Consider the following 57,671-nt stretch of genomic DNA (forward strand, 5'->3'; position numbering starts at 1 on the left):
ATCACCGCCTGGCCCACCGTGGCCTCGGCGGCCCCGGTGATCTCCACGGTCTGTCCGTCGCCCGTGTCGACCGTGCTCGGGGCCTCGGTGGTGGCGTCGTCGTAACTGACGAACGCGAAGTCGCCGTCGCCCGGGAAGGTCGCCTGCTGCACGGTGCCCACCGGCGCCCCGCCCGCGGCGTCCGACCACTCGGCGGCGGCGACTCCGCAGTGGCCGGCGGTGAGGAAGCCGGGCGCGCCGTTCCCGTCGACGACGTTGAAGCCGAGCGAGCAGCGCGCGCCGCCGCCGAAGATGGCGTCACCGCCCGCGGCGACCGTCTTGAACACCCCGGCGGACTTCTTGATACGGGCCGTGTCCGCGCCCAGCGACTCGACCGTGGACTCGATCCGGTCCCACTTGTCGCCGGTGACAGTGCGGTCCGCCGTGACCTGGATCTGGTTGGTCCTCGGATCGACGGCCCACGCGGTGCCCGGAATGGTGGCCTGCCGCTGCAAGGTCAGTGCGGCGGACTTCAGTTGGGCCGTGCTGTTCTTGACGCTCCGCACCACGGCCCCGGCCCTGGCGGCCTCGGCTCGCGCGTCGTTGTCGTCGCCGACGACATTGACGGTGACCTGTCGCTTGTCCGTGTCGTAGTAGGCACCGGCGAAGGCCGGGCCCAGCCGCTCGGCGATCCGCGAGGCGAGGTCCCCCGCCGATAAGGCGCTCAGCGTCTTGGGCGCGGGGGCCGGTGAGGGATCGGATCCGCCCTGCGAGGCATTGGCCTGGGGCAGCAGAATCGCGGCCGCCACGACAGCGGCGGCACCGCCCCCGGCGAAGACGATCTTCCGCTTGGGTATGCGTTTGTGGCTCAACTCGTGACCTCCTGTGGGGAACGGAGTCCGCTCGTCGGCAGCAGACGAAATGCGCTACGCGGTACGGGCCTTCATACGCAGGAGACGTGAGTTGTGTTCAGCCAGGCCTGTCCTGGGCCCTGTCCGGCCGAGGCGGTACGCGAACGACGGAGACCCGCACCCTGGCGCCTGCCCGGTGCGGGTCTCCGTCTGCGAACGGCCGCTACGTCCGAGCGGCCTCCACGGCCTCCACCGCAGACTCCTCCACATGCTGCTTCGGCCGGGCCGGCAGCGCGAACATCACCGCGAAGATCACCACGAGCACCGCCACCACCCACCACAGCGCGTGCTGGAATCCGTCCACGAAGGCCGTGCCGACCGCCGACGGGCCGACCGCCGAGGACCCACTGACGCGGTCGTCGACCACACCGAAGAACACCACCGACACCAGCCCGAGCCCCAGCGCGCTGCCCATCTGCTGCGTGGTGCTGATCAGACCGGACGCCGAGCCCGAGTGCTCGCGCGGCACCCCGGACAGCACCGCGTCCGTCAGCGGCGCGACGATCAGGCCCATGCCGAGCCCCATCACCGTCAGCGGCAGCGCCATCTGCCAGGCGTGGATCTCCGTTCCGTACCGCCCGGCCTCCCAGATGTAGAGCAGCAACCCCGCGGCCATCGTCAGCGCGCCGGTCTGGAGCACCTTCCGGCCGAAGCGCGGCACCAGCTTCTGTACGGACAGCCCCGCCGCCACCGAGACCGCGACCGAGAACGGCACGCCCGTGAGCCCCGCCCGCAGCGGGCTCCAGCCGAGACCGACCTGCATATAGAGCGTCCAGACCAGGAAGAAGATGCCCAGAGCGACCCCGAAGGTCAGCTGCACGGCGATACCCGCGGCGAAGCTCTTCACCTTGAACAGCGACAGCTCGACGAGCGGCGAACCGTCCTTGCGCGTCTTCCACTTCTCGTACGCCACGAAGCCCGCGAACACCAGCAGGCTGCCCGCCATGCACAGATGCCCCCACAGCGGCCAGCCCAGCTCGCGCCCGCGCGTGAGCGGGTAGATCAGCATCAGCAGGGCGGCGGTCACCAGCACCATGCCGACAAGGTCGAGCCGGAGCGCCTTGGGGGCCTTGGACTCGGTGATGAACTTCCGGCCGAGCAGGACGCCCGCGATCCCGACCGGCAGATTGATCAGGAAGATGGGCCGCCACTCCAGCCCGGCGATGTTCCACTGCGTCAGCAGCGCGCCGAGCAGCGGTCCCGAGACAGCGCCGAGGCCGACGATCGCGCCGAACATCCCGAAGACCTTGCCGCGTTCGTGCGCGGGGAAGGTGACATGGATGATCGCGAGCACCTGCGGCACCATCATCGCCGCCATCGCGCCCTGGAGCAGCCGTGAGCCGGCCAGCATCCCCGGGTTCGCGGCGAAGCCGCAGAGCGCGGAGGCGATCGTGAAGCCGGTGATACCGATCAGGAAGAGCCGCTTGCGGCCGTATATGTCACCGAGCCGACCGCCTGTGATCAGTCCGGCGGCGAAGGCGAGGGCGTATCCGGCGGTGATCCACTGGATGGCCCCGAAGGTGGCGCCCAGATCCCGTTCGATGCTCGGGATGGCGATATTGACGATCGTGACATCGACCAGGTCCATGAACGCGGCGGTCATGACGACGGCCAGGGCCAGCCACCGACGCCGGTCGCCAGGCGCGTCACCGGGCGCGGAGACCGTACCGCCGGTGGCCGGGTCGCTGCCCGAAGCACCGGGACCGGAGTCGGCGCCGGACGCGGACGCCTTGTCCAGAACGGCCGAAGATGATGACGAAGATGATGACGAGAAGGGCGGAGAAGACGGTGGCGACGTGGGCGAAGAACTCATGCGGAAGAAGCTAGAGACCATCTAGGCCAGACCATGTCCTAGATGGCGCGCACCATGGATCGCATGACCGACACCCCGGCACGGCTCCTCAGTCTGCTCTCCCTCCTCCAGACTCCGCGCGAGTGGCCGGGCAGTGAGCTGGCCGAGCGCCTCGACGTCAGCCCGCGCACGATCCGCCGCGACATCGACCGGCTGCGCGCCCTCGGCTACCCCGTCGAGGCCACCATGGGCGCGGTGGGCGGCTACCGGCTGGTCGCGGGCGCTGCCATGCCGCCGCTGCTCCTGGACGACGAGGAGGCCGTCGCCATCGCCGTGGGGCTGCGCGCCGGGGCGGGCCATGCCATCGAGGGCGTCGAGGAGGCCTCCGTACGGGCGCTCGCCAAGCTGGAGCAGGTGCTGCCCTCCCGGCTGCGGCACCGCGTCTCCACACTCCAGGCCGCGACGATCCCGCTCGCCCAGGGCGACGGCGCCACCATCGATCCGCGCACCCTGACAGTGATGGCCTCGGCGGTCACCGGCACCGAGCGGCTGCGGTTTGGCTACCGCTCGGGCGACGGTACGGAGACGAAGCGGCAGGTCGAGCCGTACCGTCTCGTCTCCACCGGCCGGCGCTGGTATCTGGTGGCGTACGACCTCGGGCGCGAGGACTGGCGTACGTTCCGGGTCGACCGGGTCAGCGAGCCCTTCGCCACCGGCGCGCGGTTCCGGCCCCGCGAGCTGCCCGCCGGGGACGCGGCGAAGTTCCTGCGCCGGTCGATGTCCCGGATGAAGCCGTCGATGGAGGTGGATGTGAGCTTCCTGGCGCCCGCGCCGTTTGTGGCGGCGCGGCTCCCGGCCCATCTCGGCGCGCCCGAACCCACCGGCCCGGACTCCTGTCGGCTGCGCACCTCGGTGAACGACTCGCTGGAGTGGCTGGCGCTGCGACTGGCGCTGGTGGACTGCGAGTTCACGGCGCACCGGCCGGAGCGGCTGACGGACTACCTGCGGGAGCTGGGGGCGAGGCTCACGCGGGCGGCCGTCCCGGGAGCGGCATCGTAAAAGCCCTCTCGGACACACCCCGGACAGACTCGGACACACCCCGGACAGAGGTGAGCCCCGGCACCTGGGGGGGGTTGGTGCCGGGGCTCGTTCTCGGGGGCCGACGCGTCGGCCCGTACGTACCGCTCGAAGAACGGCTCGAAGAACCGCTCGGAGAGACAGTACGAGTAAGGGGGACACTACGGCTACAGAACGGCGACGTCACGCCGCCGCGTCGAAACCTGTGTCACGAGCCATCTTTTTCAGCTCCAACAGCGCGTGCTTCTCGATCTGCCGTATCCGCTCGCGCGTCAGGCCGTGCTGCTTGCCGACCTCGGTGAGCGTCCGCTCGCGGCCGTCCTCGATGCCGTACCGCATCTTGATGATCGAGGCCGTGCGCTGGTCGAGCTTGCCGATCAGGTCCTCCAGCTCCTCACTGCGGAGCAGCGTCAGCACGGACTGCTCGGGCGATACCGCGGAGGTGTCCTCCAGCAGATCACCGAACTGCGTGTCCCCGTCGTCGTCCACCGACATGTTCAGACTGACCGGGTCACGCGCCCAGTCCAGTACGTCGTTGACCCGCGCCGGGTTCGACCCCAGCTCGGCGGCGACCTCTTCGGGCTCCGGATCCCGTCCGTTCTCGCGGTTGAACTCCCGCTGAACGCGCCGGATCCTGCCCAGCTCCTCCACCAGATGGACCGGCAGCCGGATCGTCCGGGACTGGTCCGCTATGGAACGCGTGATGGCCTGGCGGATCCACCACGTCGCGTACGTCGAGAACTTGAAGCCCTTGGCGTAGTCGAATTTCTCCACGGCACGCACCAGGCCGGCATTGCCCTCCTGGATCAGGTCCAGCAGGGGCAGACCGCTGCGCGGGTAACGCCGCGCCACGGCGACCACCAGGCGGAGGTTCGAGCGGATGAAGACATCCTTCGCACGCTCGCCCGCGGCGACCAGCGCCTCAAGCTCTTCGTGCGAGGCACCACCCGCCTCGCTCTTCACCTCGCCGTCGAGGATCTGCCGGGCGTAGACTCCGGCCTCGATGGTCTGGGACAGCTCGACTTCCTTTGCGGCGTCGAGCAGCGGCGTACGCGCGATCTCGTCGAGGTACATGCCGACCAGGTCGCGGTCGGCGATCTCCCCGCCTACGGCGCGAACACTGCTTGCCGCTTTCGTCCCGCCAGAGGCGGTACGACGGGCGACGGCACGGGTTGCCATGCGAGCTCCCTTACTGAACTGAGTAGGTCGCGGCACCCTCCCGGGTACCCTGCATCCGAAGGAAACAACGACTGGAATCCGGACAGAATTCCCATGCCGTACATGGATTTTGTGATCATGCAGTACCCTGTTCCGCCGCGATGGGTCGGAAGGTGCTGCCGGGAGGGCCAGAAGTGCAGGTCAGAGCGGGGTCACGGACCGGAACCCCGTCGTCCCGTATTCCGGTGGCCCACTTCCTGTAGCCCACATTCCTGAAGACGACTCGCGCCCGTCTTTGGTTGCTCAGGCTTTGGTCAGCCCGTGGGCCGGCCCGCTCGTCAGCCGAACTGCACCGACCTCTTCGCCAGGCCCATCCAGAAGCCGTCGATCACGCTCCGGCAGCTCTCCAGCTCACCCTCCGACGCACCCAGCGTCACGAAGAGTGGCGCGAAGTGCTCAGTACGGGGGTGGGCCAGCCGGCCGGCCGGGGCCTTGTGCTCGAAGTCGAGCAGGGCATCGACATCGCGCGCCCGCAGCGCCCTCGTACCCCAGTCGTCGAACTCCGCCGACCAGCCGGGCACCCCGCCGCCCGTGTGCCGCAGCGCGGCCAGGTTGTGGGTGAAGAAGCCGCTGCCGACGATCAGTACGCCCTCGTCCCTCAGGGGTGCCAGCTTGCGCCCGATCTCCAGCAGCTTCCGCGGGTCGAGCGTGGGCATGGAGACCTGGAGCACCGGAATGTCGGCCTCCGGGAACATCTCCACCAGGGGCACATACGCGCCATGATCGAGCCCGCGGTCCGGCACGTCCTGCACCGGCGTCCCGGCGCCGCGCAGCAGCTTCCGTACGGAGTCGGCCAGCTCGGGCGCCCCCGGCGCCGCGTACCGCACCGCGTAGTAGTGCTCGGGGAAGCCCCAGAAGTCGTACACCAGCGGCACGGCCTCGGTCGCGCCGAGCGCGAGCGGGGCCTCTTCCCAGTGCGCGGAGACCATCAGGATCGCCTTGGGGCGGGGCAGCGTCGCGGACCAGGCGGCCAGTTCGCCGGGCCAGACCGGGTCATCGGCCAGGGGCGGGGCCCCATGGGAGAGATAGAGGGCGGGCATGCGCTCCGCGACGGCGTTCATGGCGACTCCCGGTCTGTCGATCTGCCTGTGTCCGTGGACCGATCCGCCTGTGTCCCCGGACCCTTCTATTTGAACCCTCAAGCATTCACTTCTCACCCTAACCAGATCTAGTTTAACTTTCAAGAATGGGTAGAGTGGAATACATGACCATGGCATCCACCGGCAGCGGCGCCGGTACGGGCGGGGAGCCGCGCTGGCTCAGCGACGAGGAGCAGCGCGTCTGGCAGGCGTATCTCCAGGCCACCACGCTGCTGGAGGACCATCTCGACCGCCAGCTCCAGCGCGACTCCGGGATGCCGCATATCTACTACGCGCTGCTCGTGCATCTCGCGCGCGCTCCCCGGCGCCGGATGCGGATGACCCAGCTGGCCAAGGACGCCAAAATCACCAGGTCGCGGCTGTCGCACGCGATCGCGCGGCTGGAGCAGCACGGCTGGGTGCGGCGCGAGGACTGCCCCTCCGACAAGCGCGGACAGAACGCGTTCCTGACGGACCAGGGAAACGATGTCCTGGAGAAGTCGGCGCCGGGCCATGTCGCCGCCGTACGCCAGGCGATCTTCGACCGGCTCAGCCCCGAGCAGGTCGGGCAGCTCGGCGAGATCATGCGGGTGATGGCGGAAGGGCTCCAGCCGGAGGGTACGGGCGCGGATCTGCCCTGGCGCCGCTGAGACACGACGTTCCGCCGAAACGAATCCGCCCCGGTACCACCGCTGAATCGCGGCGGCACCGGGGCGGTTCCGTACCGTGGCGTGCCGTGGGACAGCGACCTCAGTGCGCTGTCGGCGCATCGCCACCTGTCAGTGCATCGCGACCGGCATCTTGATCTCGTCCTCCGCGCCCTCGGCACCCGAGGCGACCGGCGAAGCACCGGGACGGCCCGTGTTGATGAGGGTCACGGCGATCGCCGCGGCGACCAGCAGGATGCCGACCGCCCACCAGATCGCGCTGGAGAAGCCGGCCACCAGGGCCTGGAGCTCCAGCAGCTGCGCGTTGGTGGCCGTCGCCGCGTGGGAGGCGACGTACGCGGTCGTGGCCGAGGCCGCGATCGTGTTCAGCAGCGCCGTACCGATCGCGCCGCCCACCTGCTGCGAGGTGTTCACCATCGCCGAGGCGACACCCGCGTCACGCGGCTCGATGCCGTGCGTGGCGAGCGACATGGCCGGCATGAACGCCGTACCCATACCGAGGCCGAGCAGCAGCTCCGCCGGCAGGATCAGGCCGGTGTACGAGGAGCCGATCTCCAGCTGGGTCAGCAGGAGCATGCCGACGGAGGCGACCAGGAAGCCGGGGCCCATCAGATACCGGGGCGCCACCCGGGTCATCAGCCGGGCACCGATCTGGGTCGAGCCCGTGATCATGCCCACGATCATCGGCATGAAGGCGAAGCCCGTCTTGACCGGCGAGTACCCCTCGACCACCTGGAGGTAGTACGTCAGGAAGAGGAACAGACCGAACATGCCGATGATGGCGAGGCCCAGCGAGAGATAGACACCGGCGCGGTTGCGGTTGGTCACCACGCGCAGCGGCAGCAGCGGAGCCTTGACCCTCGACTCGACGGCCACGAACGTCACCAGCAGGACCGCGGCGGCGACGAAGAGCCCGATCGTCGTCGAGTCGCCCCAGCCGTTGGACTCGGCGCGGGTGAAGCCGTACACCAGCGAGACCAGGCCCAGCGTGGAGAGGACGACACCGGGGATGTCCAGGGCGGAGCGGTTGCGGCCGCCCGCGGGCTCGCGGATCACGAAGTACGCGCCCAGCGCGGCCACGATCGCGAACGGGATGTTGACGAAGAACGTCCAGCGCCAGTCCAGGTACTCGGTGAGGAATCCACCGAGGATCAGACCCACGGCGCCACCGCCACCGGCGATCGCACCGAAGATGCCGAAGGCCTTGGCCCGCTCCTTGGCATCGGTGAAGGTCACGGCGAGCAGCGAGAGAGCGGCGGGCGCGAGCAGCGCGCCGAAGACACCCTGGAGTGCGCGGGCGCCGAGCAGCAGCCCCTCGCTGGTGGCCGCGCCGCCGATGGCGGACGCGGCGGCGAAACCGATGAGGCCGGTGACGAACGTGCGCTTACGGCCCCACAGGTCGGCGATGCGTCCGCCGAAGAGGAGCAGACCGCCGAAGGCGAGGGCGTAGGCCGTGATGACCCACTGCTTGTTGCCGTCCGATATCCCCAGGTCCTGCTGGGCGGAGGGCAGCGCGATATTCACGATCGTCGCGTCGAGGACGACCATCAGCTGCGCGAGGGCGATGAACACCAGCGCTTTCCAGCGGCTGGGGTCGGCGGCCGTGGCACCCGGATCAGGGCGCCGTGTTTCGGCTGTTTTTGACATGGAGGTATCCACCTAAGGGTGCGTAAAGGCGAAAACGTACGTAAGCGCATGCGACGCTGCGTGACTTACGAAGTCATGGGGTCGACAAAGTCTTTGGTGCGGCCACTGCCACTGGGGCGCGAGCCGCTGGCCGCGGGCACGGGCCGGCGGGCCTCTGAGCTGAGCGGGCCACTGGAGCCGCCGGAGTCACTGGAGATGCCGGAGCCACCGCGGCCACGGTGTGGGCCACTGGTACAGGGATGGGCTACTGGGACTGTGGGGGCCTGGCCGCCGGGGTTCGCGGGCCTGGCAGGTGCGTTGGTTCAAGGGCGCGTCACGGAGCGGCGCGGCGCAGATCCTCCAGAGTCGCGGCGGAGCCGGCCAGTTCGGACCTGGCGGGTGCTTCCAGGCCGTCGAGGAACAGCTGGATGTGCCGGTGGGTGAACCGGTCCATACTCAGGCAGCCGGTGCCGGGCAGTGGGCGGGTGAGCTGGGACAGCGCGACCATCAGATCGCCGACGGCGACATCCGTACGCAGCCGCCCCGCCTGACGCGCCCGCTCCATGAGCCCTTCGACGACCGTCTCCAGACGCACACGCTGAGCGTCCAGATCGGGACGTTCCCTGTCGAACGCGGCGGACAGCATCGGGCAGAGCGCACCCACTCGTTCGTCGGCAGCGGCATGCACGAAGCGGCGCAGCGCGATGAACGGGTCGGACTCTTCAGCGGCGATACGGTCCGCCTGGTCGGCGACACTCTCCATGACGGAGCGCACTACGGCGTGAACGAGGGCGTACCGGTCGGCGAAGTGCCGGTAGAGCGTGGCATTGCCGATGCCGGCACGACGGGCGATCTCGTCGAGCGGGGCGTCGGGCCCGTACTCTACGAACATCTCACGGGCCGCCGCCACGATCCGCTCCCGGTTGCGCAGAGCGTCCGCGCGCGGACGGGGTACTCGGCGCGCTGGGGCTTCAGCTGCGGTGGCGGTCACGTCGAACCCTTCCCTCGGTCCTCGGTCGTAGCACTTCGTGGGTCGCAAGCGGGGATCGCTTCCCCGTTTCCCAGAGACACACGTGCAAACGGGGAAGCCATCCCCGGTTATTTCGCTCAAACATGTGAGCTGGGTCACCCTGCTCCATTCGGTGGCGGAAACCCACGATCGGCGCACCCAGCGAGCGCCGACACGCCGACCGACGCAGGGTGATCGAACAGCGCAGTCAGGACGGCCGACTGCCGCGGACCTTAAGGGCGACCGCATGCAGCAGAGGCGTCGGATACGCGGAGCCGGCGGGAGTGCCGGAGCCACAGGAGCCACGGAACAGACGGAAAACACGGAAGACACCAACGGAACCCGGAGCACCGGAAGTACCGGGGGCGCCGGATGCGCCGGAGACGCAGACAGTACGACCGGCCCCGGCACCGGCCCCGGACGCATCAGCGGCATCGCCGCCCGGGCCAAGGGCCCCCGCCGGCTCACCGCCCTCGCCGGCCTCACAGCGCTCACCCTCGCCGCCCTGACCACGGCGAGTTCGACTCTCCACGCCACCGCCCCCACCTCGGGGGGCCCGGGACTGGCCGTGGACTCCCCCCTCGGCCCGTGCCGTATCGCCCCGAACCCCGCCGTACAGATGTCGGAGGGCCTGCCCACCCCGGCCGGCTACTCCCGCTCCACGGGCAAGATCCGCGCCCTCAACCTCATGATCGACTTCCCGGACGCACCGGGCCCGGGAAAGGCGCTCGACCGGCTCTCCGAGTTCTTCCCGAAGACGTCGCAGTGGTTCAGGACCAGTTCGTACGGACGGCTCGACTACCGCCCCGAGGCCCCGCTGCGGGACTGGGTGCGGATGCCGCTGCCCTTCGCGGAGTACGGGATCGGGCGCGGGTCACCGTACGAGCCGGGCTACCGAAAGCTGGTCGACGACATCGTGGCTGTCACCGACCCGGAGGTGGACTTCAGGTCGTACGACCTGGTCAACGTGTTGGTCACGCCCAACGCCGGCCCCTCGGCGCTGGACACCGTCCTGTCCGTCACCTTCTCGGGCAACCCGGACGCCCCGCAGGCCGACGGCGCCCCGCTCTCCAACACGTCCTTCGTCTACAGCCGCCAGGACGACGGCTCGGGGTCGTACGCCGACACCGGCTACCGCGTGCTCCCGCACGAGAACGGCCATGTCTTCGGACTGCCGGATCTCTACACCGTGGACGGCGGCGGCTCGGTCGGCCACTGGGACATCATGTCCGAGGACTGGGGCGCCAACAACGATCTGCTGGGCTGGCACAAGTGGAAGCTCGGCTGGCTCGACGACGAACAGATCCGCTGCGCGTCCCGTGCGGGCAGCAGCGACCATGTGCTCGGTCCACTGGCTACCACGGGCGGGCCGAAGCTGGCGTTCGTACCGATCTCCAAGGAGTCGGGGTACGCGGTGGAGGTACGGACGCGCGAGGGCAATGACGAGGCGGTCTGCGAGCCGGGCGTCCTGATCTACCGCGTGGACTCCGGGGTCGACACGGGGCGCGGCCCGATCACCGTCGCGGACAGCAAGCCGAACAGCGGTGGCTGTACGCGCAGGCCCAACGTGCACGCGGAGCTGTCGGACGCGCCGTACCGGCCGGGGCAGACCTTCACCGACCTGGAGAACGGGATCAGGATCTCGGTGCTGACGCAGGAGCAGGACGGAAGTTTCACGATCAGGGTGAGACGTTCCTGAGCGCCCCCGCGCACGCCCTTGTTTTCCTTCCCGTCATTCCTCCCGCGCGCGGATGTGCTCCGCCACGGGATCCCGCAGCTCACGTTTGAGGATCTTGCCGGTCGGGTTACGCGGCAGCGGCTCCTCCTGTACGAGCACATGGGCCGGCACCTTGAACGCGGCGAGACGACGCCCGACATGAGCCCGCAGCTCCCCGGCGTCCGTCCCGGCCCCCGGCCTGACCCGCACCACCGCCGCGACCTCCTCGCCCAGCACGGGATGGGGGACGCCGAGCACGGCGGCGTCGATGACGTCCGGGTGGGCGTGGAGTACGTCCTCGACCTCGACGCAGTACACGTTCTCGCCACCGCGGACGATCATGTCCTTGATCCGGTCCACGACGCTGACGCGCCCGTCGTCCCGTACGACCGCGAGGTCACCGGTCCTGAACCAGCCGTCGCGGGAGAACGCCTGCGCGCTCGCCGCCTCGTCCCGCCAGTAGCCGCGTACGAGCGACTGGCCGCGCAGCAACAGCTCCCCCACCTCCCCCTCGGGCAGGGTCTGGCCGGCCGGATCAGCGATCCGCAGTTCGGTGACGGGCGTCGGACGTCCCACGCTCGCCGGGAACCGCCGGTAGTCGGCGCCGAAGTTGGCGAGCACGCCGCCGGAGGTCTCCGTCAGGCCGTAGCCGTTACGGGCCTCGATGCGCTCCCCGTAGCGGGCGGTGAGCCGGGCGACCAGATCGGGCGGCGCGGCGGCGCCGCCGGTGGCGAGCATGGTGAGGGACTCCAGCGGGTCGTTCCCGGCCGTCGCCTCCTCCAGGAGCTGGAGCGCGGTGGCCGGGACACCCGCGTAGTGCGTGACCCGGTGCTCGTGGATCAGCTCCAGGGCCCGCCGCGCGTCCCACTTCCGCATCAGGACGAGCGTGCCGCCGACGGCCATCGCCGAATAGAGGCTGGTGAACGCGGCCACATGGAAGAACGGGAAGGTCATGAGCGTGATGGGCGCGGGCCCCTGGCCGGGGATCTGCCCGCGCCCGAGGGCGGAGGCGGCGGCCTGGAAGCGGGGGTTCATAGCCGCGCCCGCCTGTGCGAGATGCGTGGCGACGGCGCCCTTGGGCCGCCCGGTCGTCCCCGACGTATAGCTGATGGTGGCGTCGTCCTCGGGCCGCACCTCGACGTCGGGGGGCGCGGCGGCGGGATCGGGGGGAGGCAGCTCCTCGTACCGCTCCATGCCGGCGCCGACCTCGCCGTCGTGGTGGAAGACGAGGGTCCGCACCCGCTCGCGCCCTCCCCGGCCCTCGGCCCATCGGCTGACGCGCGGCAGCCGCTCGCCGTCCACGAGCAGCACGCGCGGCGCGCAGTCGTCCAGCGCGTACGTGAACTCCTCCTCGGTCCACCAGGCGTTGAGGGGTACGGCGATCAGTCCCGCCAACTGCGCGGCCCAGAAGGCGATCTGCCACTCGGGGTGGTTGCGCATGGCGATGACGGCACGGTCGCCGGGGCGCAGCCCGTACGTATCGAGGAACCGGTTGGCGAGGGCGGAGGCGGCGGCGAAGAACTCCCCGTACGTATACGTCCGGTCCTCCGCCACCAGGAACGGCTGATCGCCGAACGTCCAGGTCGGCTCGACGAACTCGCGCAGGGTGCGTGGCCCTTCGGCGTAGACGAGCGAGCCGTTCTCGGCGCGTACGACGGCGAAGGGCGCCCCGGGCGCGGTGAGGATATGCGACACGGGCACCTCGGGAATCTCTCCAAGCGCTTGCTCAGTACGGGGGCGACGCTACTTCACCGGCTTGACGGAGTCGACCCGGGCCGCCCCCGCCCAGCGGCGCGTCCCTGGCGCCACGCCCGGTCAGTCCACCTGCGTCCCACAGGTGATGTTGAGCGCGGTCGCGGTCATGGAGCGGGCGCGGTCGGAGGCGGCGAAGGCGGCCACGTTCCCCACGTCCTCCAGCGTCGCCGCCCGCTTCAGCATCGTGCGCCGCTCGATGTCGTGGACGATGGCCTCGCGCCCGTCGAAGTCCGCGGGGAGCGTCTCCGCGATCCCGGCGGTCTGGAGCGTCAGCGCCCGGATCCCGTACGGCCCCAGCTCACAGGCCAGTTGGCGGCGCAGCGATTCGAGCGCCTGAAAGGCGACCTGGAGCCCGCCCAGGCTGAATTCGGGAGCGGGATCGCCGTACCCCCCGAACACCAGGATCACACCGGAACGTCGCGGCTTCATATGGCGCGCGGCGGCGCGCGCGGTCAGGAAGTTCGTCCGCAGGGCGGTCACGACGGGCCGTTCGAAATCCGCGAGCGCCATTTCGGCGAGCGGGGTGCCCTGCACATCGTTGTGCGCGATCAGATTGAACGAGACGTCGATACCGCCCGCCCGCTCGGCCACATCGTCGGCATGCGCGTCCACGGCCCGCTCGTCGAGCGCGTCCAGTACGGCGGTCTCGACCGCCCCGCCCTCGGCTCTGATCCCCGAGGCGACGCTCTCCAGCGGCCCGGGGGTCCGGGCGGCGAGGAAGACCCGCGCCCCTTCCCGCGCGAAGGTCCGCGCCACGGCGCCGCCGATGGCCCCGCTGCCGCCGTAGATCACGGCGTTCTTGTTCCTGAGCAGCATGTCCGCTCTCCTCCTGGCGTCCGGCCGAATGCGACGGAACGTACGCCCCGCCTCATTGAACGACCGCCGCGCCGCGCGAAACTCATCGCCCCTGGCCCGGATCGGACCGGCCGAGCGGTTCCCCGGCGCGCCGGTGCACGAGGAAGTGCCCGCGTTCCTGGAGCGCGTACGCGACGAGGGCCGACTGCCGAAGACCGCCGCCGCCCTGGGCCGGCGGCCACAGCGGCGAGATCGGGCACGTCCGCGTCCGGGACTCGACGCCGAGAATCGCCGGGTGTGGATGCACGGCTCCACCAAGACGGACCCCCGCTGATGTCCGCTCTCAGACGGGCTTCATCCGTTCCTGGAGCGGACATCGGCGGACCTCCGGGGTCGCGTCAGCTGATCCCCACCCCCACTGAGAAAGGGACCTCACCCCATGAACCGCCGGTGAGCGGTGTAGCTGGCTACACCCAGGGTTCGGGAGAGTGGTCCCTCGTGGCGGAGCCCGCCGGACGGGATCGTAGAGATCACTGAGGCACGCCGCGTCCCGGTCTCCGGACGACGCGGACGAAGGAAGCCTCTCTTCCCCCTTGTCTTGCACCGCCGATGTGGAGGCTTTCTCACCGTCATGGCAACTTTTCTGTATCACGTGGGCCGCGTCGCCTTCAGGTGGCGATGGTTCGTCACCTTTCTGTGGATAGCCGTCCTGGCCGCTGTCGGCTTTGCCGCCACGAAGGCCCCGGCCGCTCCCGATGACGGTTTCGCCATGCCGGGCATCGAGTCCCAGAAGGCGTTCGATCTCCTGGAGGAGCGCTTCCCGGGCTCGGCGGCCGACGGAGCGAGCGCCCGCATCGTGTTCATCGCGCCGAGCGGCGAGAAGGTCACCGCCACCGAGAACAAGGCCGTGATCGAGGATCTGGTCGACGAGGCCGCCGACGGCCCGCAGGTGGCCGGTGCGGTGAACCCCTTCCAGGCGAAGGCGGTCAGCGAGGACGGCACCACGGCCTATGCCACTGTTTCCTTCAAGACCCCTGCCGCCGACCTGACCGATGCCGGCAAGGAACACCTTGAGCGCGCCGTTGACCAGGCCCGGGACGCGGGCCTGACCGTCGAGATCGGCGGAGACGCCCTGGCGACGCAGCCGGCCGCCGGCGGGTCCGCCGAGATGATCGGCATCGCGATCGCGGCGGTGGTCCTGCTGATCACCTTCGGGTCCATGGCCGCGGCCGGGCTGCCGCTGCTGACCGCCGTCATCGGCGTCGCCGTCAGCATGACCGCCATCATCGCCCTGGGCAGCACGTTCGGGCTGTCCCTGACCAGCGGGACGCTCGCCTCCATGCTGGGCCTGGCCTGCGGCATCGACTACGCCCTGTTCGTCGTCTCCCGCTACCGCGAGGAGCGCGGAAAGGGCCGCGCGCCGAGGGAAGCCGCGGGAATGGCCGTGGGCACCGCCGGGTCCGCGGTGGTCTTCGCCGGCCTGACCGTCGTCATCGCGCTGGCCGGACTGTCGGTGGTGGGCATTCCGATGCTCACCAAGATGGGTCTCACCGCAGCCGGTGCCGTCGTCGTCTCCGTCCTCATCTGCCTGACCCTGGTCCCGGCCCTCCTCGGCTTCTGGCCCAACGCCGTGCTCGCACGCCGCATCCGCAAGGGCAAGAAGCCCCGCCGTACAAAGACCGACAACGCGGGCAGCCGCTGGGCACGCCTGGTGGTGCGTCACCCCCTGCCCGTGCTCCTGCTCGGCGTCGTGGGCCTGGGCGCGCTCGCGGTGCCTGCCGCCGACCTCCAACTCGGTATGCCCGGCGACGAGGCCAAGCCCACCTCCACCACCGAACGCCGGGCCTACGACGCCCTCGCCGACGGCTTCGGCCCCGGCTTCAACGGTCCGCTGACCATCGTCGTGGACGCCAAGGGCGCCGACGACCCCAAGGCGGCCGCCTCCGTGATCAGCCAACGGATCGCGGACACCAGCGGAGTCGTCTCCGTCTCCCCGGCGCGGTTCAACGAGGCCGGCGACGCCGCGGTGCTCTCCGCCACCCCGTCCACCAGCCCCACGGACGCTCGGACGATCGATCTGGTGAAGACCATCCGCGCCGAGCGCTCCGGCATCGAGCAGCAGTCCGGGGCCACCTATGAAGTCACCGGCAGCACCGCGATGAACATCGACGTCGCGAAGAAGTTCCAGGACGCGCTGGTGCCCTACCTCGTGGTCGTGGTCGGCCTGGCGATCGTGCTGCTGCTCTTCGTCTTCCGCTCCCTCCTGGTGCCGCTGAAGGCTGCCCTGGGCTACCTGCTGTCCGTGCTGGCCTCGCTCGGTGTGGTCGTCGCGGTGTTCCAGTACGGCCATGGCGCCGAACTCCTCGGCGTCGAACAGACCGGCCCGATCATGAGCATGATGCCGATCTTCCTGGTGGGCATCGTGTTCGGCCTCGCCATGGACTACGAGGTCTTCCTGGTCTCCCGGATCCGCGAGGCATACGTCCACGGTGACCGGCCCGGGCAGGCGATTGTCTCCGGATTCCGCACCAGCGCCCGCGTGGTCGTCGCCGCCGCGCTGATCATGATGGCGGTCTTCGCCGGATTCGTCGGCGCCAGCGAATCCATGATCAAGATGATCGGGTTCGGCCTGGCCGCCGCCGTCCTCTTCGACGCCTTCGTCGTCCGGATGGCCATCGTGCCCGCCGTGCTCGCCCTCCTCGGCGACCGCGCCTGGCGCCTGCCCCGCTGGCTCGACAAGGTGCTGCCCAGCATCGACATCGAAGGAGAGGCGATCACCCGCAAGCATCCCGCCCCTTCGGCACCGGTCGACCAGGACAACCCCGAACTCGTACTCAGCCGGTAGACCCGCACAACCCGGTGGCCGCCTCCCGTAGGCGGCCACCCCTTGAGACCGGGGCCACCATGGCGGTATCGGCCCCGCACTCGCCGAACCCGTGGGGACGGGGAACGGCGAGAACCTTGAGCCCGGCGGCGAGCACCCCCTGCTCGCCGCCGGGCTCAAGGACATTCACCGCCCAGGCGAGCGTAGCCAGCGAAGGGCTCTCCACCCCGCCACCAGTGCGAGTTCCCTGCCCGCTCAGCTGAGGCCGGCGATCAGGACATCAGGACCCGTTTTGCCAAGAAGCTGGAATCCGGCTCGGCCGAACATCTGGTGCTTGAGCGTCTTGATGCGATTGACGTGTCCTACGACGACGCCGGAGTTCCAGGGCAGGGTGAGGCCGACGAACACGGCGTCGCGGTCACGGTCGATCCCGGCGGCGAAAGTGTGGAGCTCGGGCAGGTCGTCCCTGCGGACAGCGTGGGGCCGGTCGGGGAGCCAGTCGGGGAGCCGCTCGCCCCGGCGCCCAGTGAGCATGGTCGCGAAGGTCCGGACGTCCGGTAAGGGCGTTGAGCGAGCCGATCGGTGCGCGCACCGGTGGCCTGTCGCCACAGGATGCCCGACGGTCCGGCATCAAGAGCTCCTGCTGTCCGCCATCGTCCTCCGCAGCGGCAGGTCCCTCGGCAACGCCGGAGCCGGGATGGACGGGGACATCGTCACGTTCGCCTTCTGAAGCGGCGCCGGGCCCTTCGCCCGCCCCGTTGCCTGGTTCCGGCCGATGGCGAAGACGTACAGGCGCAGCACCAGGAAACGTCCTATGCCGGCGAGCCCGGAAGCGCTGAGGTAGACGGCCTGCTCGCTCAGCATCCCAGCCGACGGCCGCACCACGTGCAGTATGAGCATCGCGACGGTGGTCACCGCGTAGGCGGCCGAAGCCGACCCCGCTGACAGCAGATGCTGACGCCATCCGGCCCGCCGCCCGGCCCCAAAGGTGAAACGTGCGTGGAGCTCCGTGCACAGGACGGTGGAGGCGACTGTGATCAGCGCGTTGGCCACCGCCCAGGGCATCAGCTGGGCAAGCAAGGCAACGGCGGCGCTGGAGGCTACCCCCACGCCGCCGCCGAACAATACGAACCGGGCGAAGGAAGCGAGTGGTGCGGGAGGGGCCGGGGGCCGGCCTGCGTCGTCCCGTTCGGTCCTCGTCCGCCCCACACGTCGCGCCTCACGATCCGTTCCCGGATTCGACGGGAGGAGCGGCTTCATGGGTTTCCTTCCGGACGGGGAGCTGTGAACCTCTGGGATCAGCTGGGTTCAACGGTGCCGCCGCCCGCTCGCCGGAACGAGGAGGTGCACTCCCGAACGCATGGTGTAGCGGGCTACACCGTGAGCGGAATGCCCGCTCCCGGAGCGGGGAATTAGCCTGGTCGGCATGCGAAGAACAGTGCGACAGGCGGCACGGGCCACGGTGCAGCTCGCGGGAGCCGCGGCCCTGGGCTTCTTCTCGTACCTGTTCGTCACCGTGCTGCTGTTCGTGGCCGCCGGCACGCTGCTGCTGGTCGGTGCCGGGTTGCTGCCGGAGGCGGTGCTGCTGGTGCGCCGGATGGCGGGGGCGAAGCGGCGCCAGGTGGAGGGGTGGACAGGGAGAGAGATCCCCGAGGCGTATCTGCCCCTGACAGGTCCGCTCCGGAAGCGGCTGCGCTCGGCGGTCCGCGACCCCGGCACGCACACCGATCTGCGGTGGATGCTCGCCTATTACGCCTACGGTTTGCTGGCTGTGCTGGCGGTGCCGCTGTGGGTGGTGGGACTGCCTGTCGACGGCGTGCGGTGCGGACTGCTGCGCCGAGAGGCGGTCGTGCTGCCGCTGATCAGCCGTGTCGCGGACCTCGATGCCGCGTGGTCGACCGCCCTGCTCAAGCCCTCGCCAAAGGCGCGGCTCGCCGAGCGTGTCGAGGAGCTGACCGCCACCCGGGCCGGCGCGATCGCCGCACATGGCGCCGAACTGCGCCGGATCGAGCGGGACTTGCACGACGGTACGCAAGCACGGTTGGTATCACTGTCCATGCGGATCGGCCTGGCGCAACGCGCGCACGGCCACGACCCGGAGACCGTGCGCAAGCTGCTCGCCGACGCCCAGGACCAGGCGCAGGAAGCGCTGACCGAGCTGCGGCACGTCGTACGCGGCATCCACCCGCCGATCCTCACCGACCGAGGTCTCGCCGGAGCCGTACGGGCACTCGCCGCGAGCAGCGGACTCGACGTCACCGTACGGGTGCAGGGCCTGGATGACGGGGCACTGCGCGGAGCCCGTGCCCCGGCGGCAGTCGAGGCGGCCGCATACTTCGTCGTGGCCGAGGCGCTGACGAACGCGGCCAAGCACAGCGGATCCGACCGGGCCGACGTGTGGCTCGCCCGCACCCTCACCGGGCTGCGGGTGTTGGTCCGCGACGAGGGTCGAGGCGGCGCCGACGAGAAGGCCGGCTCCGGACTGGTGGGCATACGGCGCCGAGTCGCCGCACTCGATGGAACTGTCCTCGTGACCAGCCCCCCGGGAGGCCCGACCGTGATCGACGTGGAACTGCCCTGCGTATGGTGACTGGACAGGGCCGGAACCCGCCGCGTGTGTGGTGACCGGGCCGGCGGCGCAGGGTCCCGGGTGTGACCGCTGGTCGGCGGGGGGGGGATCATCATCTCCGGCCAGGCTGCCCGACACGGAAACGGGCGGCCCCCACGCGCCGGACATGCGCACGGGTAGCCCCGCAGCTGCGAGTTCTGGGCCGTGTCAGTGTTCCTCGCCGCTCTCCTCGTGCTCGCTCCCGGTGAACCAGCTTGCCAGCCTTGACAGCGCGGCGGACATGCCGGGTGCGAGATCGAACCCGGCACTCTGGTCGTCACAGCGAGAAGCCTCCACAGCCCACATGCCTGCGCCCCATCAGCCGCTCCGTATGGCACAGGACATGCCATAGACCGCCATCAATCACGCAACGGACTGATCAACATCGTCAGGCACTCCCGCGCGGGAGCATCGCGCCTCCGCCCACACCCGACGAAGAGAGTAAACGCCCACGTCAGAGCCATCTTGCCTGCAGAACCGAGCCTCTGCACGGCCGGGGCCAACCCTCTGTCGCCCAATCCGCTACCCTGTCTGGGGTCGGGAGGTCACCCCCTGTGCCTGCTCAACCGTCGCTCCCAAAACGGTCAGGAGGCTAGGGGCAAATCGTCTGACCTGGGACTTTGGTCTGACCGAGCGCGGATTCCCTTCTGGGTTTTCGACAAGGTTTTCCACAAGCCCTCGCCTTCGCCTTCGTAGCTCAGGGGATAGAGCACCGCTCTCCTAAAGCGGGTGTCGCAGGTTCGAATCCTGCCGGGGGCACCATGTAGTAATGCGCTGAACTGCTGCTTTCAGGCCGCAGAGGCGGTCTTCTCGACCCCGGACCTCCAGTCCGGGGTCGTTTTGCCTGCCACTCGCGAGACTCACCGGCGAGGCAGGAGTCCTGACCTGGGGCGGCGGGCGGGGGTCAGGTGCAGTTGAGGTTCATCTGGGCCGCCGCGTGGTGGGCCCCGTAGCGGTCTTCGCTTCCCCAGTCCCTGCCTCTGTCGAGGAGTTGGACCGAGAAGGACTCGCCCTCGACCCGGTAGCTGCCCACGCTCACCAGGCTGCCGCGGTGGGCGGTCTGGCGGACGCCGAAGGCGGCGTAGGCGGATGAGGTGTCGGTGGGGTCGCGGAGGACGCGGTAGACGGTGGGGTGGCCCGCTGTGTCGGCGGGGCGGCCGCTGTCGGGGACGTAGACGGCCAGGGCGCACTTCTCGTATGCCTTGCCCAGCTTCCAGGACCAGGTCGCCGTGGAGCCGCGGTCCTGGGCGGGGCTGCCCGACATGGGGACGGCGGAGAAGCGGCCGTCGCACGAACCGCCTTTGTAGCCGCCGTCGGTGACGGTGTACCAGGCGGCGTCGCCGTTCTCGAAGCGGCCGTGTTCGGTGTACTCGCCCGAGGCGCAGCCGGGGCCCGCCCACGCCGAGTAGCCCGGCTCCGGGGAGCGGGACTGGTCGGGGTCCGGGCCCGGGGAAGGGGTCTCGTCGGGGTCCTGGGTCGCGGTCGGGGAGCCGGTCGGGGACGCGGATGAGCCTCCGCCGCCCAGGCCCGGCAGCTCCGGTGGGCCGATCCTCGTCGGGACCCCGCGCGCGCCCGCGCCGTCCGCCCCGCTGCCGCCTCCCGAGCCGGTCACCAGGGCAAGCGTCGCGCCCAGGGAGCCCAGCGCCAGCGCCACCACCACCGTCACCCTCGCTGGCACCGTCACCGACAGGCGCTTGCGCGAGCGGCGGCCGGTGTGGGCCGTATACCGCTCAGGCTCGCCCGCGACGGTGTCGCACACGGGGCACACCACACCCGGCAGCGATACGCCCCGGCCAATCCCGCACCGTTCGCACCTCATGCCGCCTCACTGTGACTCCTCCACCCCGTAGACGGGGTGGCTTCTCGCTGTGCCTGGCGGGCGTTGCGACGGACCAGCCCGGCCCGTAGAACATTGGTCGCTCCGACCTCATCGGCGTGCGCCTGGTGGCCGCACGAGACGCAGTGGAACTTTTCCTGCGTGAGCCGGTTCCCCTTCGCGGTGTGCCCGCATTCGGGGCACTCGCGGGAGGTGTTGCGGGGGTCCACGGCGATCACTTCCCGTCCGGCGCTTTCAGCCTTGGCGTGCAGGATCGTCAGGAACACCCCCCATCCGGCGTCAGCGATCGAGCGGTTCAGCCCGGCCTTGGCGGCGGCCCTGTTGGACAGAAACGCCCCCGGCTTGTCAGGGTCGGGCTTGGGGGCGGGCGTCATGCTCATGTTGCGGATCTTGAGGTCTTCGTGCGCGATGAAGTCGTTCTCGCGGATCAGACCGTTGGCGGTCTTGTGTGCGTGGTCGAGGCGCCGGCGGCGCACCTTGCCATGCAGGGCCGCGACACGTTCCACGGCCCGCTGGTGGTTCTTGGTGCGGTTCTTCGCCTTGCGGCGCGGGTACCGGCTCAGTGCCTTCTGTGCGGCTGCGAGCTTCGCGTCGGCCTTGCGGGCGTGGCGGGGATTGGCGACGTGCTCACCGTTGGAGGTGGTGAGGAACGAGGCTATGCCGAGGTCGATGCCGACCACGGACCCGGTCGCGGGCAGCGGCTCGGGCTGGGACCGCTCAGCGGTAAGGACGACGTACCACTTGCGGCCCTCGCGCTTGACCGACACGGTCTTGACCTTGCCGACCACCGGCCGGTGCTGGTTAACCTTGACGTGGCCGACGCCTTGGAAACGCACACGGGTGACAGGGTCGTGCGGGGTGGAGTCCCAGCGGCAGCCGTCGCCGTCCTTGGGGAAGTCGACGGTGTCGAACCAGTTCACTCCACGGAAGCGGGGACAGCCGGGCTTGTCCCCGGCCTTCACGCGCCGGAAGAATGCCTGAAACGCCTTGTCGAGGCGGCGCAAGGTCGCCTGCTGACTGGAGAACGACCAACGTCCTTGCCGCTCAGGGTCGAAGCCCCGGATGTCCTTGAGCTGCGCGGACTGCTGCCCGTACCTGATGCTCGCCTTCGAACTGTGCCGGTAGGCGTCGCGGCGTTCCTGTAACGCCCCGTTGTAGAGCGAGCAGTGATCGCGCAGCATCTCGCCCAGCACGATCGCCTGGCCCACGGTGGGCCGCATGAGGAACTTGTACGCACGGATCATCCGGCCCACCCCCATTCTGGTCGAGTTCGTTGATTCTACGCTTGGTGTACGTCACCACGCTGGGAAACCAAATGCCGATATCCGCCGGGGCTGTCACGTCGTCCACAACCTTCACGCCCACTTGGTTTTCGTGACCAAGTACCGGCGCGGAGTCTTCAACGACGAGATGCTGACCAGGTGCGAAGAGATCACGCGGAACGTCTGCACGGACTTCGGCGCGGACCTGATCGAGTTCAACGGCGAAGAGGACCACGTACACCTTCTCGTGCGCTACACGCCGAAGGTCGCCCTGTCCTCCCTGGTCAACTCGCTCAAAGGCGTGTCATCTCGATACCTGCGACAGGCGTTCACCAGCCACTGGCCACATCAACCGCTTTCATCATGCACGGCCAATTCTGGTCCGGCTCCTACTTCGCAGGCTCCTGCGGTGAGCGCCGTTGAGCATCGTCAAGCAGTACATCAAGCAGCAAAAACGCTCGTCGTAGCCTGCGAATCGGAGCAGCCCTGAGATCCGATTCCTCCCCGCCTAAAGGCGAGGATTCCCTCCGAAGAGGAGGATTCCCTCCGAAGAGAGGGATGGAGGATCCCGCCACTCTCCGGCAGCAGAAGCTCACGATTGGTTGGTTGACCTTTCCCCAAGGTCAGAGCGCACCGTCGGGTCACCGGGCCGAAAGCGGTCCGGTGACGGAGGATGGGGCCTCGTGGAACTGCTCACGATCGGCGAGTTCGCGGCGCGGTCGCGGCTCTCGCCCAAGGCGCTGCGGCTGTACGACCGGCTCGGTCTGCTCACTCCCGCGCGGGTCGACGCGGTCACCGGCTATCGCTGGTACCGCCCGGACCAGGTGGAGCGCGCCAGGCTGGTCGCGCTGCTGCGGCAGCTCGACATGCCGCTGGCCAGGATCGCCGAAGTGGTCGCGCTGCCGGGTGAGCGGGCCGCCGACGAGGTGGCGGGCTACTGGACCGGGGTCGAGGAACGCCATGCCGTACGGCGCGAGGTCGCCGGCCATATCCGTGACCGACTGTCGGGCAGGAGAACCCACATGTACGAGGTCAAGATCATCGACACACCGGAGCAGGCCGTTCTCACCGAGCGCAAGCACGTGCTCTCCGACGAACTGCCACGCTGGATCCCCGCCGCCCTGGACCGGCTGGAGAAGGCCGCCGGCGCATGTGGAGGCGTCTCGGGCATCCCGTTCGTCGCGTACTACGCGGCGGTGAGCCCGGACAGCGACGGGCCCGCGGAGGCGTGCGTTCCGGTCGCGGACATCGCGGCGGCGGAGGCGTACGCGGCGGCGAGCGGCCGTCCGGATACGGGCCGTACGACCACGCTGCGCATCGAACCGGCGCAGCGCCTGGCGTACGTACGCATTACCAAGGCCCAGGTGGCGCACCCGCAGATCCTGTCCGCGTTCGAGGCGGTCGAGGAGTGGATCGCGGCCCAGGGGCTGTCGGTCAGCGGGCCCTGCCGTGAGATCTACTTCGCCGACTGGGACGCCGCGTCGGCCTCGGACGAGGTCTGCGACATCGCCTTCCCTGTGGGTGAGGTGGGTGAGGTGGGTACGGCGGGCAACGCCACCACGGCGGGCTAACCCCCCGCACGCGCCTCCCGCGCCGCCCCCTTCCACTCCGCCGCCGCCGTCGTCATCGCCTCCACCACCCGACGGCCGCGGGCCGCGTCCTCCCGCACCGTACGGCTGAACTCCACATGGATGAAGGGGACTCCGTCGTCCGCCGCGAGCCGGCCCTGCTTGTTCGTACGGCCGGCCAGCGGGCACTTGGAGGACCAGGCGCGGCACACCCGGAAGCCGTCGTCCGTCAGCGCCCGCGCCAGGGTGACGGCCTGCGGCCGGCCCTCGTCGCCCGCGCCCGTGGACACCACCGCGTCGTGCGCCCGGGACGTCTTGTCCGCGAAGCCGTGGATCTGGATGCCGGGGAGGCCGCGGGCGACGAGTTCCGCGCAGACCGCGTGGAAGACCGTGTCCGTACGGTGGGCGACGTCCGCGGCGTTCCCCTCGCCCGCCGCGCGGTGGGCACCGGCCACGACCAGCACCCCGCCGGGCACGCCGCGCAGGACGCCGGCGCCGAGGGTCTCGCTGTACGCGTCGGCGACGGGGTGCGGCACCTGCACCGAGAAGTGGGCGGGCGCGTCGAGGTCGATGTACACCCGCCCCCAGCCGCGCACGCCCTCGCGGGCCCGGTCGACGATCTCCGCGTACCGCCGCCCCTTCGCGGTGTCCCGGAGGATGTGTACGCCGAAGTCGACCTCGGCGAGCTTGCGTTCGGCCTCACCGCGCTTGCCGTCGAGATAGAGTCCGACCCCGGCGGCGACGGTCTCGCGCTCGACGCGGTTGGGCGGCAGGAAACCGGCGTCGGGCACGGTGTCCGCGGCGAATCCCGCGATCCGGCGTTCCAGATCGAGGTCGGTGCCGGTGGCGGGTGCGGAGGGTTCGTCGGAGTGCCGGTCCAGGACCGGGGTGACGATCACCACAGCTGCCGCGATCAAGACCCCGACCAGCAGGCTTGCCATGATTGTTATCTTCACGGTCGGAGATCGTGTCATATGACGTTCAAAATACCTATGTGAAGCTACCCCTCCCTCTCCTCCGCGGGCGACGCGCCGCTGCCCGTACGGTCTCCCGTACGGCCCTCCGCACCGCCGCGACAGCCTGTCTCGCCACCTGTCTCGCCACGGCCGTCGCGGGCTGTTCCGTACTCGGCTCCGGCGACGGGGGCGCGGACGCCAAGGGAGGCGGAGGCCCGTCGTTCACGGTCGCCGCGGCCGGTGACGTACTGATCCATCCCCCGCTGACGGATCAGGCGAGGAAGGACGCGAAGGCCACGGGCGGCAAGGCCGGGACCCTCGACTTCGCGCCGCTGATGGCCGGGGTGAAGCCGGTGATCAGCAAGGCGGATCTGGCGATCTGCCACATGGAGCCGGTGGTCGCCAAGAAGGGCGGGCCCTACGAGGGGTTCCCGAACTTCCAGGTCCCGCCGGAGATCACCACCACGCTCAAGGACATCGGCTACGACACCTGCTCGACGGCGTCGAACCACTCGATCGACCACGGCGAGGCAGGGGTGCGCCGCACCCTGGACGCACTCGACGCGGCCGGTCTCAAGCACACGGGCTCGGCCAGGAGCGAGGCCGAATGGGAGAAACCGCTCATCATGGACGTGAAGGGCGTGAAGGTGGCGCAGATCTCCTTCGCGTTCGGCTTCGTCCGTAACGAAGTTCCCGCGGACAAGCCCTGGTTGGCCAACAAGACGTCCTTCAAGGCGATCAAGGAAGCCGAGCAGCGGGCCCGCAAGGCGGGTGCGGACGTGGTCATCCTCAGCATCCACTGGGGACGTGAGTACCAGTCGGCGCCGAGCACCTCACAGCTGGAGCTGGCGCGCCGTATCGCGAAGAAGACCGGCATCAATCTGGTGATCGGGCACCACGCCCATGTCGTGCAGCCGATGGAGAAGATCGGCAACACCTGGATCGCCTACGGCCTCGGCAACCAGATGGCCCGGCACGAGGTGCCGAACGGCCAGTCCGAGGAGGGGGCCATCGGCTGGTTCACCTTCACCAAGCGCGGCGGCGAGTGGGACGTACAGGCGCAGTACCTGCCGACGTTCGTCGATGTGCCGCCGGAGCCGGAGGACCCGGAGCAGCCCGACAAGCTCCCGACGGGCGCGGTCACGGACTACCGGCTGGTGAATGTGGCGCGGGCGCTCAAGAACGGCAAGCCGGAGAGCGGCACACCGGACGAGGGGAAGAAGTACACCGAGGTGCAACTCGCCCGTTACCGGCTGGCCTTCGACCGTACACAAGGCACCATGCTGAATCGCGGCGCGGTGAAGGACGGCCTGACACCTCTTGAGGAGCCGCCCAACTAGCTTGCGTCCGGCGACTTTTCGGTCCGCCGGGGTCTTCGGCCGCAGATCTGACGGCCCAAAGCCTGGCGGACCGGAGTCCCTTCGGCACGATTCCCCCTGACGGGGTCTGTCGGCCGAGGGTTCCGCATGTCCGGTACGTAACATCTGTAATACAGATCACACGCGCTGTTGTCCGATTTTGCACAACCATTCGATGGCGCGACCGGTCCTTATTTCGCGCGTGGGACGCGTGGGAGCGGTGGGGGAAATCCCCCCTACCCCTCATGCCCACACGCACTCGACTTCACGCCTGCGCGCACGCGCGCGTTCCGGCGCTGCCCGCACCACGCTGAGAGAGGTACCCCATGGCCGTTTCGTCGGCGAAACGGCGGCACAAGGTCCGCAGACGGGCCGACATGTCGCTCCTGGGCGGCATACGCCCGCCGATCGCGGTCCTCTCGGCCCTGCTGCTCGCGCTGGCCGGGCTCACGGCGCTCGGGTTCGGCAAGCCGGACAACGAGCCCCTGCCCACGGCCGTACGCACCTCTCAGCAGCACTTCGCCGAGGACGGCGCCATCGCGTTGCGGGCGTCGCTCGACGAGTCCATCACCGACCTGAACCGGACCGCGGCGCTCTTCAACGCGGGCGACCCGGTCTCCGCGGACACCGTCCTCGACAAGCTCGGGAACGTCTACCAGAAGTGGCGCGGCTCGGCGATCGTCGAGATCACGTCGGGCAAGCTGCTCGCGGCACGCGGCGAGAACGTCCCGCTCCTCGCGGTCGACCGGGAGAAGCTGTCCGAGAAGGACGGTCTCGCGCCCCGGATGGTCCGGCTGAAGAACGGCGAGACACGGCTGCTCACCTTCGCCCTGCTGTCCTGGGAAGGGAAGCCGCAGCAGCTCCTGATCACCTCGAACAGCCTGAAGGTCCCGGGCATCAGTCTCGGCAAGTTCCGGGTGATCGCCGTGGTCGACTCGGGCGGCACGATCCTCAGCAGCGACGGACTCCGGGCCGCCGAGGACATCCCCTCGAAAACCGTCGAGGACGAGGTCAAGGAGACCAAGAAGCAGCTCCGCACCTTCGCGAAGCTCGCCGCCGAGAAGTCCGCCGCGAACCCCGTCACCACCAAGGAGCCGGGCTCCGGCGGGTTCTTCGGCGTCAGCGGCACCATGACCGGCTCCCGCATCAGCCAGGAGCGTCCGGTCGTCGGTTACGCCACGCTCGCCGCGCCCGAGGCCGGCGGGTCCACCGACGCGACCGGCCTCGGGCTGTCCGTGGTCACCCTGGTGACCGTCCCCGAGAACACCAGCCGGGTGACCGACCCGCTGTTCGGCCTGGTGGCCGCCGCCGCGCTGCTCGTGATCGGCGCGCTGGCGGTGGCCCTGCTGCTCGGTACGGTCCAGCGCCCGCTGATCCGGCTCTTCTTGGAGAGCCGCCGCCTCAGCCGCGGCGATCTCACCCGGCCGGTGACCGTGCCCCGCTTCGGCGAGGCGCGCCGGATCGGGGACGCGCTGGAGCGGCTGCGGCTGCAACTGCTCGGCGGTACGCCCGCGGAGACGAGCGACGGTAACGACGACGCCAAGCGGCGGCGCGGACGGCGCGTCGGCACCCGCGCCCTGCTCGCCGGCGGCGGGATCCTGCTGCTCATCTGGTCCGCCCCGATGATGCTGCTGCTCAACCGCGCCGGTGACACCATCGTCGTACCGCAGCAGCTCGTCAACGACCAGCGCGACCGCACCGACACCCTCACCGACCGGGTGCGCCGCGCCCTCAACGAGGGCCACGCCGACCTGCTGTCCGTCGCCACTCTCATCGGTGACCAGACCGCGCCCGCGGACATGGCGACCGTCCTCGAACGCACCATGACCGAGCACCCGCGCTACCGCTCGCTGTACGTGCTCTCCCCCGACGGCACGGTCCTCGCCAAGGCGGGCGACAGCCCGCAGCACCCCGGCGGCAAGCGCACGGGCAACGCCCCGATCGCCGTGCTCAGCACCGACTCCAAGGAACCGCAGGTCGCCGGATACGCCGAACTGCCCGGCCGGGACGGCGCGCTCGTGGTCGGCGAGTTCCGCGTCGACTTCCTCAACTCGCTGCTCAAGCGCCCCGGCCTCGGCCAGATACGGATCGTCGACGCCGAGCGCCGGATCGTGGGCGCCAACACCGGCTACCGGGCGTTCCAGAAGCTGCCCTCCAGCAGGCTCGACTCGCTGGTCTCGGCCACCGGCCAGAAGGTCGGCCTCAGCCCGCGCCCCAGCGGGGTGCTCTTCCGCGACGGTGACGGCATCCAGATCGCCGCGGCGGCCCCGTTCGCCGGCGGCGGCGCCGCGAAGTCGCTCGGCTGGACCGTCGTCAGCTGGCAGCCCGCCTCCGCCCTCGCCATCCCCGAGTACAGCGCGCAGAACCGTACGGTGCTCGCCGGGCTGCTCGGGGTCACGGCAGCCGCCGCCTGTCTGGGCTGGCTGCACATCGTGGTCGTACGTCCGCTGCGCGAACTGGCCAGGCAGGCCGAGACGCTGGCCGACGGCGACCGCCGCACCGTCCTCTACCCGCGCCATCACGACGAGGTCGGGGCCATCACACGCTCCCTGGAACTGCTCCGCCAGCAGCTCCAGGAGCAGCGCAGGCGCGAAGGCGCGCCGTCGGCCCTCGCCGAAAGGATCTGACCGACCGTGCTCTTCCTCTATTTCGTGCTGCTCGTGTGCAGCGCGATCCTGCTGGTCGCCGGACTCGTCGAACAGCGACGGCACTTCACCAACCTGAACCGCATACCCTCCCGGGTGCTGGTCAACGGCATCCGCGGCAAGTCGTCCATCACCCGGCTGTGCGCGGGCGCGCTGCGCGGCGGCGAGCTGATCACGGTCGCCAAGACCACCGGTACGGCGGCCCGGTTCATCCACCCGGACGCGACCGAGGAGCCCGTCTACCGCAAGTTCGGCATCGCCAACGTGGTGGAGCAGATCGGCATCGTGCGCCGGGCCGCCGCGTACAACCCCGACGCGCTGGTGATCGAGTGCATGGCCGTCATGCCGGCGCTCCAGGAGATCAACCAGTCGAAGCTGATCCGGTCCACGATCGGGGTGCTGTGCAACGTACGTGAGGACCATCTCGCCGAGATGGGCCCGACCCTCGACGACGTGGCGCGCTCGCTCTCCCGCTCCATGCCGGAGGACGGCATCTGTGTCACCGCGGAGAAGGACCGGTTCGCGATCCTCCAGGAGGAGGCCGACGCCCGGAACTGCCAGCTGATCTACGCGGATCCGGAGACGGTCTCCGACGAGGAGCTGCGCGGCTTCAGCTGGTTCACGTTCAAGGAGAACGTGGCCATCGCGCTGAAGGTCGCCGAACTGCTGGGCGTGGAGCGCGAGACCGCGCTCCAGGGGATGTACGACGCGCCGCCGGACCCGGGTGTCCTCTCCGTGGAGCGCTACCTCACGCCGGACGCCAAGCGGCTGCGGTTCGCGAACGTCTTCGCGGCGAACGACCCCGAGTCGACGCTGATGAACATCAACCAGCTGCTCGATCTGGGCGCGATCAACCGTCCGCTCCATGTGGTCATCAACTGCCGTCCCGACCGGGTCGAGCGCAATGGCCAGATGGGCGAGATCATCCCCGAACTCCAGCCGGAGAAGGTCTTCGTCATCGGCCATCCGGCGAAGAGCGCCATCGACGCGATCCCGGCCGAGTGGCGCTCGCGCGCGGTCGACCTGGGCGGCGACAAGCGCGACCCCGAGGAGTTCATGCGCGAGCTGCTCGGCATGCTCGGGCCCGACTCCTCACTGGTCGCGATCGGCAATATCCACGGCCAGGGTGAGCTGCTGCTCGAACACCTCGCGGAGCTGCCGCCGGACGAGACGCCGGACCCGGAGGACGGGCCCGCCGACCCGCCCGCCGCCGTTCACACCCCGGCAGAGAGCCAGGGGCAGATCCCGGCTCAGGCCCAGGTGTCGGACACCGTCGCCATCCCGGTCGTCTCCGCCGACGCCCGACCCGGGACCGCCCCGCAGCAGAACCAGCAGAACTCGCAGGGGCAGCAGGGGCAGCAGGGGCAGCAGGAGCACCCGCGTCATGACGAGACGGTGGCGCTGGTCCGCTACGCGCCGCGCCTCGACCCGTTCCAGCCCTACCCGGAGGCGTACGAGCAGCGCTACCAGCAGCGTCCCGCCGCCGGACCGCCGCGCGAGCGCGGCCTGTTCGAACCGGTCCAGATGCCGGAACCGACACAGGAGCAGACGCCGGCCCCGCAGTCGGCCCCGCAGCCGGGCAGCTCGCAGCCCGGCCCGTACGGCTCCGGCGATCCCGCGCAGCACCACCCCTCGTCCCACCAGCAGCCGCACCACCCCGAGTACCCGCAGCTCCCGCACTCCCCGAACCCCTCGCACTCCGTGGCGCCGCAGAACCCAGGAGAACCCCGTTGATCCCCGCAGTCCTCACCCCCGAGATCGCCGCGATCGGCATCGGTCTGGGCCTGATGTTCTCCCTGATCTGCTATCTCACGACGAACCTCTCCCCCGGCGGCATGATCACGCCGGGCTGGCTGGCGCTGACCCTCGTCGAGGACCTCCAGCGCGCGGCCATGGTCGTCGGCGTGACCGTACTGACGTACGCGACCACGCTGCTCGTCCAGCGCTTCGTGATCCTCTACGGAAAGCGCCTGTTCTCCGCGGTCGTCATGATCGGTGTGCTCCTCCAGGGCACTGTGATGATCGTTCTCTCGCTCGAATTCCCGCTGATGTACGCGAACCAGACGCTCGGCTTCATCGTCCCGGGTCTGATCGCCTACCAGCTCGTACGCCAGCCCAAGGGCGCGACCATCCTCGCCACCGGCACGGTCACGCTCACGGCCTATGTAGTCCTCACCGCCGGCATCCTGCTCGGCGCCCTGCCGTCAGCCTGACCAGCCCACCCACGGGAGCCGAATCCTCATGAGTGCCAAGTCCAAGCGCGGCCGTCCTGTCCTGCATGCCGCGACGGTCCTCGCGCTGCTGGCCGGCAGCGCCTATCTCACCGTTGAACTCCGCAAGGACGAGCAGGCGAAGGCGCCCGCCGTCCAGGCCATCACCGACATCCCCGCGCTGACGTCCGGGAACGGGAGCACGGCCGGCGAGCAGACCTGGGAGCGGCTGCAGAACCCGGCACGCTCGGTGCTGCGCGGCGGCGACGGCGACATCCTCGCCACCTTCACCGACGACGCGCGTACGGCGACCCTCACCGGCCCCAGCCGTACGTTCGAGGAGCCGACGAACACCAAGTCCCGGGTGGTCACCGAGAACTGGGTGCGGCTCATGCCGGAGGCGTGGAAGAAGGGCGCCGAGAAGGAGAAGTGGTTCAAGGACTGGTTCAAGGAGTACTACGGCAGCGAGGAGGACGACATCTTCGCGTTCGCCTTCCAGTACACCGAGGGCGCGCCCATCAAGAAGGACGACGAGGGCGTTCCGTACGCGGGCGACGCGTACTTCGGACCGATCGACGAGTCGAATCCCACGAACCGCCTGGAGCAGTCCGACTTCTACGACTACCTCGGCATCCCGTACACCTTCCGGGACGGCACCACCATGCAGCCGGAGCAGCCGAAGTACCGTGCGCTGGACTGCTCGGGCTTCATCCGGACGGTGTTCGGCTATCGCGCCCGCTACCCGCTGATGGGGACCGACAAGGCCGGCGACGGTCTGCCGCGCACCGCCAACGGCATGACGCGCTCGGACGTCGGCGTGGACATCTACAAGCTGCAGGGCCCCGCCCCCTGGTACACGCGGCCGGAGTCCACCAGCAAGCTCCAGCCGGGCGACCTGGTGTTCTTCAAGATGGACAAGCGGACCGGGAACCGGATGGACCATGTCGGCCTGTACGTGGGCAACGACACCGACGGCCACCAGATCTTCGTCTCCAGCCGCAAAGAGGTCAACGGCCCGACAATCGGCGACCAGGGCGGCACCTCGCGCCTGGACGGGAACGGCTTCTACGCGGGGCTGCTGCGGGCGGCGAAGCGCCTCTGACGTACGGCGGGGGGGGGGGGGGGGGGGAAACCAAACTACGGTTTTTCCCCCCCCCCCCCCCCCCCCCCCCCCCCCCCCCCCCCCCCCCCCCCGAGCACGCTCTTGCCCTCCTCGTCGACGAGACCGAGCCACGGCGAGTACGGGATCCGGATCAGCACCCGTCCGGCCGACTTCACATGGATGGTCAGCTCGCCCGCGCCCGCCCGGTCGACCGTCGCCGGCGGATCGGCCAGCGGCATCGGGTCCTCGACGGCGAAGAGCTGCCAGTTGGCGTCGCCCCAGACATGCTCCAGATAGGGCAGGCCCTTCTGGACGAGTTCGGCCTCAAGGCCCGCGCCGGAGTCGGGCTTGCCCTTGGGCAGCACCACGTAGTGCACGGCCCAGCGGTCCAGCCAGCCGCGGTAGCTCTCGGCGGTCAGGGTGTCGTCGTAGAAGAGCGGGTTGCGCTCCATGTCCGCCTGGCGGTTCCAGCCGCGGGCGAGATTGACGTACGGGGCGAGCGCGGATGCCTCGCGGTGGCTGCTGGCCGGTACGACCTCGACCCGGCCCTTGGCCGCGCCGGTCCGCTGCAACTGGTTGACCAGCGGCGCCAGTTCACGTGTCCAGGACGCGGTGGGCGCCGTACGCACCATGTCGTCGACGCCCTTGAAACCTATCCAGAAGTTGAGCCCGGCGAAGGCGAGCACCAGCGCGTACCAGCGGCGTGACCGAGGGGCCGCGTACGGCAGGGCCGCGAGCAGCACCACGCCCGCTATGACCATCGCGAACCGGGAGACATTGGACCCGATCTGCGAATCGATCACATAGGTCAGCAGCACCCCGACGCCGTAGACCGCCGCGGCGACCCGGACCGTACGCCACGCCCTGGGGACGAGCACGAACACGAGCACCGCGAAGAGGAAGGGCAGCGAGGCCGTCCCCACCGACATCGGCTGCGTCCCGGAGAACGGGAACAGCCAGGAGGAGAGCGCCACCACGGCGGCCGGCGCGAGACCGAGCGCGTACGCCCCGGGGCGCCGCTTGTTGAGGAACAGCGCCGCCGCGACGACCCCGAGGAACAGCCCGGCCACCGGGCTCGCCGCGGTCGCGAGAGCGGCGAGCGGGGCGGCGGCGACCGCCTTGGCCCAGCGCTTCGTCCGCCAGCGGTACGGCCAGCAGAACACCGCCGCGACGGCGCCGAGCGCGAACATCATGCCGAGGCCGAAGGTCACCCGCCCCGACAGCGCGTTGCAGAGGAACGCGAAGACCCCGGCGAGCGAGCACGCCACCGGGTTACGGACGGCCCGTACCCGGACCAGGATCAGTGAGGTGAGAGCCGCGGAGACGGTCCCGGCGATCATCATCGTCGTACGGACGCCGAGGACGGACATCAGATACGGCGAGACCACGCTGTACGAGACCGGATGCATCCCGCCGTACCAGGCGAGGTTGTACGCGGAGTCCGGGTGCCGGCCGACGAACTCGGCCCAGGCGTCCTGTGCGGCGATGTCGCCGCCGCTGTTCGCGAAGAAGAGGAACCACAGCACGTGCGTGAGGGCGGCGACGGCGGTGGTGAAGAGGACGGGATGACGGGCCACCCGCCCCCGGAGGCCCTCTGGCCGCTCGGCGTCGCGCTGCGCGGCCAGTTGTATTCGTGGCCGGTCGGCGTCCCGCTCGGCGGGTGGGATGACGTCCTCGGGTGAGGCGACACCCCCGGGCGGGGCGACACCGTCGGGCGAGGTGACGCCGTCGGCGTGCGTCGGCTCAGTGGTGGTCACTGCGGCTCTCCACGTCTTTCCGTCTCACCGTTGTCCCACCCGGTGTGCCGACCCCCGACATCCTGCAAGACGCCCTCCCCGCGTCCGGCGTTGCCCGGGCGGCCGGCCGAGCGGGTGCCTCATGCAGATGGTCCGTTTCGGGACGCTAACACGTGACGGCGGCCGGGGAGGACGCCATTTCCGGCGCCTTCCCCGGCCGCCGGGCCCCGGAGGGGCCCACGGACACGCGTCCGGCGGATCAGCCGATCCGGGTGAGCTTCGCCCCGAGGCCCGGTTCCGCCAGGTCCTCCTGGAGCGCGACGGGCGCGGAGACCTTGCCCGTACCGGTGCCGACGGTGACCTCCCCGACGACCGTGCCGGAGGCGGCGGTGTGCGGCACCGTCTCCTTGCCCTCGGTGAGGTTGAGCTTCACCTGGAGACCGGCCCAGCCGACCGCCTTCAGGTCCTTGGTGGAGACCACGGGCGTCCGGCCGCCGAGCCCGTCGTCCACGTACCCCACGACATCGCCCTTCTTGACGACCGTCGTGGAGGTGACGCCGTCCTGGGCGGTCTTGATCAGCTTGAGGCTGTTCTGGATCGCCAGCTCCAGCTTGTCCCAGAGCTTCACGCCCTTCTGGGCGCCCATGACCATGCCGACGATCCGGCGGTTCTGGCCGTCGATGATCGTGTTGGCGGTCCACAGCAGATTGCCGCCGGCCGGGGTCGACGAGCCGGTCTTGATCCCGCTCACGCCGGGTTCGAGCAGGATCGAGTTGTTGTTGATGATCAGGTTGTCGATGCCCGGGATCTCGACCTGGGGCAGATTGACGATCTCGCGGAAGACATCGTTCTGCATGACCGCCTTGCCCAGCTTCAGCTGGTCGGTGGCGGTGGACACGGTGGAGGACTCCAGACCGCTCGGGTCCGTGTACGTCGTGTTCGTCATGCCGAGGTCCTTGGCGGCGGCGTTCATCTTCTCGACGAAGGTCGGCTCCGACTCCGCGTCCCAACGGGCCAGCAGCCGGGCCGCGTTGTTCCCCGAGGGGATCATCAGCAGCTGGAGCATCTGCTTCTGGGTGAACTGCTGCCCTTCCTTTATGGGCGCGGTCGACTCGTCGGGGCGGTTGGCCTCCTCGCCCGCCTTCTTGTCGACCTCGATCTTCGGGCCCACCTGCTCGCCCGTGATCGGGTGGTCCCGGAGGATCACGTACGCGGTCATCACCTTCGCCACGCTCGCGATCGGCGCGGGCTTCTGCTGCCCGTACGTACCGATCGTGCCGACGCCCTCGACCTCGACGGCGCCCTGGCCCTCGTCGGGCCACGGCATGTCGAGCTTGCCGCCCTCGAAGGTGAACGTGGGGTCGGCGGAGAGCGCGAGCGTGGGCGCCGGAAGCGGCCGTACGGCCTGGACGACCGCGAGGACGATCAGAACGAGCACGACGAGCGGCGTCCAGATCTTGACCCGCCGGACGGCCGTACGGACCGGAGTCTCGGGCGGGGCGGGCTTGTTCGTCAGCTCGGCCAGCAGATCGAGCGGCGGCATGGGCGGCATCGGCTGCTGCCTGGTCCGCTCGGCCGCCTCGGGGAGCGCGGTGGGCACGGACGGGGAAACGGACGGCGACGGGGACGGCGACGGAGGCCGGGGCGGTGACGCGGGGGCGGCCGGCTTGTCGTCCCGGCGCAGCGGTACGAACGTGCTGGTCCGCTCGGCGGCCGACTCGGGCTTCTCGTCGGGCTTCTGAGCGGGCTTCTCGTCGGGCTCGGCCTTCTCCTCGGCCTTCTCCTCGCGCTTCTCCTCGGCCTTCTCCTCGCGCTTCTCCGGCACCTTGAGCGTGGTGGTGGGCTGGTCGACGGCGGGCCGCGGAAGCGCCTTGAAGACGGCGGTGGGCCGGTCGACGGGCTGCGCGTCCGCGGCGGGGGCGTCGGTGCCCTTCTCGGTGCCCTTCTTGGCAGTGGCCCAGGAGGGGACCTTGCCACCCTTGCCGGACTCGTCCGCTTTTTCGGCTTCTTCGGATTCATCACCCTTGTCGGGCTTGTCGGCCTTCGCCGCATCGGCATCCGCGGATACGGGCTCCTCCGCACCCTCCGAGGCGTCGGCGTCGGCGTCGACGTCCGCGTCCTCCGCCTTCGCCTTCGCGGGCTCGGCCTTCGGCGGCCCGGCGTCCGGAGTTATGCGCCCACCGTCCGATTCGTGCGCGTCCTCGGTCTCCTCGGGCTCTTCGGACTCCTCCGTGCGATTTGCGATCGCGACCTTCGTCGACACCGCCGATCCGGAGTCCCGCTCCGCCGCGTCCGCCGCCCCTGTCGCCGGTTCACGGAAGACCGCGAGCCGCGGATCCCGCTCTCCCGGAGCCGTCTCCCCCGATGACTTCCGCTGATCCGACTTGCCGGGGGACTCGCCCGCCACCGTGTCTCCTTCATGTCTCATCCGACGTACCGCACTGTCCGAAGCATCTATCAGTGTCCTGCTCTGAGACCTCGGCCAACGTGCTAGACGAGAACGACATACATAACGGTTCCCGCACAAAGCACCCAGGCACCCTCGACAGACCAATGTGAGAGGGGTCACCCTGTCATTCATCCACGCGGGGAGGCATGGATGGGCAGGAGCCGCAGAACAATTCCGGAGGAGCTTCTGTTGCTCGCTCTGGACCCGGCCACGGGTACCACAGCGCAGCCGCAGTCGCTCGACCTCGGCCTGGCCGGAGCACAGCTAGTAGAGCTGGCTCTGGCAGGACGGATAGCCCCTGACGGGGATCGTATCGCCGTGGTGATGCCACGGCCGACCGGAGATCCGACTCTGGACTCCGCACTGGAGCTGCTGCGCAGACGCGGCAGTCCGGTCCGGGCCGTCCACTGGATCGGCGGGCCCCGACTGGGGCTGCGCCAGACCTATCTCTCGCATCTGGAGCGATGCGGCATGGTGCATGCCGTGGCGGGCCAGATGTGCGGAGTGCTGCCGACGACTCGCTACCAGGCGACGGAGACGGCGATCAGCCGGGAAATCAGGTCCCGGCTGGACAGTGCGATCCGCACCGGCGTACCGCCGGACCCGCGGACCGCGGCGCTCGCCGCGCTGGCCCACGCGGTCGGACTCGGCAAGCACCTCTACCCCGGCAACGAGGGGCGCTCGTCGCGCTCCCGGCTCCGGGACCTGATCAGACATGACCCGATGGGCGGTCTCGTGGCGCACGCCGTGATGGACGTCCAGAACGGTGTGGGCGCACAGCCACGCCGTAATCCCGCCCAGGGCGCCCCCAGCGCCCCGGGTGGCGGACGACCCCCAGGGGCCGTGCCGATGCAGCCGCACCACGGCGGCATGGCTCGCGTCCCGGCGCACTGAACGACCCGCACACCCGTCACACCATCAACACCCGCAGGAACCGCAGGAACCGCCAACACCGCAGTCCGCCGCACCGACGTCCCCAGAGCCGGTTCGGGAGCCGCACAAAACGCGCGGGGCAGCCAGACGACATCAGTCTGGCTGCCCCGCGCGTCGCGTATCGGTCCCCTGATGGCCCTCTGACGGCTCCCTGACGGCCCTCTGACGGCCTGTGGGGCGGCGTGGGTGGGTCCGGGGCGGGTCCGGGGCGGATCGGAGCCCGTCCCGGCGCGGAGGCGCTCGCACCGGCGCGCGGGGAACCGCGCAGACCGGCCCATTCGCCTCTGTGGCCATTTTCCAGCGCAGTCACGGCATTTGGTGGCAGTCTGCTGAGCAGTAGATACGTACAGCTACGCAGCCGGAGGTGCAGTTTCCGTGGCGTCCAACGTCAATCCCACCGTCAGGCGACGCCGATTGGGCCAGGAGTTGCGCCGGCTTCGCGAGCTGAAGGGCATGACGGCCGAGGAGGTGGCGGAGCGCCTGCTGGTCTCCCAGTCGAAGATCAGCCGTCTGGAGAACGGCCGCCGTTCCATCAGCCAGCGCGATGTCCGTGACCTCTGCGGGGTGTACGAGGTCGAGGACCAGCGCATCGTGGACTCGCTGATGCAAATGGCCAAGGACTCCCGTCAGCAGGGCTGGTGGCACGCCTTCGGCGACATCCCGTACAGCGTCTACATCGGTCTGGAGACGGACGCGGCGTCCCTGCGGGTGTACGAGCCCCAGGTCGTCCCCGGGCTGCTCCAGACCCGGCCGTACGCGGAGGCGCTCATCAACGGCGCGCTGCCCGAATCCCCGGTGCTCGACGTCGAGAAGCGCGTCGGGGTACGGCTGCGACGGCAGGACCGCATCAGCACGCCCGACGACCCGCTGCGGCTGTGGGCGGTGGTGGACGAGGCGGCGCTGCGCCGGCGCGTCGGCGACCGGCAGCTGATGCGCGAGCAGCTGGAACATCTCGTCGAGCAGTCACAGCTCCCGCATGTGACGGTGCAGGTGCTGCCCTTCGACATGGGCGCGCATCCCGGGATCACCGGGCATTACGCGATTCTCGAATTCCCGGACGCCTCGGACTCCAGCGTCGTCTACATCGAGGGCGTGACGAGCGACCTTTATCTGGAGAAGGCGAATGATGTGCAGCGCTACAGCGTGATGTACGAGCACTTGCGCGCACAGGCGCTGAACGCCGATCAGACCCGGCAGTTCATCGCGGATATCGCCAAGGAATACGCCCGCTAGCGGGCCGTCGGACCGTATACCGGCTGCCGGGTCCGGCATGACGGCCGCCGGCGGCCGGCCGGCGGCTCCGACGGGGCCTGCCACCAAGGCATTTGCGCGAAATGTCGAGTACGCCGACTTTCCCGTCCGGAGCGAGGGGAAGGTACACCTCCGCTACCTGGAAGCGGAAGGCTCCCGAGGGATAAGCCATCAGGACGAGTGAACGCCCGTCCCGCCCATGGAGTGGGGCTAGTAGCGTCGATCATGCCAGCAGGAAGTTGGCGCTATTTCACACCCATTGCTGAAACCGGAGCGAACATGGCAATTCTTCAGGGCGCTACGGACACGTGGATCAAGTCCTCGTACTCCGGCGGAAACGGCGCGTGCGTAGAGGTCAAGTCCCCCGTCGTCCAGGCCATTGCCGTCCGGGATTCGAAGGCCCCCGAAGGGCCCTCGATCTCCTTCGTCCCCACCTCATGGAATGCCTTCGTGCAGGAAATGAACAAGGGCGCTTTCGACCTCGGCTGAGGTCATTCGGCGCCCTGCACCCGCACCACTGATAGAGCCCTCTCGACCGGTCCGCCGTCCTGGCCGAGGGGGCTCGGCCGTGCCCGGCATTTTCTTCTTTCACTCCCCCTCCCGGCCGCATGGGACCCGCATCCCCTGCGGTCATTTCGTTGTGGCCGAAGCCTGACGAAGTGCTCGCTCATCGTGTGGGCGCCGTCACGTTCACGACAACGCCCCGACAGGTCAAGAACAAGTAAAATGGTTCGGCTTTCTGACTTGAGTTCACATTTATGACCGGCGAAGCTCTTGACCAGCCGTCGCGCCAGGCGGTTCAATCCCCGAAGTCCCCGCTCCCGCACGGGGAACCCGCCGACCGGACGAACTGACGAAGAGCACTCGACGTTCATAGGGCGGACCCCTGGAGGGGGCACATGAACAGCCTCGACTGGATCGTGCTCATCGCATACTTCGGTGTGATGGTCGCGATCGGCCTCTGGTCGCACAAGCGCGTGGACAACGTCAGCGACTTCTTCACCGCCGGCGGCAAGATGCCCTGGTGGCTTTCCGGTATCTCGCACCACATGTCCGGTTACAGCGCGGTGATGTTCACGGGATACGCGGGCATCGCCTATGTCTACGGTGTCACCTCGTTCGTGACCTGGTCCCTCCCGATCGCCATCGGTATCGGGATCGGCGCCAAGCTCTTCGCGCCCCGGCTCAACCGGCTGCGCTCGCGGCTCCATGTCGCGTCGCCGCTCGAATACCTCAAGAACCGCTACGACCTGAGGACGCAGCAGGCGCTCGCCTGGTCGGGGCTGCTGCTGAAGATCGTGGACGTGGGCGCCAAATGGGCGGCCATCGCCACCCTGCTCTCCGTCTTCACCGGGATCTCCCTCAACCAGGGCATCCTCATCACCGGTGTCATCACCGGCATCTACTGCACCGTCGGCGGTCTGTGGGCCGATGCCCTCACAGAACTGGGGCAGTTCATCATCCAGCTCTTCGCCGGTATCGCGATGCTCGTCGCCGTCATGGGCAAGCTCGGCGGCTTCAGCGCCCTGTGGACGGTCTGGGACAAGCTCCCCGAGGGGCACGCCGACCCGACGGCCGGGCCGTACACCGTGACGTTCCTGCTGGCGTTCCTCTTCATCAAGATGTTCGAGTACAACGGCGGCATGTGGAACCAGGCCCAGCGCTACATGGCGACGGCCAACGCCCGGGAGGCGACCCGCTCGGCCCGGCTCTCCGCCATCCTCTGGCTCGTCTGGCCGCTGGTCCTCTTCTTCCCGATGTGGTGCGCGCCGCTGCTCGTCGAGGCGCAGAAGCCGGACGCGTCCGACTCGTACGCCCTGATGACCGAACAGCTGCTGCCGCACGGTCTGCTGGGCCTGGTCATCGTCGGATTCTTCTCGCACACCATGGCCATGTGCTCCTCCGACGCCAACGCCATCGCGGCGGTCTTCACCCGGGACATCGCGCCCGTCATCTCGAAGGCGGCGCGCGGCTGGTCGGAGCGGGCGGGGCTGCTGGCGGCGCGGCTGTCGACGATCTCGTTCCTGGCGCTGTCGATGGCGATCGCCACCCAGGTCAACTCGCCGACGTTCAAGGACATCATCACCGTCGTGATCAAGTGGGTGGCCGGTCTGATGGGTCCGATCGCGATCCCGTTCATGCTCGGTCTGCTCAAGCCGTTCCGCAGGTCGGGGCCGACCGCGGCGCTGACCAGCTGGGCGCTGGGGCTGCTGGCCTTCTGGCTGGTCAACTACCCCATCAACTGGGCCGTCGAGGGCGGTGTGCCACTCCAGTACCAGGTCTCGGTCCCGCTCGCGGTCTCGCTGGTGCTCTACATCGTGATCGGTTTCCTGAAGCCGGAGGAGTCCCCCGAGCGCGAGGTGCTGCTGGCCCGGATCAACGGGGAGGGCGACGGCGACGGTTCGGGTCTGACCGCGGCCTCGCTGCGGGTGCCGGCGCCGGCGGAGCCGCGTGACGCGAAGACGACGGACAGGAAGGGCTCGGACGGCTGAGGCCACGGGGACCTCTCCGGCACCGCTGTGCGGCGGGTACGGGCGTACGTAACGTCCGTACCCGCCGCACCGTCGCGTCAGGCCCCCGCCTCAGCCGCTTCAGCCGCGCGGGTACCGGGCCAGCCACCCCGAGGCCGCGCTCCCCGGGCTGTGCAGCGCCGGGCCCTGCGTCATCTCCATCGCGAAGTCGTCCGCGATCTCCAGCAGGGTGGGCCGGCCCTCCAGCTCCGCCAGCCAGGCGGGCGGCAGCGCCGTCTCGCCGTGGAGCGCGCCGAGCAGCGCGCCGCAGAGAGTCCCGGTCACCGCCGACGGACCGTCGTGGTTGACGGCCAGGCGCAGCCCCTGGCGGATGTCCTCGGCGACCAGCGCGCAGTAGACGGCGACGCCGAGCGCCGACTCGGCGGTACGTCCCTCGCCGAGCGCGGCGATCCGTTCCGGGCCCGGGATCCCCTGCCGTACGGCGCCCAGCGCCTGTTGAAGGGCGTCCGAGACGGGCTGGTGCCCCGGGCGCGGGGTGAGCTGGGCGAGGGCGCGTTGCACGCCCGCGTCCAGCGTCTCGCCGCGCGCCAGCGCGTGCACGATCACGGCGAAGGCGCCCGCGGACAGATACGCGCCCGGGGAGCCGTGCGTCTGGACGGCGCACTCCACGGCGAGCTGGCACACCAACTGCGGCTCCCAGCCCACGAGCAGCCCGAACGGCGCGGACCGTACAAGGGCGCCCGAGTCGCGCGCGATGGTGTTCTTGGGCTTGTCGAGTGTGCCCATGGTGGTGTCGCCGAGCCCGGTGAGACAGGAGATGGTCGGGTCGCGGCGCGCGTACAGCCACTCCTCCTGGGCGAGCCAGCCGCCGTCCTTACGGCGCAGATCCGGCCCCCAGTCCCGCTGGGTCGCCGCCCAGCGCAGATGCGCGCGGTGCACATCGGTGGGCGGATGCCAGGCGCCGGTGTCCCTGCGTACCTGGGCGCGGATCAGCCCGTCGACGGTGAACAGGGTCAGCTGCGTGGCGGCGCTGACCGCGCCGCGGCGGCCGAAGGCGGGCACGAAGTCGTTGACGGCGCCCTCCCCGTGGGCGGCCCTGATCTCGTCGAGCGTGAGCGCGGAGACCCCGGCACCGAGCGCGTCGCCGATGGCACCGCCGAGCAGACAGCCCCGTACCCGGCTGCGGAAATCCTGCTGTTCCGCACGGCCCCAGATGGCTCCGGACGGTGTGCTCACGCGCCACTCCCTCCCCTGTGCCTCCGAGCGGACCGCACAAACTGCGCAGCACTGTAATCGACCGGGAACAGCGGGTTGAGGGCGCGCTTCGCGCTGCCTGGGGCACGGTGGGGCGGTATGGGCGGCGGTCGCCCGGCAGGTCGGTTTTGGGCGGCCGGGCGGCGCGCGAAGGTTTCGTGAGGGTTACGTGGCGCTGGCCGCGCGGCCCTGCCCGAAGCCCGGCATCACACGGACGCCGGGCTACGGCGCGGGGACTCGCGCAGCCGCATGGCGGGCCGTTCCAGATGCGTGGCGGCGCGCAGCAGCCACTCGACCGGGCCCATCCGGAACCGCCGCATCCACCAGGCGCTCCACACCAGTTGTACGGAGTAGACCGCCACCGCGATGGCGAGGACCGCCGCGTACGGCACGCGGCCGATGAGTCCGAGGCCGATCCCCGTGAAGATCAGTACGCAGAGCAGCGACTGGCTCAGGTAGTTGGTCAGCGCCATCCGTCCCGGCCCGGCGAGCACCTCCGCCAGCCGAGCGCCGCGCGCGGTCCTGAACACACGCAGGAGCGTGGCGGCATACGCGGCGGTGAGGAAGGGCGCGCTCACGATGTGCGCCGCCCCGGCGAAGAGGTTGTCGTCCCCGCCGAAGGTGTAGAACAGCGAGCCCGCCAGCCCCACCGGGAAACCGATGAGCTGGATGAGCCGCAGCTTCCTCTCATGGCCGGCGGGCTGGGCGAGTACGCGCCGCTTGCCCGCGGCCAGCCCCACGAGGAAGGCGGAGAACGCCAACGGCCCCTGGAAGAAGAGGATCAGCGGGAACGAGGTCCCCAGCGAGGAGAGCCGCTCGCCGATGACCGACCCGAGGCCGCCGCGCATCGCCTCGGTGCCGGCCCGGCCGTCGGCGAGCATCCTGGCCTGTTCCGAGGCGGTGGCGGTCGCGGAGGCACCGTCGATGACGGTCACGAGGACGGCCACGGTCAGGAACAGCAGCGCGATCGTGCCGGTGATGATCCCCGCCACCCACAGCGCGCGGCGCGGCGAGATACCGCGCACCAGGAAGAGCAACAGGCCGAGCACGGCGTACGTGACGAGGATGTCGCCGTAGAACAGCAGCACCGCGTTGGCGACGCCTATCAGGAACAGCGCCCCGAGCCGGCGCAGAAAGCGGGGGCGGAAGGTGAGCCCGCGCGCGGCGGCGGAGTTGATCTGGAGGGTGAAGCTGTAGCCGAAGAGGAAGGCGAAGAGGAGATAGAACTTCGACTCGAAGACGAACTGGACGACGTCCGAGGCGAGATGGTCGTGCCACGCGGTCCGGGCCGGGTCGGATATGTCCAGGAGGGTGTAACCGCTCGCGAAGAACGGGATGTTGACCATCAGGATGCCGAAGAGCGCGAAGCCGCGCAGCGCGTCGACATCCGCGAGCCGTGCGGTCGCGGACGTGCCCGCGCGGGCGGGCTCGGTCTGGGACGGTGGTGTCATACCGTACGACGCTACGGTCGGCGGCCGGGGCGGCGCATCCGACCAAAGTAGCGCGGCCGGGTCTCTTCGGTCTTTTCTCCCCGGCCCGGTCTCCGGCTCCTACGTCCACCGGGCGGCGAACGCGTCGCGCGCGGCGGCGACCCGGGCGAGCCGGGGGCTCAGGTGGACGGTGTCGATGCCGGGGGCGCGCAGCAGCTCTTCGAGGTGGGAGGCCATGGTCGCGAGGTCGTCCCACTCGTATTCCAGGGCGAACAGGGTGTCGAGCGAGGCGTCCAGCGCCTCCCAGTCCCCCCGTACGGCCGCGCTCAGCATGGCCCCGTACGCGGGCATCTCGACCGCGAGGTCCACGGCCTCCGACAGCAGTCGCTCCAGCTCCCGCCACACCGGGACCCCGGCTTCCGCGCCCTCGGCCGTGGTCACCGTCATGGCCCGCTGGAGCGTGCCGTACACCGGCTCCTCGACGCTGTACCGCTCGGCCACCGCCAGCGCCTCGGCCCACTGCCCGGTCCGGCGCAGCGCCTCGCAGCGATCGTCCAGGTCGTCGTTGTCGGCGGTGGTCAGTTCGTCCAGCCATCGAAGGGCTTCCTCGGGCCTGCCCAGGAACAGGCACATGGCCGCCGCTCTGCGCCGGGCGTGGTCCGCGTCCGGGTACAGCTCGACGCACCGCACGAGATCGGCGTACGCCTGTTCCGGGCGGCCCGCGGCCTGTGCCGTCCTGCCCCGGCAGTAGTACGCCCACGAGCCGTTCGGATCGAGCTCCAGGGACCTGTCCAGATCCGCGAAGGCGTGACCGTAGCGACCGAGGGCGTGGTGGGCCATGCCCCGCTGGGTGAGCGCCCAGTCGCTGTCGGGCCGTTGGTTCAGCACCTCGGTGAGATCGGCGACCGCCTCCTCGTACCGTCCGGCCTTCAGCCGGGCCTCTCCTCGCTCCAGCCGGATCCACGGGATGTCCGGATCGGCGTCGACGGCGCGCTCCAGGTCGGCCAACGCGCCCGTGGGGTCGTCGAGTTCCTGGCGCAGCCCGGCACGGTGGGCCAACGCCCAGGAGTACTCGGGGTCCAGTTCGATCGCACGGTCCAGATCGGCGCGCGCCTCGGCGTCCCGCCCCAGCCGATGGCGGACGTACCCCCGGCTCGCCAGAGCCGAGGCGTGATCGGCGTCGAGCTCCAGGGTGCGGGTCAACTCCCGTTCCGCTTCCTCGTCCCGGTAGGCGAGTCGGTACGCCTCGCCGCGCTCGGAGGCGATCCAGGCTCTGTCCGGCGCCAGTTCGACCGCACGGTCCAGATCCGCGAAGGACCGGTCGGGTTCCTCCATGTCACGCAGCAGGCGGGCTCTGCGGACCAGCGCCCACAAATACTCGTCGTCCAGTTCCAGGGCGCGGCCGAGATCGGCCAGCGCGGCGGCGTGCTGCCCCAGCGCGTGCTGGGCGGCGCCCCGGGAGGCCAGGGCGAAGGCATCGGTCGGGTCGAGCACCAGGACACGGTCCAGCAGATCGACGGCGTCCTGGTGCCTGTCGGCCATCCGCAGCGTCTCCCCGTACTCTTCGAGGATCCAGGTCGTGTCCGGAGCCAGTTCGTCGGCCCGGCGCAGATCGGCCAGGGCGGCATCGGTCGCCCCGTTCAGCTGGTGGGCGAGGCCACGGCCGTAGTACGCCCTGGGCTCGTCCGGGTCGAGCGCGAGCGACCGGTCGTACTCGGCCAACGCCGCCGCGTGCTCGCCCGCCTCGCGCAGCTCCGCTCCCCGTACCCGGTGCGCCGCCGCGCGGCCCAGGGTGTCCAGACCTGCTCGGTCGAGCAGCAGGCCGAGGGCCTTCCGTACCCCTTCCTCCTCGTCGTCGAGGGCGGCCACCAGCCGCCGTCCCCACTCCCGGGCCGCCTCGTCGTCGGTGTCCGCACCGGCCTCCGCCAGTACCTGTGCGGCGCGGCGGGCCGCCGCCGGGCTCTCGCGGCAGCCTTCGATCACGTCCCGCAGCGCCCCGGGGAGCGCGCCGCGCGGGCTCGCGCACAACGTGTGGTACGTCTCCTCGAAGCGCAGCGCGCGCCACTCGGCGCTCTCCCACAACTCGTCGGCGCGCAGATCCGTCTCCGTCTCGGCGCGCCAGCGGGCGAAGCACGCGGCGAGCGCGGTGTGCCGCTCGCGCCAGCCGCGCGGGGAGCGGGTGCGCTGGAGGCGCAGCATGGGGGCGCGCACCACGCCGTGGTACGAGACCCCCGCGTCCTTGAGGGTGGCGAAGGGCAGCGCCCGCAGCCAGTCGTACAGCCCCGCCGCGTCCTCGGCCACGACCGCGCGGAAGACGTCCTCGTCCAGCCGGCGCGGCAGGGCGCAGGCGAGGGCCGCGACCCTCCGTACCGGGTCCTGCTCCCACTTGAGGAAGCGTTCGACGGCGGTGGCGCTGGGGTCGCCCACGTCGTGCGGGTCCGTGGGCTGGTTCTCCGCGAGCGTGGAGACGAGGACGGGCAGGCCGCCCGAGAGCCTGAGCACCTCCTCCACGACGGACTCGTCCGTGACCCGTTTCGCCGCGAGGAGTGTGCGCGACTCCCCTTCCGTGAAGGGCGCGAGCGGCAGATCCGTCACGAAGTCCGCGAACTCGCCCCAGCGCGCGGCGACGAAGGGGCGCTGGCCCGCCACCGTCACGACGACCGCGCCCGGGAACCGGCCGTAGGTGCTGGTCGTCATCAGGTCGCGCAACCAGGTGTCCAGGAAGGGCGCGGTCCGTTCGTACGTGTCGAAGAAGAGCGCGATCCAGGGGACGGAGCGGGCGATCTCGGTCAGTTCGGTGACCAGTACGGGGGTGAGGACCTGGTCCGGCTTCAGGACGAGCTGGACGTCCTCCTGGTTGCGGAAGCGCGCGCTCAGGGTGGCCCGCAGCCGGTCGGCTCCCGCCGCGAGGTGCTGGGTGTCGACCACGTCCGCGAACGCCCCGACGACCGGGACCATACGGAGCCCGATCACCCCGGCCGTGACGGCGGCGGTGGACCCGGCTGAGGCAACGGGAGGCTCCCCTCCCGCCGGACCGGCGCCCGCCGGACCGGCGCCCGACGCGGCCGCCGACTCGGCCTCGTGCCGCCGCTGCCGGTACGTGGCGAGCTGCCGGTCCAGTTGCTTGAGCGGATGCCCCTGCCGGCCGAGCTGTTCGGCGATCGCGGCCAGTGCCTCGGGGACGCTGCTGACGGACTCGTCCACGTACGCCGTCAGCGCGCCGCACTCCCGGGCGGTCCGCTCCAGCTCCCGTACGAGGGAGGTCTTGCCGACGCCCGCGTTGCCGTGGATATGGAAGAGATAGCGGTGCCGCTCGTCCTCGGGCGGGTAGCCGAAGTTCTCGCGGTACGTGCTCAGTTCGGCGCCCCGCCCGATGAATCTGCGGCGGCGCGCGATCAGTTCGGCCATCGACGGCTGATGCGCATGCGCCACGTACGTACTCCCCCGTGTCCGTTCCGCTCTCGCTCGCTCAGTCTGCCAGCAGCGGCAGCAGCTCCGGCAGATGTCCGTCCGAAGCCGCCGCCGCCCGCACCCGCTCCTCCGGGACCTCGCCGTACAGCGTCGTACGCGGCTTCGCCGGGCGGCCCGCCGCGTCCGCGATGGCGACGAGGTCCTTGACCGAGCGGTACGAACCGTAACTGGAGCCCGCCATCCGGGAGATGGTCTCCTCCATCAGCGTGCCGCCCAGATCGTTCGCACCGGACCGGAGCATCTCCGCCGCGCCCTCCGTGCCCAGCTTCACCCAGCTCGTCTGGATATTGGTGATGTGCGGGTGCAGAAGGAGCCTGGCCATCGCCATGACCGCGCGGTTGTCGCGGTCCGTCGGGCCGGGGCGGGCGATGCCGGCCAGATAGACCGGGGCGTTGGTGTGGATGAAGGGGAGCGTCACGAACTCCGTGAAGCCGCCGGTCTCCTGCTGGATCCGGGCGAGCGTACGGAAGTGGCCGAGCCAGTGCCGTGGCTGGTCGACATGGCCGTACATCATCGTGGAACTGGACCGGATGCCCAGCTCATGGGCGGTCTTGACGACCTCGATCCAGGTCGCCGTCGGCAGCTTGCCCTTGGTGAGGATCCAGCGCACCTCGTCATCGAGGATCTCCGCCGCCGTGCCCGGGATCGAGTCGAGTCCGGCCTCCTTCGCCGCCGTCAGCCACTCGCGGATCGACAGACCGGTGCGCGAGGCGCCGTTGACGACCTCCATCGGGGAGAAGGCGTGGACGTGCATACCGGGGACGCGTTCCTTCACGGCGCGCGCGATGTCGAAGTACGCCGTGCCGGGGAGGTCCGGGTGGATCCCGCCCTGCATGCAGACCTCGGTGGCCCCGACCTCCCACGCCTGCTGGGCGCGGTCCGCGACCTGGTCCAGGGAGAGGGTGTAGGCGTCGGCGTCCGTGCGGCGCTGCGCGAAGGCGCAGAAGCGGCAGCCGGTGTAGCAGACATTGGTGAAGTTGATATTGCGCGTGACGATGTACGTGACGTCGTCGCCGACCACGTCTTTGCGCAGCTCGTCCGCGATCCGGGTCAGCGCGTCGAGCGCCGGGCCGTCCGCGTGGAGGAGCGCCAGCGCCTGGTCGTCGGTGAGCCTCGTCGGGTCGTCGGCGGCCTGCGCGAGGGCCGACCGTACGTCCGTGTCGATACGGGAGGGCACCATGCCGGGGGCCGCGGCCTCGCGCAGCGCCTCCCAGTCGCCGTACACCTCGTCGAAGTCGTCGCGCCGGTCGGCGGTGCGGCCCTCGGTGTCGATCGTGCGGTGCAGATCCGTACGGCCGGTGGCGGTGAAACCCTCGTCGGGCTCCTGCCAGGGCAGCCCGGCCGGCCGGGTGTCCTCGCGGGCGAGGCCCGTCTCCGGGTCGGCCAGCGCCCGTACGTGCGGCATCAGCCGCGGGTCGAGCCAGGGCTCGCCGCGCGCGATGAACTCCGGGTAGATGGTGAGCCGCTCGCGCAGCGCGAAGCCGGACTCGGCGGTACGCGCGGCCAGTTCGTCGATGTGCGGCCAGGGGCGTTCCGGGTTGACATGGTCGGGCGTGAGGGGCGAGACACCGCCCCAGTCGTCGATGCCCGCGCCGATGAGCAGCGCGAACTCGCCGTCGACAAGATTGGGCGGGGCCTGGATACGGGCGGCGGGGCCGAGGACGTGCCGGGTCACGGCGATCGCGGCCGCCAGTTCCTCCAGCTCGGCGTCCGGCATCCCGCGCATCGCGGTGTCCGGCTTGGCGCGGAAGTTCTGGACGATGACTTCCTGGATGCCGTGGTACGCCCGCTGGACGCGCCGAAGCTCGAAGAGGGCGTCGGCGCGCTCCTCGTACGACTCCCCGATCCCGATCAGCACGCCGGTGGTGAACGGGACGTTGGAGCGGCCCGCGTCCTCCAGCACCCGCAGCCGTACGGCGGGCTCCTTGTCCGGCGAGCCGTGGTGCGGGCCGCCGGGCTCGGACCACAGCCGGGTCGCGGTGGTCTCCAGCATCATGCCCATGCTGGGCGCGACGGGCTTGAGCCGCTGGAGATCGGTCCAGGAGAGGACGCCCGGGTTGAGATGGGGCAGCAGCCCGGTCTCCTCCAGGACGCGGATCGCCATGGCACGGACGTACGCGAGGGTGTCGTCGTACCCCTCCGCCTCCAGCCACTCCCTGGCCTCGGGCCACCGGTCCTCGGGCTTGTCGCCGAGCGTGAACAGCGCTTCCTTGCAGCCGAGCGCGGCGCCCTGGCGCGCGATCTCCAGGACCTCGTCCGGGGAGAGGAACATGCCGTGCCCGGCGCGGCGCAGCTTGCCGGGGACGGTGACGAAGGTGCAGTAGTGGCACTTGTCCCGGCACAGCCGCGTCAGCGGGATGAAGACCTTGCGGGAGTACGTGATGACGCCGGGCCGTCCGGCCGCCGCCAGCCCCGCGTCCCGCACCCGCGCGGCGGACGCGGCGAGGTCGGTGAGGTCGTCGCCGCGCGCCTGGAGCAGCACGGCGGCCTCCGCGACATCCAGCGCGACCCCGTCCCGCGCGCGCTTGAGCGCACGCCGCAGGGCGTTGGCGGTGGGGGCCGCCGGTGCTTCCGGTGGTGCCGGTCGTTCCGGTCGTCCGGTCCGCTCTCCGGCGGGCCGGGGGGTCGTCGGTCGTCCTGTTCCGGGTTCCTCAGGCACGCGCGTCGTCATCCTCCGAGAATACGTTCGGTGCCGTGGCCTGCCACGACACGGGACTCCGGACGTGGTCGTCCCGTACGCGTCCAGGTTCTGGACTCTTCTCGGCCATTCGCCAACACCCTTCCCTTGCCTCCTGGTTCACGGCTCAATACCAGAGTTCGAACGCACGAAACGGGTGGTCGCGTCTGTGGCCACTTGTCCCTCTCGGCACCCTGGGAGCCGCCGGCATGTGCAAGGACCACGCAGACACCCACGACACCCACGACGCCCGCCACGACAGCGCGATCGCCCGACGAGGTCTTCTGGTGACGGGAGCCGCCGCCGCGCTTACGTTGAGTACCGTGAGCTTCGCGAGCGCCGCGTCGGCTGCCGAAAGCGGCGGCGGACAGACCGGCGACCAGACCAGAACCGTCCGCGGCACGCTGCCGCCCGGCTCCCCCGACTTCGTCCACCTGCCCGTCGAGGTACCGCGCGGGGTCAGCGAGATCCATGTCGCCTACTCCTACGAGCGCCCCGCCATGCCGGCCGGCACCCAGGGCAACGCCCTCGACATCGGCATCTTCGACGAGCGCGGCACGCGGCTCGGCGGCAAGGGCTTCCGCGGCTGGTCGGGCGGCGCCCGCACCGAGTTCTTCCTGCGCGCCGACGCGGCCACCCCCGGCTACGTCCCGGGCCCGGTGAACGCGGGCACCTGGCACATCGCGCTCGGCCCGTACACCGTCGCCCCGCAGGGCCTGGCGTACGAGGTGACGATCACGCTGAAGTTCGGCGCCGCCGGCGAGACCCCGAAGCCCGTGTACCCGCCGGAGCGTGCCAAGGGGCGCGGCCGGGCGTGGTACCGCGGTGACTGCCACATCCACTCCGTCCACTCCGACGGCAGGCGCACGCCCGCCGAGATCGCCGCGCTCGCCAGGGCCGCGGGCCTCGACTTCATCAACACCAGCGAGCACAACACGCATTCCGCGCACAGCGCCTGGGACGGCCTGTGGGGCGACGACCTGCTGATCCTCACCGGCGAGGAGGTCACCACCCGCAACGGGCACGTCGTGGCGCTGGGCATGGACGGCGGTACGTTCATCGACTGGCGCTACCGCGCCCGCGACAACCGCTTCGGCCACTACGCCCGCGAGATCCGCCGCGCCGGCGGTCTGGTCGTCCCCGCCCATCCGCACGCCACCTGCATCGGCTGCAACTGGAAGTTCGGTTTCGCCGACGCCGACGCGGTGGAGGTCTGGAACGGCCCGTACACGGTCGACGACGAGGTCTCCCTCGCGGACTGGGACAACACCCTGGTCTCCGCGGCCCGTTCGGGCCGCCCCTGGACCCCCGCGATGGGCAGCAGCGACTCCCACCGCGACCCCGACCCCATCGGCACCCCGCAGACCGTCGTCCTGGCCGAGGACCTCTCCCGCGACGCCATCCTCGCCGGCATCCGCGCGGGCCACAGCTATGTCGCCGAGTCCTCGTCGGTCTCCCTGGCCTTCGACGCGGCGGGCGGCCGGGGCAAGCACGCGGGCATCGGCGACCGGCTGCGCGTCGGCCTGGACGAACCGGTGACGGTACGCCTGGAGGTCACCGGCGCCCCGGGCCGCACCGCCCACATCGTCACCGACCAGGGCACCCTCCACACGGCCACGCTCCCGGACTCCGGCACGGGCACGGTCGAATGGCGCACCACCGCCGCCTACGCCACCTACGTACGCGCGGAGGTACGCCACGCCCCGAAGACCCCGGGCCTCCCGGGCGCACTCGCGGCCTTCACCAACCCGATCTTCCTCGGCACGACGGAATAGGAGCGGGTTCTTCCGGGACGGCCCACAGTGACAGCGGCCCTCCGACGACGCACGTTCGCCCGCTGCTTGCGGTTACTCCGGAGAACCGGCACTCGAAGCCGGTGTGGTCCTGCGGATGGCGCGCAGCATGGCGGTGAGGACAGGACCGTCGGCGGAGGGCTGCTGCTCGCTGATCGTCTCGTAGCCCCATGACTCGTACAGTGCCCTCACTTTTCCGTTCCCGGCCTGCGGGTTCACCAGGAGGGAGACCTGCTTCTCCGGCCGGTGCGCGAGCAGTTCGTCATGAATCCGCAGGGCGGTGCCGGTGCGCTCAGCTGGTGGGAGTCGGGGTCAGCTGAGGGTTTCGCCGCCGTCGACAGTGATGACCTGGCCGGTGACGTAGTTGTTGGCCATGAGAAAGAGAGCCGAGGCGGCGGCTTCCTCGGCGGTGCCGAAGCGGCCGAGGGGGGCGGTCGAGCCGGCGGCGGCCATCGCGTCGTCGGAGTCCAGCCCCGGCCGCGAGCGCAGGAGTGGGGTGTCGACCCGGCCGAAGCGGACGGTGTTCACGCGCACGCGTGCGGGGGCGAGTTCCACGGCGAGGGCCCTCGTGAGGGTCTCCACGGCGCCGACGACCGACAGCGGGGCGGTCATTCCGGGAACGGGGCGGAGCACGAGGATTCCCGAGCTGAAGGTGAGCGAGCCTCCCGCGGGAAGGTGGGCCGCCGCCTTGCGGGCGGCGGTGAAGGCCGCCTGGAGGCGGGAGTCGAAGGTCGTGCGGATGTCGTCGACCGACAGCTCGGTCACGGGACCGGTGCCGCTGATGCCACCCGCGGTGACGAGCACATGGTCGACCCGGCCCGCCCGGTCGAAAGCCTCGTCGAGGGTCTGTTCGTCACCGGCGTCGCCCGCGACACCCAGCACGGCGTCGTCGGGACCTTCGGCCGGGCTCGCGCCGCGCACCCGGGAGACGGCGGCCTTCAGCCGGTCGGGGTCGCGGCCGACCAGCACGACGCGGGCGCCGACCGAACGCAGCAGAACGCCCGCCGCCAGCCCGATGCCCGAGCTTCCGCCGACGAGGACGGCGGTCGTACCGTCGAGGGCGCTCGGCAGCGGCGAACGGACAGGGATGGGAGTCGCAGTGCTCATGGGAAAGCCTTCCGATGAAGGAAATAAACCATCTAGTTGTTTTAGTGGGATCGATACTGCCGCTCGGGGGGAGCGGAGTCAACCGGATGGTTTAATTCAGCCATGGCCTACGACGCGGAGGACACCAGACGGCGGATCTTCGTCGCCGCCGCTGCCGAGTTCGCCGAGCGCGGCCTGGCGGGCGCCAGGGTCGACCGGATCGCGTCAGCCGCCAGGGCCAACAAGCAGGCCATCTACCTGTACTACGGGAGCAAGGAGAAGCTGTTCGCCGCCGTCCTGCGGGCGAAACTGGCGGATGTCCGCATCTCCCTCTCCACCGATCCCGACGCGGCAGCCGAGTCGGCCGGGCAGATGTTCGACTGGTTCCAACACCACCCGGAGCTGATCAGACTGCAGTTGTGGGAGGCACTGGAGGCGTGTGGCGGACCCGACGAGAACGAGTGGGAGCGCCGTGACGCTTTTCGCGGGAAGGCTCACCAGCTCGTGGACGGAGGCATGGCCCGCCACCTCCCCGAAGACGCACGCGTCCACGCCGCCCAGGACCTGCTGTTCACCCTCATGGGACTGATCGCCTGGAACTTCGTGGTGCCCGGGACGTGCCGCATGGTCCTGGACGAGGAGACCGACCAGGCCGCCCTTGCCCGCCGCCGCGAGACAGTGATGGAAGTCGCTCGCACACTCGCCGCCGACGCCGGACGCCCCCGCGGCGCGATCCCGGACTGACGGACGGGACCGGCTACGGGCCACCGGCGGCCCGTTGCCGGTCTTCCTCTCGCCAGAGGGTCAGCGGACCAGGGACGCGGTCACCGGGGCAGTCCCGCCCACTCCGCGAGGGCGCCGCTCAGGCCAGCCGGGTCGGGGCGGTCGGCCGCCCAGGCGATATAGCCGTCGGGCCGGACGAGCAGCGTGCGCGTGGCGCTGCGCGCGGACTCGGCGTACAGCACCGGCCCGTCGCCCGGCACCACCGACCGTACGCCTGCGTCCCCACGCGGTCCCACCACCACGAACCGGCCCGCGCGCAGCGCCTCGTACAGCCGCCCCGACGACAGCGCCAGATCGGGGGCGCGCCTGCCGACCAAGGGGTGGGCGCCGCGCGGGGAGGGGTACGCGATGCCGATGCCGGTGACCATGCGCATCGCGCGGTCGCTGAACGGGTGTGCGCGGGCGAGTAGTTGGGAGCCGGCCGAGCGCAGGGCGCGCAGTGGGGCGGACCGGGTCAGCGCGAGCCGGATGATGACCCCGCTGGCACGCAGCACCGTGGCGCCGACCGGGTGGCGCTCCGTGTCGTACGTATCGAGCAGCGCGTCGCCCGCCCGTCCCGCGAGCACGGCCGACAGCTTCCAGCTGAGGTTCGCGGCATCCTGAAGACCCGTGTTCATGCCCATGCCGCCGGCCGGGGAATGGACATGCGCGGCGTCGCCCGCGAGGAAGACGCGCCCCACGCGGTAGTGCGGCGCCTGCCGTTCGTCGCTGTGGAAGCGCGAGATCCAGCGAGGGCTGTGCATGCCGTAGTCGGAGCCGAGCGCCTGCCGGGCGGCTTCCCGTACCTCGTCGAGATCGGCGGGCGCGCTGTCGGGGAGTTGCCGGTCGCGGTTCCAGCCCATGACGCGGTACCAGCCGTCGCCGAACGAGCCGATCAGCGCGAAGAAGTCGCCCTCGGCGTTGGCCATCAGCGGGGCGGGCGGTGTCCTGGTCAGCCGGACGTCGGCCAGCACCATCGAGCGGATGACGGCGGAGCCGGGGAAGGGCAGCCCGAGGGAGCGGCGGACGGTGCTGGAGGCGCCGTCGGTGCCGACGACGTAGGAGGCGCGAAGCGTACGGGACTGCCCTTCCCCGGCTCCGGACTCGGACCCAGACCCGGACTCGGACCCAGACCCGGACCCAGACCCGGACCCAGACCCGGACTCGGACCCGGACTCCGCGTCCGCGCCCCCGACCCGCACCTCCACCCCGGCACCGCCGTCGTCCTGCCGTACGCCGGTCACCTCGGTGTCGTACAGGAAGGTGACACCCGCCTCGCGGGCGCGCCGTTCGAGCAGTCGCTCCACCTCGTACTGTCCGACAACCAGGACGTACGGGAAGCGGCTGCGCAGCCGGGTCAGATCAATGGCCGTCCGCGTGAGCAGCCGCAGTTCCCGTACCGGATATCCGCGCGCCACCAGCTCGTCGGCGAGCCCGCGCGCGTCCAGCTGCTCCAGTGTGCGGGCGTGGACGGCGAGAGCGCGCGTGAGATTTCCGGCGGCTTCCGGGCGGCGTTCGACCAGGGTCACGGAGTGTCCGGCGACCGCGAGATCCCCCGCGAGCAGCAACCCGGTCGGACCGGCACCCACCACGATCACATCGGTCATGGCCGCTGCCTCCTCATCTTCCGTACCAGCACGGTCACCGTCATACCAACACCCAGTAGTCAACTGGAGTCCTGCGCTCCGTGTCGTATGAGTCACCGGCGGTCCCGATCCTGTCGAGGGCTTGTGCAGACCCCCACTCACTGCTGACGCGCAGCCGCCGACAAGGCAGACTGTCGAGGGCGATACCGGCAGTGGCAGGGGCAGGGGGAGCTATGGAACGTGACGGCGGGCCGCGCGTACCGGAGCAGCGGGCTCCGGTCGTGCCGGGTGACTCCGGCGAGCTGCGCTTCAGCGTGCTCGGACCGGTGCGCGCGTGGCGCGACAACGAGCCGGTGCCGCCCGGGTCGCCGCAGCAACGCGCCCTGCTGGCGGCCCTGTTGCTGCGCGACGGACGCACCGCCACGGCCGGTGAACTCATCGACGCGCTCTGGGGCGTCGAACCGCCCTCGCAGGCGCTGGCCGCCGTACGGACCTACGCCTCGCGCCTGCGCAAGAAGCTCTCCCCGGGCGTGCTGGTCACCGAGGCGGGCGGCTACGCGGTACGGAACCGGCCGGATCTGCTGGATCTGAACGTGGCTCAGGAGCTGGCCACGGACGCGGAGAAGGCCCGCGCCGCCGGGGACCGCAACCAGGCCCGCGCGCTGCTCAACAAGTCGCTGGGGCTGTGGGACGGCGAGGCGCTGGCCTCCGTACCCGGCCCGTACGCCGAGACACAGCGCGCCCGGCTGGAGGAGTGGCGCCTCCAGCTCACCGAGACCCGGCTCGATCTGGACCTGGAGGTCGGCTGCCACGCGGAGGCCGTCTCCGAACTGACCGTGCTGACCGCCGCGCATCCGCTGCGCGAGCGGCTGCGCGAGCTGCTCATGCTGGCGCTCTACCGCAGCGGCCGGCAGGCGGAGGCGCTCGCCGTCTACGCCGACACGCGGCGGCTGCTCGCCGAGGACCTGGGGGTCGACCCGCGTCCCGAACTGGCCCAGCTCCAGCAGCGCATCCTCCAGGCGGACGCCGAACTGGCCCGCCCCGTCGAGGAGTCCGTGCCGGCGCACACCTTCATGCGCCCCGCCCAACTCCCGGCGACCGTGCCCGACTTCACCGGCCGCGTCTCCTTCGTACGGGAGCTGGGCAAGCGGCTGTCCACGGTCGAGGGGTCCGTGATGGCGGTCTCCGCGCTCGCGGGCATCGGCGGCGTCGGCAAGACGACCCTGGCGGTGCATGTCGCGCACGCAGCGCGGACGTACTTCCCCGACGGCCAGCTGTACGTGGACCTCCAGGGCGCGGGCACCCGGGCCGCGGAGCCGGAGAACGTACTGGGCTCGTTCCTGCGGGCGCTCGGCACGCCCGACACCGCGATCCCCGACTCCCTCGACGACCGCTCCGCGCTCTACCGCTCGACGCTCGACGGCCGGCGCATCCTCGTCCTGCTGGACAACGCCCGCGACGCCGCACAGGTCCGCCCGCTGCTGCCGGGTACGGAGGGCTGCGCGGCGCTGGTCACCAGCCGGGTCAGGATGGTCGATCTGGCCGGCGCGCATCTGGTCGACCTCGATGTGATGTCGCCGGAGGAGGCGCTTCAGCTCTTCACCCGGATCGTCGGCGAGGAGCGGGTCGGCGCCGAGCGCAAGGCGGCGCTGGATGTCGTCGCGGCGTGCGGTTTCCTGCCGCTGGCCATCCGGATCGCGGCGTCCCGGCTGGCGGCCCGCCGCACGTGGACGGTCTCGGTCCTGGCCGCGAAGCTCGGCGACGAGCGGCGCCGGCTGGACGAACTCCAGGCGGGCGACCTCGCGGTCAAGGCGACCTTCGAACTGGGCTACGGCGCCCTGGACGCGGCCCAGGCCCGCGCCTTCCGCCTGCTCGGCCTGGCCGACGGCCCCGACCTCTCGCTGGCCGCGGCGGCGGCCGTCCTGAACCTGCCGCTCCACGACACCGAGGACCTGCTCGAATCGCTGGTCGACACCTCCCTGCTGGAATCCGCGGCGCCGGGCCGCTACCGCTACCACGACCTGGTCCGCCTCTACGCCCGTGCCTGCGCGGAACGCGACGAACAGCCGCCCTCGGAGAGGGAGGCGGCGCTGTCGCGGCTGCTGGACTTCTATCTGGCGACGGCCGCGAGCGTGTACGCCCTGGAGCGCCCCGGGGACCGCCTGGTGGACCACCTGGAGCCGACGTCGTACGAGGGCCTGTCCTTCACCGACCGGCACGACGCGCAGGACTGGCTGTACGCGGAGGCCAACTGCCTGCTGGCGTTCGTACGCCAGTGCTCGGGCGCGCGGACGCTGCGCCGCTCGGTGGATCTCCTCTGGGCCTCTGTCGACCTGGCCGAGTCCGGCGCCAACTCCAAGCAGTACGAGGAGGCCGCCGCCGTCCTGCGGGAGGCCGCCCACGCGGCGGGCGACCAGCGGGCCGAGGCGCGCGCCCTGGTGGTTCTGGCCAATGTCCACCAGTTGGTGGGCCGCTTCGAGGAGGCGGACGGGGAGGCCGGACAGGCGCACCGGCTCGCGGAGGCGGCACAGGACCCGCTGCCCAGCTGCTGGGCCGCGAACGCCCGGGGCGTCATCGCGCTCTTCCAGGGCCGGCACGCCGAGGGCGAGAAGTATCTGACGCGCTCCCTTGAACGGTTCAGGGCGGCGGGGGACCGCGCCGGTGAGGCGAGCGCCCTGTGCAACCTCTCCCGCATCCGGCTGGCGACCGGACGTACGTCCAGCGCCGTCGCCCTGGCCCAGCAGGGCATAGACATATACGACGGCCTGGGGCACTC

40 protein-coding genes, 1 tRNA gene and 2 pseudogenes (2 of these 43 running past the window's edge) are annotated in these 57,671 nt (G+C 70.4%); 21 read left to right on the forward strand and 22 right to left on the reverse strand.

Features of this window, described 5'->3' with window-relative positions; all coding sequences use genetic code 11:
• Both IF11_RS0110350 and IF11_RS0110355 read right to left on the reverse strand, forming a co-directional pair.
• Positions 1-851, reverse strand: the 5' portion of a protein-coding gene (locus tag IF11_RS0110350; protein WP_030351210.1) for a S1 family peptidase. 445 nt of this gene lie to the left of the window's left edge; only the first 851 of its 1,296 coding nucleotides appear in the window; the start codon lies at positions 849-851; the stop codon falls past the left edge of the window.
• Between the two features lie 202 nt (positions 852-1,053).
• Positions 1,054-2,493: an MFS transporter gene (locus IF11_RS0110355; protein WP_051745752.1), complete on the reverse strand. Its 1,440-nt coding sequence runs from the start codon at positions 2,491-2,493 to the stop codon at positions 1,054-1,056.
• Positions 2,494-2,766: 273 nt separating this feature from the next.
• Between IF11_RS0110355 and IF11_RS0110360 the strand changes: the two genes are divergently transcribed.
• On the forward strand, positions 2,767-3,741 hold the full coding sequence (locus IF11_RS0110360; RefSeq protein WP_030351212.1) for a helix-turn-helix transcriptional regulator: 975 nt from the start codon (positions 2,767-2,769) through the stop codon (positions 3,739-3,741).
• Between the two features lie 201 nt (positions 3,742-3,942).
• On the opposite strand, the gene IF11_RS0110365 is transcribed toward IF11_RS0110360, so the two are convergent.
• Positions 3,943-4,938, reverse strand: a complete 996-nt coding sequence (locus IF11_RS0110365; RefSeq protein ID WP_030351213.1) for a sigma-70 family RNA polymerase sigma factor — start codon at positions 4,936-4,938, stop codon at positions 3,943-3,945.
• A 317-nt stretch (positions 4,939-5,255) separates the two neighbouring features.
• A complete protein-coding gene (locus IF11_RS0110370) occupies positions 5,256-6,038 on the reverse strand; it encodes a dioxygenase family protein (RefSeq protein WP_030351214.1) in 783 nt (260 codons plus the stop codon).
• Positions 6,039-6,172: 134 nt separating this feature from the next.
• On the opposite strand from IF11_RS0110370, the gene IF11_RS0110375 reads away from it, so the two are divergent.
• Positions 6,173-6,706, forward strand: coding sequence for a MarR family winged helix-turn-helix transcriptional regulator (locus tag IF11_RS0110375; RefSeq protein ID WP_030351215.1), 534 nt, complete (start codon positions 6,173-6,175; stop codon positions 6,704-6,706).
• Positions 6,707-6,835: 129 nt separating this feature from the next.
• On the opposite strand, the gene IF11_RS0110380 is transcribed toward IF11_RS0110375, so the two are convergent.
• Both IF11_RS0110380 and IF11_RS0110385 read right to left on the reverse strand, forming a co-directional pair.
• The gene (locus tag IF11_RS0110380) at positions 6,836-8,371 is read right to left on the reverse strand and encodes an MFS transporter (RefSeq protein ID WP_030351216.1); all 1,536 of its coding nucleotides are present in this window, start codon (positions 8,369-8,371) and stop codon (positions 6,836-6,838) included.
• A 313-nt stretch (positions 8,372-8,684) separates the two neighbouring features.
• Entirely contained in the window at positions 8,685-9,341 is a 657-nt protein-coding gene (locus IF11_RS0110385; RefSeq protein WP_030351217.1) for a TetR/AcrR family transcriptional regulator, read from the reverse strand.
• Between the two features lie 265 nt (positions 9,342-9,606).
• On the opposite strand from IF11_RS0110385, the gene IF11_RS0110390 reads away from it, so the two are divergent.
• Positions 9,607-11,058, forward strand: a complete 1,452-nt coding sequence (locus tag IF11_RS0110390; protein ID WP_106979140.1) for a M6 family metalloprotease domain-containing protein — start codon at positions 9,607-9,609, stop codon at positions 11,056-11,058.
• A gap of 33 nt (positions 11,059-11,091) precedes the next feature.
• Here IF11_RS0110390 and IF11_RS0110395 read toward each other — a convergent pair whose 3' ends face one another.
• Together IF11_RS0110395 and IF11_RS0110400 are read right to left on the reverse strand one after the other, a co-directional pair.
• Positions 11,092-12,777, reverse strand: coding sequence for a class I adenylate-forming enzyme family protein (locus IF11_RS0110395; RefSeq protein ID WP_240627551.1), 1,686 nt, complete (start codon positions 12,775-12,777; stop codon positions 11,092-11,094).
• A 114-nt stretch (positions 12,778-12,891) separates the two neighbouring features.
• Complete coding sequence (locus IF11_RS0110400) at positions 12,892-13,647, reverse strand: SDR family NAD(P)-dependent oxidoreductase (RefSeq protein WP_030351220.1); 756 nt, start codon at positions 13,645-13,647, stop codon at positions 12,892-12,894.
• On the opposite strand from IF11_RS0110400, the gene IF11_RS0110405 reads away from it, so the two are divergent.
• Both IF11_RS0110405 and IF11_RS0110410 read left to right on the forward strand, forming a co-directional pair.
• A complete protein-coding gene (locus IF11_RS0110405; protein ID WP_133243201.1) occupies positions 13,646-13,960 on the forward strand; it encodes a hypothetical protein in 315 nt (104 codons plus the stop codon). The two genes, IF11_RS0110400 and IF11_RS0110405, sit on opposite strands and share 2 nt — an antisense overlap.
• A gap of 297 nt (positions 13,961-14,257) precedes the next feature.
• The gene (locus IF11_RS0110410) at positions 14,258-16,471 is read left to right on the forward strand and encodes an MMPL family transporter (protein ID WP_030351222.1); all 2,214 of its coding nucleotides are present in this window, start codon (positions 14,258-14,260) and stop codon (positions 16,469-16,471) included.
• A gap of 234 nt (positions 16,472-16,705) precedes the next feature.
• Here IF11_RS0110410 and IF11_RS43150 read toward each other — a convergent pair.
• Both IF11_RS43150 and IF11_RS36525 read right to left on the reverse strand, forming a co-directional pair.
• Positions 16,706-17,002: pseudogene (locus tag IF11_RS43150) on the reverse strand (hypothetical protein); the annotation flags it as partial.
• Positions 17,003-17,080: 78 nt separating this feature from the next.
• A complete protein-coding gene (locus IF11_RS36525; protein WP_420894565.1) occupies positions 17,081-17,560 on the reverse strand; it encodes a GtrA domain-containing protein in 480 nt (159 codons plus the stop codon).
• A 316-nt stretch (positions 17,561-17,876) separates the two neighbouring features.
• Here IF11_RS36525 and IF11_RS0110430 point away from each other — a divergent pair, with 316 nt between their 5' ends.
• Both IF11_RS0110430 and IF11_RS0110440 read left to right on the forward strand, forming a co-directional pair.
• A complete protein-coding gene (locus tag IF11_RS0110430; RefSeq protein WP_030351226.1) occupies positions 17,877-19,040 on the forward strand; it encodes a sensor histidine kinase in 1,164 nt (387 codons plus the stop codon).
• Between the two features lie 704 nt (positions 19,041-19,744).
• Positions 19,745-19,820 (forward strand) — tRNA-Arg (locus IF11_RS0110440).
• Between the two features lie 142 nt (positions 19,821-19,962).
• Here IF11_RS0110440 and IF11_RS42700 read toward each other — a convergent pair.
• Entirely contained in the window at positions 19,963-20,817 is an 855-nt protein-coding gene (locus tag IF11_RS42700; RefSeq protein ID WP_276311260.1) for an adhesin, read from the reverse strand.
• A 56-nt stretch (positions 20,818-20,873) separates the two neighbouring features.
• Positions 20,874-22,139: an RNA-guided endonuclease InsQ/TnpB family protein gene (locus IF11_RS0110450; protein ID WP_051745782.1), complete on the reverse strand. Its 1,266-nt coding sequence runs from the start codon at positions 22,137-22,139 to the stop codon at positions 20,874-20,876.
• 76 nt (positions 22,140-22,215) lie between these two features.
• Between IF11_RS0110450 and tnpA the strand changes: the two are divergent.
• Both tnpA and IF11_RS0110455 read left to right on the forward strand, forming a co-directional pair.
• Positions 22,216-22,624: pseudogene (gene tnpA, locus IF11_RS38715) on the forward strand (IS200/IS605 family transposase); the annotation flags it as partial.
• Between the two features lie 216 nt (positions 22,625-22,840).
• Positions 22,841-23,728, forward strand: a complete 888-nt coding sequence (locus IF11_RS0110455; protein ID WP_051745754.1) for a MerR family transcriptional regulator — start codon at positions 22,841-22,843, stop codon at positions 23,726-23,728.
• Here IF11_RS0110455 and IF11_RS0110460 read toward each other — a convergent pair.
• Positions 23,725-24,666: a hypothetical protein gene (locus IF11_RS0110460; RefSeq protein ID WP_106979141.1), complete on the reverse strand. Its 942-nt coding sequence runs from the start codon at positions 24,664-24,666 to the stop codon at positions 23,725-23,727. The two genes, IF11_RS0110455 and IF11_RS0110460, sit on opposite strands and share 4 nt — an antisense overlap.
• Positions 24,667-24,719: 53 nt before the next feature.
• On the opposite strand from IF11_RS0110460, the gene IF11_RS0110465 reads away from it, so the two are divergent.
• The 5 genes from IF11_RS0110465 (at position 24,720) to IF11_RS0110485 (ending at position 31,996) form a co-directional block, all read left to right on the forward strand.
• Positions 24,720-26,021 (forward strand): CapA family protein, encoded by a 1,302-nt coding sequence (locus IF11_RS0110465; protein WP_078490599.1) that lies wholly within the window; start codon positions 24,720-24,722, stop codon positions 26,019-26,021.
• Between the two features lie 344 nt (positions 26,022-26,365).
• Positions 26,366-28,666 carry a HAMP domain-containing protein gene (locus tag IF11_RS0110470; RefSeq protein ID WP_030351232.1) on the forward strand — a complete coding sequence of 767 codons (2,301 nt, stop codon included), beginning with the start codon at positions 26,366-26,368 and terminating at the stop codon, positions 28,664-28,666.
• A 6-nt stretch (positions 28,667-28,672) separates the two neighbouring features.
• Complete coding sequence (gene pgsB / locus IF11_RS0110475) at positions 28,673-30,418, forward strand: poly-gamma-glutamate synthase PgsB (RefSeq protein WP_030351233.1); 1,746 nt, start codon at positions 28,673-28,675, stop codon at positions 30,416-30,418.
• Positions 30,415-30,897: a poly-gamma-glutamate biosynthesis protein PgsC/CapC gene (locus IF11_RS0110480; RefSeq protein WP_030351234.1), complete on the forward strand. Its 483-nt coding sequence runs from the start codon at positions 30,415-30,417 to the stop codon at positions 30,895-30,897. The genes pgsB and IF11_RS0110480 overlap by 4 nt, the downstream gene beginning before the upstream one ends.
• Before the next feature lie 28 nt (positions 30,898-30,925).
• Positions 30,926-31,996 carry a C40 family peptidase gene (locus IF11_RS0110485; RefSeq protein WP_030351235.1) on the forward strand — a complete coding sequence of 357 codons (1,071 nt, stop codon included), beginning with the start codon at positions 30,926-30,928 and terminating at the stop codon, positions 31,994-31,996.
• A gap of 35 nt (positions 31,997-32,031) precedes the next feature.
• Here IF11_RS0110485 and IF11_RS0110490 read toward each other — a convergent pair whose 3' ends face one another.
• Together IF11_RS0110490 and IF11_RS0110495 are read right to left on the reverse strand one after the other, a co-directional pair.
• Complete coding sequence (locus tag IF11_RS0110490) at positions 32,032-33,753, reverse strand: MFS transporter (RefSeq protein ID WP_425315188.1); 1,722 nt, start codon at positions 33,751-33,753, stop codon at positions 32,032-32,034.
• A gap of 238 nt (positions 33,754-33,991) precedes the next feature.
• Complete coding sequence (locus IF11_RS0110495; RefSeq protein ID WP_030351237.1) at positions 33,992-36,139, reverse strand: D-alanyl-D-alanine carboxypeptidase family protein; 2,148 nt, start codon at positions 36,137-36,139, stop codon at positions 33,992-33,994.
• Positions 36,140-36,331: 192 nt separating this feature from the next.
• Between IF11_RS0110495 and IF11_RS0110500 the strand changes: the two genes are divergently transcribed.
• The 4 genes from IF11_RS0110500 (at position 36,332) to IF11_RS0110515 (ending at position 40,857) form a co-directional block, all read left to right on the forward strand.
• Positions 36,332-37,075, forward strand: a complete 744-nt coding sequence (locus IF11_RS0110500; protein ID WP_030351238.1) for a GOLPH3/VPS74 family protein — start codon at positions 36,332-36,334, stop codon at positions 37,073-37,075.
• A gap of 414 nt (positions 37,076-37,489) precedes the next feature.
• A complete protein-coding gene (locus IF11_RS0110505; RefSeq protein ID WP_030351239.1) occupies positions 37,490-38,347 on the forward strand; it encodes a helix-turn-helix domain-containing protein in 858 nt (285 codons plus the stop codon).
• Between the two features lie 297 nt (positions 38,348-38,644).
• Complete coding sequence (locus IF11_RS0110510) at positions 38,645-38,854, forward strand: DUF397 domain-containing protein (RefSeq protein ID WP_030351240.1); 210 nt, start codon at positions 38,645-38,647, stop codon at positions 38,852-38,854.
• A 410-nt stretch (positions 38,855-39,264) separates the two neighbouring features.
• Positions 39,265-40,857, forward strand: coding sequence for a sodium:solute symporter family protein (locus IF11_RS0110515; RefSeq protein ID WP_030351241.1), 1,593 nt, complete (start codon positions 39,265-39,267; stop codon positions 40,855-40,857).
• Between the two features lie 99 nt (positions 40,858-40,956).
• Here the strand turns inward: IF11_RS0110515 and IF11_RS0110520 are convergent, their stop codons facing one another.
• From IF11_RS0110520 to IF11_RS0110535, 4 genes are all read right to left on the reverse strand, one after another.
• Complete coding sequence (locus IF11_RS0110520; protein WP_030351242.1) at positions 40,957-42,072, reverse strand: ADP-ribosylglycohydrolase family protein; 1,116 nt, start codon at positions 42,070-42,072, stop codon at positions 40,957-40,959.
• A 224-nt stretch (positions 42,073-42,296) separates the two neighbouring features.
• Positions 42,297-43,541, reverse strand: a complete 1,245-nt coding sequence (locus IF11_RS0110525) for a DUF418 domain-containing protein (RefSeq protein ID WP_030351243.1) — start codon at positions 43,539-43,541, stop codon at positions 42,297-42,299.
• Positions 43,542-43,640: 99 nt separating this feature from the next.
• Positions 43,641-46,952, reverse strand: a complete 3,312-nt coding sequence (locus tag IF11_RS0110530; RefSeq protein WP_240627553.1) for a tetratricopeptide repeat protein — start codon at positions 46,950-46,952, stop codon at positions 43,641-43,643.
• A 37-nt stretch (positions 46,953-46,989) separates the two neighbouring features.
• The gene (locus tag IF11_RS0110535) at positions 46,990-49,650 is read right to left on the reverse strand and encodes a bifunctional FO biosynthesis protein CofGH (protein WP_276311261.1); all 2,661 of its coding nucleotides are present in this window, start codon (positions 49,648-49,650) and stop codon (positions 46,990-46,992) included.
• Positions 49,651-49,877: 227 nt separating this feature from the next.
• On the opposite strand from IF11_RS0110535, the gene IF11_RS0110540 reads away from it, so the two are divergent.
• Positions 49,878-51,443 carry a CehA/McbA family metallohydrolase gene (locus IF11_RS0110540; RefSeq protein ID WP_030351246.1) on the forward strand — a complete coding sequence of 522 codons (1,566 nt, stop codon included), beginning with the start codon at positions 49,878-49,880 and terminating at the stop codon, positions 51,441-51,443.
• Between the two features lie 72 nt (positions 51,444-51,515).
• Here IF11_RS0110540 and IF11_RS43155 read toward each other — a convergent pair whose 3' ends face one another.
• Positions 51,516-51,653, reverse strand: coding sequence for a hypothetical protein (locus IF11_RS43155; RefSeq protein WP_157848427.1), 138 nt, complete (start codon positions 51,651-51,653; stop codon positions 51,516-51,518).
• A gap of 120 nt (positions 51,654-51,773) precedes the next feature.
• A complete protein-coding gene (locus IF11_RS0110550; protein ID WP_030351248.1) occupies positions 51,774-52,568 on the reverse strand; it encodes an SDR family NAD(P)-dependent oxidoreductase in 795 nt (264 codons plus the stop codon).
• 102 nt (positions 52,569-52,670) lie between these two features.
• Here IF11_RS0110550 and IF11_RS0110555 point away from each other — a divergent pair, with 102 nt between their 5' ends.
• Entirely contained in the window at positions 52,671-53,291 is a 621-nt protein-coding gene (locus IF11_RS0110555; RefSeq protein ID WP_030351249.1) for a TetR/AcrR family transcriptional regulator, read from the forward strand.
• 80 nt (positions 53,292-53,371) lie between these two features.
• On the opposite strand, the gene IF11_RS0110560 is transcribed toward IF11_RS0110555, so the two are convergent.
• Entirely contained in the window at positions 53,372-54,916 is a 1,545-nt protein-coding gene (locus IF11_RS0110560) for an FAD-dependent oxidoreductase (RefSeq protein WP_051745757.1), read from the reverse strand.
• Between the two features lie 212 nt (positions 54,917-55,128).
• On the opposite strand from IF11_RS0110560, the gene afsR reads away from it, so the two are divergent.
• On the forward strand, positions 55,129-57,671 hold the 5' portion of the coding sequence (gene afsR, locus IF11_RS0110565; RefSeq protein WP_030351251.1) for an SARP-family global regulator AfsR. Its footprint extends 409 nt past the window's final position; 2,543 of the gene's 2,952 nt are visible here — the first part of the coding sequence; it begins with the start codon at positions 55,129-55,131; its stop codon lies off the right edge, out of view.

It is taken from the genome of Streptomyces scopuliridis RB72 (assembly GCF_000718095.1).
In the GTDB taxonomy this organism is placed as follows: Bacteria; Actinomycetota; Actinomycetes; order Streptomycetales; family Streptomycetaceae; genus Streptomyces; species Streptomyces scopuliridis.

Coding starts and splice junctions, on each gene's coding strand:
- IF11_RS0110355 (WP_051745752.1), bottom strand. CDS start 2,493: ATGACCGCCGCGTTCATGGACCTGGTCGATGTCACGATCGTCAATATC.
- IF11_RS0110360 (WP_030351212.1), top strand. CDS start 2,767: ATGACCGACACCCCGGCACGGCTCCTCAGTCTGCTCTCCCTCCTCCAG.
- IF11_RS0110365 (WP_030351213.1), bottom strand. CDS start 4,938: ATGGCAACCCGTGCCGTCGCCCGTCGTACCGCCTCTGGCGGGACGAAA.
- IF11_RS0110370 (WP_030351214.1), bottom strand. CDS start 6,038: ATGAACGCCGTCGCGGAGCGCATGCCCGCCCTCTATCTCTCCCATGGG.
- IF11_RS0110380 (WP_030351216.1), bottom strand. CDS start 8,371: ATGTCAAAAACAGCCGAAACACGGCGCCCTGATCCGGGTGCCACGGCC.
- IF11_RS0110390 (WP_106979140.1), top strand. CDS start 9,607: ATGCAGCAGAGGCGTCGGATACGCGGAGCCGGCGGGAGTGCCGGAGCC.
- IF11_RS0110405 (WP_133243201.1), top strand. CDS start 13,646: ATGTCCGCTCTCCTCCTGGCGTCCGGCCGAATGCGACGGAACGTACGC.
- IF11_RS0110400 (WP_030351220.1), bottom strand. CDS start 13,647: ATGCTGCTCAGGAACAAGAACGCCGTGATCTACGGCGGCAGCGGGGCC.
- IF11_RS0110410 (WP_030351222.1), top strand. CDS start 14,258: ATGGCAACTTTTCTGTATCACGTGGGCCGCGTCGCCTTCAGGTGGCGA.
- IF11_RS0110430 (WP_030351226.1), top strand. CDS start 17,877: ATGCGAAGAACAGTGCGACAGGCGGCACGGGCCACGGTGCAGCTCGCG.
- IF11_RS0110450 (WP_051745782.1), bottom strand. CDS start 22,139: ATGATCCGTGCGTACAAGTTCCTCATGCGGCCCACCGTGGGCCAGGCG.
- IF11_RS0110460 (WP_106979141.1), bottom strand. CDS start 24,666: ATGGCAAGCCTGCTGGTCGGGGTCTTGATCGCGGCAGCTGTGGTGATC.
- IF11_RS0110470 (WP_030351232.1), top strand. CDS start 26,366: ATGGCCGTTTCGTCGGCGAAACGGCGGCACAAGGTCCGCAGACGGGCC.
- IF11_RS0110485 (WP_030351235.1), top strand. CDS start 30,926: ATGAGTGCCAAGTCCAAGCGCGGCCGTCCTGTCCTGCATGCCGCGACG.
- IF11_RS0110500 (WP_030351238.1), top strand. CDS start 36,332: ATGGGCAGGAGCCGCAGAACAATTCCGGAGGAGCTTCTGTTGCTCGCT.
- IF11_RS0110510 (WP_030351240.1), top strand. CDS start 38,645: ATGGCAATTCTTCAGGGCGCTACGGACACGTGGATCAAGTCCTCGTAC.
- IF11_RS0110515 (WP_030351241.1), top strand. CDS start 39,265: ATGAACAGCCTCGACTGGATCGTGCTCATCGCATACTTCGGTGTGATG.
- IF11_RS0110525 (WP_030351243.1), bottom strand. CDS start 43,541: ATGACACCACCGTCCCAGACCGAGCCCGCCCGCGCGGGCACGTCCGCG.
- IF11_RS0110540 (WP_030351246.1), top strand. CDS start 49,878: ATGTGCAAGGACCACGCAGACACCCACGACACCCACGACGCCCGCCAC.
- IF11_RS0110550 (WP_030351248.1), bottom strand. CDS start 52,568: ATGAGCACTGCGACTCCCATCCCTGTCCGTTCGCCGCTGCCGAGCGCC.
- IF11_RS0110555 (WP_030351249.1), top strand. CDS start 52,671: ATGGCCTACGACGCGGAGGACACCAGACGGCGGATCTTCGTCGCCGCC.
- IF11_RS0110560 (WP_051745757.1), bottom strand. CDS start 54,916: ATGACCGATGTGATCGTGGTGGGTGCCGGTCCGACCGGGTTGCTGCTC.